Raw genomic sequence first — 57,671 nt, forward strand, 5'->3', positions numbered from 1 at the left:
CTTCTCTCATGCGAGAAAAGAACGTATCCGGTATTAGCTCCGGTTTCCCGAAGTTATCCCAGTCTTATAGGCAGGTTGCCCACGTGTTACTCACCCGTCCGCCGCTAATCTCTGGGAGCAAGCTCCCGTCGATTCGCTCGACTTGCATGTATTAGGCACGCCGCCAGCGTTCGTCCTGAGCCAGGATCAAACTCTCCGAAGAAATGTTTGACTTGCTCATTTTGCTTTTTTGATAGTGTGTGCTCACTTAAAATTTAACGTTGGCGCTTTGTTTTGTTCAGTTTTCAAAGAGCAATTTTTACCATTGCTTCATCAGCAACTTTATTAGTTTAACACCTTTCGAACGACATGTCAACAACAAGTTTTTATTAATTCTTGCTTAACGTTACTGTCTCAAGCGGTGTATTTAATATAATATCACCCACATGGAGACAAGTCAATTTAATATTTGAAATTTATTCGTTTTTTTTACAAACCACCACCTTCTTCTATAATACATTCCCTTTCATACCATATTGCTAATATGTCCAAGCACAAAGATTAGAATATACTAAAGCACTTTTGCTAATGAATGACTAAAAAAAAGAAGGCAGCTAATTGCAGCCGCCCTCCTGTTTTTATTATGTTTATTTATCCGATGGAAATAACGCCCGCTTCTTCTCTATCTACATTTCCGACCTTTTCAATCTTTACACTTTCCCCTTCGGAAAGGTTGGTAAAGACGATTGGCGTAATAATAGAGGTGGCATTGTTTTTGACATACTCTATATCAACTTTAAGCAACGGCTGCCCGCTTGTCACTTTATCTCCTTGAGCGACAAGTGCTTCGAACCCTTTGCCTTCTAACTTAACTGTATCGATCCCGACATGTATCAATATTTCACGTCCAGCATCGGAAACGATACCTATTGCGTGCTTAGTCGGGAATAGGTTAACGATCGTACCATCTACAGGAGAAACAACAAGTCCTTCCTCTGGTATGATGGCGAACCCATCACCCATCATTTTCTCAGCAAAGACTGGATCAGGCACTTCCGTAATCGGTTTTAATTCCCCTTTAATAGGTGAAATAAAATGCTCGGAAACTCCATCTGTCCGTAAAGGTTTAGGGACGATGTCCTCGATTTGATTTTCCACGCCCACTTCAGGAGACGCTTCCACTTTACGAGGTCTTTTCCCATCTATGATATCTTTCATTTGCCCTTTGATCGTTTCTGAACGAGGTCCGAAGATCGCCTGGATATTATTGCCCACTTCCAGCACTCCAGCGGCACCAAGTTTTTTCAACCTATTTTTATCAACGTTACCGATGTCATTTACTGATACACGAAGACGTGTAATACATGCGTCTAAGTGAGAAATATTTTCTTTTCCACCCATAGCTTCCAAGATATCTGCAGGTAGACTTCCAGCAGTGCTTGCAGTTCCTTCTGCTCCATCTTCATCTTCCTCATCCACTTCACGGCCAGGAGTTTTAAGGTTAAACTTCCGAATCGCAAATCGGAATCCAAAGTAATAGATAAGCGCAAAAACTAACCCAACCGGAATAACAATCCATGCGTTTGTTTGAGGATTAATTAAACCAAACAGTACGTAGTCGATTAATCCTCCTGAAAACGTCATCCCGATTTTCACATCAAGTAAATGCATAGTCATGAATGATAGACCTGCAAACACACAGTGGATACCGAAAAGTATCGGTGCTACAAATAAGAATGCAAATTCAAGAGGCTCTGTAATCCCAGTCAAGAACGATGTAAGTGCAGCCGAAGCCATCAAGCCACCGACTATTTTCTTTCGTTCAGGTCTAGCCTCATGATAAATAGCCAAAGCTGCAGCTGGTAATCCGAACATCATGAATGGATATTTACCAGTCATGAAGGTACCTGCCGTTAAATTCTGTACACCATCTTTAATTTGTGCCATGAAAATGGCTTGGTCACCTCTGACTGGCGTTCCCCCACCTTGAGGGATATAACTGCCAAATTCAAACCAGAATGGTGAATAGAAAATATGATGCAAACCAAACGGAATTAATGCACGTTCTACAACTCCGAACACGAAAGCTCCCAGAGTTAGGTTTGCTCCCAACATATTTTCGGAAAATGAATTTAACCCCGATTGTATCGTCGGCCAAACTAGAATCATCAACAACCCAAGGATAACTGCGCTTGCAGCTGTTACAATGGGTACAAAACGTTTACCTGCAAAGAATCCTAAATAAGAAGGCAGTTCAATTTCATAAAATTTATTATACATAATAGCAGCCATGACACCGACAATAATACCGCCGAAGACGCCTGTTCCCAATGTCGGGATTCCCAGTACATCGCTATATACCGCACCATTGTTCTTAATATCAACAGCGTCAATTCCAAGAACCGTCCCCATTGTTACATTCATGATCAAAAATCCGATAATTGCCGCAAGCCCGGCAACGCCATCCCCGCCAGCTAGCCCAATTGCGACCCCAACAGCAAACAGCAAGGGAAGATTCCCGAAAATAATATTTCCGGCATTCTCCATGACGGATGCGACCATTTCTACTCCGCCACTCGCAAGAAACGGAGCGATATCCAACAAAGTCTCATTTTGCAATGCATTACCAAACGCAAGCAAGATTCCGGCCGCTGGTAAAATGGCTACAGGAAGCATCAAAGCTTTACCGATCTTTTGCAAAACACCAAACAACTTCTTAAACATATGTTTTCCTCCTCTTTACTGTTTTTTTTCGGCTAATAAAACGGTTACATTTAAACGATAGTTTCATCTTCCAACGCAACAGGATTCAATACAAAAAAGGCATAAGCAAAGATTAGGATTGAAATGAAATTTCAGGTATATAATACCCTCTTTCACAACAATCATTCTCCTCACTTATGCCTGATCGAATCAGTAACACGTAAGTTAATGTATTTTTATTTTATTTTCTTTTGTAATCGTTGGATATGCATCGTTAGATAGACAGCTTCCGCATCACAAACCGGTTTGCCTATTTTCTGCTGCATAATTTTTATTAGCTTCCATGAGATATTGTAACACAAAGGATATTCTTCTTTCAATAGCAATGCAATTTTTTCAGGTTCATCCACTGTTTCCCCAGCCATTACCCTGTCTATCATGAATCTTAAATGACGGACCAAACGCGTGTAATCAATGCTTTCCTTATTTATTTGTACGTTGAGCTGTTCTTCAACGACTTGGATAAGTTGAAAGATTAGCTGTGAATGCTGATTGACTTCCGATAAGTCCTTATTTGCTATTGCACTATGAATATGAAGCGTGATAAAACCTATTTCCCCTTGTGGAAGGCCTATGCCTGTCTTATCTTGAATTAAATCGATGACATCAACAGCAATATCATGTTCAAAAGGATAGAGGGTTATCGTTTCTTTCAAAAAAGGGTTTTTGATGGTCATTCCTTGAGAAACACGTTGAAGGGCGAACAGTAAATGATCAGTTAAACCGACATGTATATGTTCATTGAGTTTTCCTGACACCCGATCGTTAATAAGATGAATGGATTCTATAATGGCTGCTTGAAGATTTTGATCGATTTGCGGCAAAAGTTTTTTATAACTTTCCTGTTCTTTAACATTTTTTAGAACAAAAGTTTTCTCTGCAAGTTCCGGACTCAACTCTTCGCCTTTCTTCCGGTTGAAGCCTAACCCTTTTCCAATAGAAACGACTTCACCATATGACGGATGCGTGGCAATCACCACGTTATTGTTCAAAACCTTTTCAACGATAAAACCATTCATTTTTCTCCCTCATTTTTTCGCAAAGTCATCCCTAAGCCTCACAGGATAAAGTACTTAGTATTTAGTCCTTTTACTATACACGATATGTCCTTTCTCTTACAACATGAAAGAAGAGCCCCAAAATCAGGGCTCTTCTTACTTACTCCGTATTTTTACTTCAAGAAAATGAAATATAGAAGGAAGACGACTCCAAGTCCCCACATGATTGGGTGAACTTCTTTAGCTCTTCCTTTCATCGTCATGGTGATAGGATAGAAAATGAATCCACAAGCTATCCCTGTAGCGATTGAATAAGTCATAGGCATCATGATAACGGTAAAGAAGGCAGGTACCGCTATTTCGAACTTGTGCCAGTCAATATTTTTGAGTGAAGATGCCATTAATACTCCGACTATCACCAATGCTGGTGCAGTCACCGCAGATGTTACGACTGAAAGAAGCGGGAAGAAGAAAAGCGACAGGATAAATAGTAATCCTGTTACTACAGCCGCAAAACCGCTTCGAGCACCAGCAGCAACACCCGATGTTGACTCTACATAAGATGTAGTTGTGGATGTACCTAGAATTGCACCTGAAACGATGGATAATGAATCCGCAAGTAATCCTTTTCCAACTCTAGGAAGAACATTATCTTTCATCAAACCTGCTTGTTGTGCAACAGCCACCAACGTACCAGCTGTATCAAAGAATGCTACGAACAAGAAGGTCAATATCACGATTAACATTTGTCCAGTAAAGAGGTCACCCGGGTTCCCGAAAGCATCGAATGCAACTCCGAATGTAGGCGCTATACTTGGAACAGCCCCGATTATTTTCTCCGGAACGGGTACTTGTCCAAAGATCATTCCTGCGATGGCCGTAATGACCATTCCTATGAACACGCCGCTTTTGACGCCTCTTGTCATCAAAATAACGGTTACGACAATTCCAAAGACAGCCAATAAAGTATTTCCTGATGTTAAGTCTCCCAATCCAACAAGAACGCTATCATCATTCGTGATGATTCCTGCATTTTGGAACCCTACAAAAGTAATGAATAAGCCGATACCAGCCCCAACTGCGTATTTCAATTCAACCGGAATCGCATTAATGATTTTCTCACGTATTCCAGAAAGGGAAAGCAATACGAAGATAATACCTGAAATCAAAACTCCTGATAAAGCAGTCTGCCAAGGAATTCCAAAACCAAGCACAACTGTAAAAGCAAAGAAAGCATTCAATCCCATACCTGGCGCGAGCGATATTGGATATCTGGCTATGAGACCCATCAATATCGAACCAATTGCTGCAGCTAAAGCCGTCGCTGCAAAAACTGCTCCGTAGTCCATTCTTAATTCATCTGGATAGTCCTCGATGCTTTGTAAAGTTAGCATCACAGGGTTGACAACCAGGATATATGCCATAGAAAGGAACGTAGTTAGACCACCAAGTATTTCACGGCGATAATTAGTTCCCAGCTCGTTAAACCGAAAATAATTTTTCATTATGAGTCTCCCCTATCATAAAATCATAAGCCAACAGAAAATGCCCCATTCACTTTCGAACGGGGCTTGACTGCGGTCATGTAAAGAAGTGGCGGTTTATCCATACTCGCCAATCCATACACATCGTAGTCAAGCCGTTCACGGCAGCTTGGTAGAAACTTTTGGGCCATATCCCCAATATTATACGACAATTATGTTTTTTTATTATTATAGGTTTAGTGTACCAGTCACTAAAATAATCGTCAATATATCAAACGAATATTTTTTATGTAATTTCAGGAAACGTTCGCGTTTCGCTATATTTCCCTTACTTATTATGGCTATTCATTCGCCAAAATACGTGAAATGTAAGTAATCAACCTATTCAAAAGTTATTTTAACAAAAAAATCAGTGAAGGTTAATCCCTTCACTGATTGGATGTTTTTATTATTCTATTCCCACTCAATCGTTGCAGGTGGCTTAGACGTAATGTCATACACGACGCGATTTACATGATTAACTTCATTAACGATTCTTGTTGAGATGATTTCAAGTACATCCCATGGAATTCTCGCCCAATCGGAAGTCATTCCGTCAATGGATGTAACCGCACGGATCCCGATAGTGTAATCGTACGTACGGGCATCGCCCATGACCCCTACACTACGGATGTTAGGAAGCACTGTGAAGTACTGCCAGATTTCACGTTCCAAACCGTTCTTTTTAATTTCTTCACGTAAGATATGGTCAGATTCACGAACGATTTCAAGTTTTTCATCTGATATTTCGCCTAATACACGGATGCCTAGACCTGGTCCAGGGAATGGCTGGCGCCAAACGATTTCATCCGGGATGCCCATTTCACTTCCAAGTGCACGCACTTCATCCTTGAATAGAGTATTCAATGGCTCAATCAATTTAAATTGCATATCTTCCGGCAGACCGCCAACGTTGTGATGCGATTTAATTGTTTGTGCAGTGGCCGTACCACTTTCAATAATATCCGTGTAAAGCGTTCCTTGTGCAAGGAAATCAATACCTTCAAGCTTCGTTGCTTCATCATCGAATACGTAGATGAACTCATTACCGATGATTTTCCGTTTTTGTTCAGGATCTGAAACGCCAGCAAGTTTCGAAAGGAAACGTTCTGATGCCTCAACCTTGATTACGTTCATATTGAAGCCTTCACTGAATGTTTCCATTACACCTTCAGCTTCCCCTTTACGAAGTAATCCATGATCAACGAAAATACATGTTAACTGATCGCCGATTGCTTTATGGATCAATACGGCAACAACGGAAGAATCCACGCCGCCACTCAATGCGCATAATACTTTTTTATCACCGACCGTTTGACGGATTTTCTCCATCTCGATTTCAATGAAGTTCTCCATGGACCAGTCACCTTTGCAGCCACAAACGCCGAATACGAAATTTTTCAAAATGTCATTTCCGTATACTGAATGGCGTACTTCCGGATGGAATTGTACGGCATACAATTTACGTGACTCGTCACTCATTGCTGAAATGGGGCAAGATGGGTTCGTTCCATCAATACTGAAGCCTTCAGGTGTTTCCACCACTAAATCACCATGGCTCATCCAGACGATTTGTTCTTTCGGCAGGTCACTGAATAACTTAGATTCATTTTGGATAGCAAGTGTCGCTTTTCCGTATTCACGATTTTTCGCTGGTTCCACTTTTCCACCAAAATGCTTGGTCATAAGCTGCATACCATAACAAATGCCAAAAATCGGTAGACCCATTTCGAAAATGCGTTCATCACAGCCAAATGCAGCTGCATCATACACACTGTTCGGACCTCCTGAGAAAATTATTCCAGTAGGGTTCATTTCCTCAAGTTCTTCTACAGTAATTGTATGAGGATGAAGCTCACTGTACACACCGAATTCACGGATACGACGAGTGATCAATTGGTTATATTGGCTTCCGAAATCTAGTACTACGATCATTTCCTGGTTTTTTTGCAATTCTGTTTTCCCCGGCACAAACGTCACCTCTATTAATGTAATTCACTCATAAAATCGAGCGATACTTTCTTAAAAAAAATATTATCATAAAAAAAGAAAAACTAAAAATCCACCCTCAAAAATACACAAAAAGTATAGACGAAGGCAGATTTTCAGCTTTCCTGTTAAAATCCGCCTTCATAGTCAAATCATTTACGGTGATTCGGTAGAAACTTTCGATCCATATTATCGAGGATATATGAAGGATATATTAGTTTAAGTTAGTTTTTGTTATTGTATCAATATAATAAAAACCTGGTCAAGAGCTAGTTTTTCTCATTAAGCTTTCCCAACCGTTTTGAAAGTGCTCCCATTCGCCATCTTCCACGTCTCCACGATATAACATTAACTCGTATCCGGCCGTCAAATCACTCATCACATCTGTCTCGTACACTGCATCCACATAGGCGGCATACTCCCTTAATGTTTGTCCATCCGGACGAACTAATCCAGCACGTTTTAATTGTTTCAATAATATTATATAGGCTGTCGTAAAGTGAGCACCAGATTTCTTTCTATAATGAAAAATCAGCAGATGCGGGATCCACTTCCTCCGGGAGAAATAACCAATTGCTGCGAGAATCATTACACTTAACAGACTGATGGAAGTCCATTTAAAGAGCCCTTCCCGGTTGCCACCACCAGTTTCCCCAGATGTTTGGGTCTCCCTATCTGGTGTATCCTTGCGTTCCTCGGTCTCTTTCTTTGTTTGTTCTTCCTTAGCTACAGCTTCCTTCTCTGAATTCTTGACCTCATCCGGCTTCAATTCCGAGTCATAAAATTCAGCTTCCCCGTTGAAGCCCTTCGTCGGCTCGAAGGGTACCCAGCCTATCCCTGAAAAATAAACCTCGACCCAGGAATGTGCATTATTATTGGTCACCTTATATACGGATTCACCATCGAGGATTGATTTTTCTCCTTCCGTGTAGCCTTTAACCCACCTGGCAGGGATATTGGCGGCACGGAGTAAAACAACCATCGCAGTCGAATAATTATCACAATACCCTATCTGTGTCTCGAATAAAAATTGATCGACATAATCTTGATTTGTCTCTGGATAAGAAATATCGTCCTTTGAATAAATGAATTCAGGACTGTCAAAATAATCTTCAATCGCTTTTGCTTTATCGTACCAATTCGTTTCATTTCTTGTGAGCAACGTTACCAATTCATAGATTCGGTATGGCAAGCCCTCTGGAAGCTGTGTGTTTTTTTCCATTAGCACATCCATCGTTTCATCGGGTTCCGTTACCTTCCTTAACTCCGCTATATCAAAACTCGGCATATCATAGTTCAGCACATATTCTTTCATGACAAGTCGTTCGCCATTTTCCCGTTCGGAAATGATTTTGTCCATCCCCGGATAATAGTTAAAACCAATTCCGTTTTTGCCCTCAATCTTTTTTAAATATCCGGACTGCGGATGAAGGATATGGGAATAAGATTCCATCATGGACACTTTTGCTGTCATTTCTTCTGTTTTTACCACATCCGGAACATCGTAAATATCTAAAGATGTGATATCCTGACCGTTAGAAAAAGATGAAAAGTCCGTTTCCTGCATGGAAACCCATCCTTTCCCCGTATAAATATCCTTGTTCTCCACTTTCCAATAATGTCCGGCTGATGCATCATTATAAAAAACAATGGAACTATCAGGCTCTATCGAACCGCCAAGATCAGAATCATCCTCATCGTATCCGACACTTTTGTCTTTTGAACCACCGTCTTCTTTCATCGCTCTATCTGAATATGAAGTAATATAAGGAACTGGATCCGGCCACTGTGGAGAAAGCTTTGGGGCACCGAAGCCCACAAGGACACTTATCAATATCATGCCTGTCAGCATCAAGATCCATTTATTGATGGAAGCCATCGGAAACCTAATTCGCTCCTGTATCGTTAGACGCAGCAAGGACAGCAGTCCGAGCATCAAGAACCCAATGAGGATGATTCTTACCATTGCCTTATCCCCCACATAGGGAGTGAATGTGTCAAGTACAGATACAAAGATCACCGTTAACATAAAAAAGAAAAAGATGCTTTGCCTCACCATCACCCAGTAATGGATCATGTATGTTACAAGCCAAAGAAGCACAAAAAATAGAAACGTCCGAAATGGATTTGTGATCAGCTCCCAATTCCCATCGTATATATACCCAAGATTGCTTGTAAAATCCACTAGAAATCCCATCAACCATGTTAATTGAAATAATTCGGTTTTCGAATGAAGGAACTGTAATGAAATCATGATATAAGCACTTATGAGAATAAAACGGATCGACCAATGTATGCGGAAATAATGCAAGAGCAGGGAAAAAATCAAAAATAGGACAAAAATGATAATATTACCTGTATCCGTGAGTTTATCGACAGGTCTTAACCACTCCGTGATCAATAACAATCCAAAAATATACAGAAGGACATGCATGAACTTTTCCAACTTTTCGGCATTGACAGTCATTTCGCCATCACCTCTGATCTGCCATCTCCAAAAAAGCTAAGCTTTATCCCCCTCGAGATAGCTGTAGAACTTGCCATTTTTTCCTCATCTGTAAGATCTACTGGTTTCTTCACACATAACATCGTCAATCCCTTATTAGCACGGAAAGAACTCAATATGTCCACCTTTTCAAGGGTTAAATCGGAAACAACGAATATCACAGCCGCGTTTGCCGACAGCAGCCCCTTGCTTACTTTCTCGTTCAAAGCGTTTACCACACTCGGCTCTTCTTTAGCAAGGCGGTAAAAAATCTTTCGTCTCTGGTTACTGCCCGCTCCTGGCGGAAGGATTAGCCTTGATCCCGTACTCGCATATCCAATCTCCATGCTTTTTTTTAACAAGGCGTGCACAAAGGAAGCCGTCATTACAATGGATTCTTCAAAGAAAAAGGATGGTTGGTTATCAAGAATGATGAATACATCCAGGTTTTTCTGCACTTCGAATTCCTTCGTCATGATTTCACTCGCTCTAGCCGTCGCCTTCCAGTTAATCCACGACAGCTGATCTCCCGGCTGATACTCTCTCACCCCTGATATCACTGAATGTTCCCGTTGAGTTTTCTTTGTTGAACCCATTGACCCATGATTGAACATTCGATCAAGATCGCTGTATGCCAGCTCACGATATGGAGGAAAAACAGTTATTTTCAAAGGCGAGCTATATACCGCTTCCTTTTCAAAGAGCCCAAATAAGTCCCCTATCCAAAAGCGGATCGATTGAAACGAATGATCACCGCGCGGCAAATTTTCCAAAGTATATGACATACTGAAGGTACGCTTGATTCCCGGAAAGATAAGTGTCTTCCTTTGAATCCCCCTATCTTCCATTTCCTGAGGCATCTCCTCCTCCACCACCATCAATAAAAGAGGCAGCCTGTTTTTACGGGTAAATGTCATGGAGATTTCAACAGATTCACCGGCCTGACATTCTCTTTTATTGACCTTTCTTTCAACCGTAAAGGCGTGAAGCGGATATAACAATAGAATCACAGCGTACACAGCGAACGGCAAAAATGAATAAAAAATGAACCAACTGACAAAACCGCCTTGAAACATCGCAAAACAAAAGGAAAATGCCATCAGAAATAACAGGCCAATCACACTCAGGTTTTTCTTTAGAATGATGAAATGGCGCATTAGGTTACAGCCCGCTTCACAGGCACTTGAGTCATCGCGACGATTTCATGGATCACCATTCCAGCGTCGAATCCATCATAATTCGCTTCAGGTTTCAAAATAAGGCGGTGGGAGAATACGAACGGAACTAAATATTGAACATCGTCCGGAAGAACATAATCCCTGCCCTGGAGAAGTGCGTAGGCTTGGGCTGCCTTCATCAATGCAATCGAACCACGCGGGCTTACCCCTAGATAGACTCCTTCATGTGTACGGGTTTGATTCGCCAATTCAACAATATAACGTTTTATTGTATCATCCACGATTACCGCTTTAGCCTCCGCCTGTAAAGCGAGCAGTTCATCTATGGTGATGACGGATTCCAGCTCTTCAAGCGGTGCCATATATTGAGCCCTTTGCAGTACCTCTATCTCTTCTTCCACACCTGGATAGCCCATTTTCATTTTTAACAGGAATCTATCCAATTGAGCCTCCGGAAGCGGGTATGTCCCTTCGTACTCGATGGGATTTTGTGTCGCCATGACGAAAAAGGGCTTATCCAATCCTCTTGTGATACCGTCTATCGTCACACTTGCCTCTTCCATCGCTTCAAGCAAGGCGGACTGCGTCTTCGGCGAAGTCCGGTTAATTTCATCCGCTAAAATAATATGGCCCATTATCGGTCCTGGCCTAAAAATGAATTCTTGTTCCTTAGGATTGAAGATCGAAACACCCGTTACATCAGAAGGCAGTAAATCAGGCGTGAATTGTATCCGCTTAAAGCTTGCACCTATGGATTTTGCCAGTGCCCTGACCATCACAGTCTTGCCGACACCCGGAACATCCTCCAATAAAACATGCCCACCGGAAAGAAGTGCCACGATGCTTAGCTCTGCTATATCCCGTTTTCCAATAATCACCTTTTCAATGTTTCCTAGAACCTTTTCAAGTTTTTGATTGACCTGCTTATATATCATTCTCTACCTCCCGAAAACACCTATCACTTTTATTTCATACCTATTCTATCAATATTATTTTACATTAACCTCCAATTAAACCTTACATTGTAATTTTACTAGATATTAAGTAAACCATAAACGAAATTCTCTAAAAATATTAATACTCTATAAGGAAAAAGGTATGGTAAACTGTTGCTAAGTGAATATAAACCTTTCAGAAAAAGGTGCTGCCCAGTCAGCTTAATAGGGAATTCGGTTTAAAACCGAAGCTGTTTCCGCAACTGTAAATGCTAATGAAATAAGATGCATACCACTATTTGAGGATGAAATCGCACGTCGATTACCATCCATTTACCCAAATGGGAAGGTTCTTAGAGTAAGATGAAGCACAAGCCAGGAGACCTGCCTTTTTTTATCGTATCATGCTCTTCGGAAGATAGGAGATTGTACGGCAGTCTTCCATCTTTTTTCTACTATGATGTTCGATGCCGACCAAGTCTCTTGGTCGGCTTTTTGTTTGCTGCAAAAAGCGATAAGGAGGTCATTCACATAACTACGTACAGGAGGTGGGAGCTTTGGCAACAAAGGACTTTCGATTTCTATGCTACCCATACATGCGCGAATCCGTTTCTACCGTCGATTTTGAAATCCGCACAGACTCATTGACGACACAAATCGGCCTGGCTGCCTCGCTTACTAAGGATGTCCCGGACGTATACCGTGACTTAATGGAATTACTGCCCATGGCTTACCATTTGAATGGTTCAGTTCGTGGGAAATTAGCCATTACCGACAATGACCTGGACCGGTTAAGTGGAATCTATGACCGGTATGTCGCTGAAGTAAAAGATCGCATCGAGACATTTGTCCTTCCACAAGGCTCTACGGCAGCATGTGCTCTGCACACTTGCCGCAGTGAAGCCAAAAAGTCCGTACGCGCTTTACATAAGGTAAGTCTAGAAAGAGAGATTCCAGCCATTCTCTTTGATTACGCACACTTGCTTGCAAACGTTTTATTCGTAATGGCAGTATACGTCAATAAGCACGAGGGTATCGAGGAGATTCCTTTTATAAGCAAATCATACCCAACCAAACCCTTGAAAAAGAAAGTGGAGGAATAATAATGAAGAAAACCCTACAATTCAGCTGGATTTCCATGCTGTTGCTTACCCTTTTCCTTTCCGGATGTGGAGTAACCGATGATTCAGCCTCAAAGGATAATAAAGATACTAACAAGGCAGACAAAGCCTATACTGTTACAGATGATACTGGAAAGAAAATAAAATTCGATAAAGTGCCGGAAACAGTTGTTTCACTTCAACCAAGCAATACGGAAATCCTATTTGCTCTTGGGCAGGGAAAAAAAGTCGTTGGCGTGACAGACTTTGATGATTATCCTAAGGAAGCAAAGGATATTGAACATGTTTCAGACTCTGTGAATATCAATACAGAAAAAATCATTGCCTTGAAGCCAGATGCCATCATTGCTTATACCATCGGTGATGAAACGACACTGAAACCACTCGAAGATGCTGGCATCCCTGTATTTGTCATTAAATCTGCGGCAAATTTTGATGATGTATATGGAGATATTGGGCAGATTGCTAAAGTCATGGGTGTTACCGATAAAGGGAATAAATTAGTGAAAGATATCAAATCCCAAATTACAAGTGTCGAAGACAAAGTGAAAACGTTAGATGAAAAGGAACAAACATACTTTGAAATTAGTCCTGCTCCGGAAATCTATACAACAGGTGCTGAAACCTTCCAACAAGAAATCCTGGACACAGCAGGCATTAAAAACATCTTTGACGACCAAAAAGGCTGGGTTAAAGTATCCGAAGAAGAAATCGTCAAGCGGAACCCTAAAGCCATCATTACCACTGCCACATATGCAGAAGATGCTGTTGGTGAAATTAAATCGCGTAAAGGCTGGGAAGATATCGATGCCGTGAAAAATGATGACGTCCATTTGCTTGATGAAAATGTCATGTCAAGACCTGGACCAAGGATTGGTGAAGCTGTAGAACTCGCAGCAAAAACCGTTTATCCTGACTTATTCAAATAACCCGGAAGAAGGATGCGCCAATATCTTGGGGCATCCTTCCTTTTCCAGGGTCATTACATTGATACATGTAACTACATATGAACCCACTGTCCTTCTTTGTTGTTTATGCTAAAATGAATGCAACTCACTCATAAGATCGGGGTACTGAACATGTATAAAAAATTCTTCATTTGGGTCTTGGCAGCCGCCATTCTGTTAGGGCTTCTTAAAACCCTTATGGCCATGTAGCAAAAACAGCCCGAGTTCTGACAAAAATCAGGACTCGGGCTGTTTTCATTTCCGTTTAACGCCACCATTTTGCTTCCCCATTTTCGGGATAAGGATAAAAAACAAACAAACGACCGAAAGCGCTAATACGATACCGAGCAAAATCGTCAGGTCAAAATGAAGGGAAGGCTCTGTTTCTTCTCCGCTTCTCGTTCGAATGCCGACTTCTGAAAATAATCCAAGCTGGTCGGCTTTAGAAGCGATGGTATTATTATTTTTCTCCGTAATCGGGGAAAGAAACAGTGTGTCCTTAACTGATTCCATGACATCATATTTCCCTCTTTCAAAAGTAAGATCCTTTTGTTCTTCCGGCAGTCTCTGCTTCTGTTCCAGCAACCCTTCCTCATGAAAATACTCCGTCTGAATATCAATATCCTTTTCTTGATATTCATTGGGCTCCACCATGGGTTCCTCCTTGGCCACACCATGTGAAGTGTGGCTAAAGAACAAGATAACCAGAACGGGCATTACATATTTAATCCACTTCATGGGCCATTTCTCTTCTTTCCGTAAAACGCTTCACTATATATGGAATGATCGATCCGATTAACGTCAGGATGATCAAGATGACAATAGCCGGAATGAATGCCGACTGATCACCAAATTGAATGGACATGTATACGTCTGCAATCGGGTGGTCGACATTGAAGTTAGGCATGATTAAATCCAATAATGGAATGGTAAAGAAACTGATCAAACCGATCACCAGGACGGAACCGACAAATGGCCCAATGGAGAAGGCAAGTCGGGTGAACGCTGAGCAGAAGAATAAAAGCAGGACAGTGAAAACGGTCCACTTAATCTCCTGTATATCACCCAGTGGATAAATCTTCAAACCATACATGCTGATGATTAATCCCACGATCAGATTCAATAAAGTAAACAATGCCGCATGCACCATCGTTGTAATGGTTCCATAATGATGCAAGAAGAAACCGATCAATAATCCGGAAATGAGTATGATCACCAACATGACGATTGGCGGGATATTGACCTTTTCCTGATGAAGGACTTCCCCGCTGATTTGAACGGGATTCGCTAAATATTCGTACACATAACCGTTCTGCTGATCATCGACTAGAGTGTTATTCAAGACACTATATACATCCGTCTTGATTTTCACGGTTGAGTCTACATTTTGGGACCAATTATCATTAAGCTGATCGGCCCTTTCCTGTACGGACCCCACTTTCGCTTGCAGGTCGGCTGTATCCTTCGTAACCGTGTCTTGTCGTTCGGCAACAGAATTAACCAGCTCGGAAATGAAGCCGACCGTTTTTGCCGTATTATCTTGTAGGGATACGAACATTTCACCATCAAGGTTTACTGGTGGTTCGGGCTCCATTTCAGGAACCACCGTATGCTCAGACAAATTGGCAGACACCGCTTGAGCCCGTTCGGTAATGGCCGCCAGTTCTGCTAATGTGGCTTCCTGCCCTGATTTTACGTTTGCATCATATTCGTTCATATAACCTAAAATGGAATCGGAGAACATCCCAAAATTTTCATTGACTCCCGCTAAACTGGCTTTGACGAGTTTCGCTTCCTCATCTACGTTAACGGAAACCCCATTTTTCAAGTTTTCCAATTCTTTTATATTGGCTGCAAAAACCTTATCTATATTCGCTTCCGTGACTCTTTCAGCCAATTCACTATAAGATGACAGCGAGCCATAATAGGCAAGGAGGTCATTTGAATCGCGGTTCGTGATCGAATCATTAAAGACTTCGACTAATACTGCCCGCCTTTCTCCTCCCACTTTTTCAAGGAGTGCCTGTTCGAGGTTCTTGATCTCTGCTATGGACTCGTCGATGGTCATGCTCTGAATGTCCTGTAGCTTTTGAATATCCTCTTGCGACTTTTTCCATTGGTCGCCTAAATCCTTATAATTCGTGCCGAGTTTATTATAATCGTCTTGTAATTGCGTAAATTGTGCCAGCAGCTCAGTATATGAATCTACCAGTGTATTAAACTCCGTTATCACTTGATTATAATTTCCCGTTCTACCGTTCACCGTTCCGCTCAGATTATTGATTTCAGCTTGGAGTTCTGCTGTAAGAATGTTGATTTGTTCAGCAGTTCCTTCACTTCCCTCTGCCGGCACCAAACTTTCAAGTGCCGTGTTGATGCCATTGATTTGGTCCAGCAGTCCCTGTAGCGAAAGTTCATCGATTGGATCCTTCTTAGAAGGAGCGGCTCCCGATTCACCTTTTCCCGTTTCGGTTTCAATTTCCTCTATTGGTGCTGTACCACCATCTGTGACATCCTCCCCATCACCAGGGCTGCTTGCCAGGTTCCCTCGTTGTGCAAGCAATGTAGCCTGAAGTGTATCAAGACCAGCCTCTTCCGATTGTTTGATTTGTTCAATCGAGCTTTGTTGATCTTGGGTGATTTTCGAAATTTGTTCTACTTGTTTGTCTTTCACGTTTGTTGAAAACTCTTCTAATTCATTATTACTAGAATCAATTTTCTGCTGCATGACCCCTACATTCTCATTAATGCCTTGGTCATTTAGACTGTATTTCGTATTCATCCCTTGCTGAATCTCTGGTACCGATTGGTTCCCCTCATTCAACACCTTGTCATATGATTGAACACTCTCCGTGATAAGTTGCTGATTTTGAGCCGAAGCCTCCGCAAAAAGGTCACTTTGAGCTTGTTGATATTCTTCAAAAGTAACGACATCCTTCACAAAGGAAGCCATTTGGGCTTTCGTGTTTCCTAGTTCACCCATTGTTTCATTACTCGTTTTCCCAGCATCCTTAGTTTGGGCGAAGACTCCTTCAAGCATGTCCTTATGTTGCTTGATTTCCCCGGCAAGACTTTCCGAGCTTGGAGTATAGAACTCATACATCGTGTTTTGAAAAGCGATTTCTTTGGCAAGGACATTATCGAACTTCTTACGGATATCCTCGACAGATTGGGAAACATAACTCCAATACTGCGTTGAAATGTGTTTATTCATCTTGCTCTTTGTTTTTTCTAATTCCTTTTGTACCTTTTCCATATTCTCAGCGTTCAAACTTGTTTGTACTTTGTACTTAATCCCCGCCTTGACTGGCTGTTCATCATCGAACGTATAAATATTCTCTGAAAAATCCGATGGGAAGTAAATAACGGCATCGTACTTTTGGTTTGCAAGTCCACTTTCCGCCGTACTTCGGTTAACCACAAACCAATCATATTCAGAATCCTTGTCCAATGTGGTAGCAAGCTCTGAACCGACGTAAATGGGGTTATTGTTAAATTCAGTCCCATTATCTTCATTGACAATGGCGATTTCACGCGAAGCCGTTTCCGTCTTTTTCATTGGATTTTGTCCAATATAAGAAAAAAACAGGATGGGCAGCGCTAAAATCACCAGTATTTTACCGATTAATAGAATCGGCTTTATTTTTTCAGACACTCTCTTGCACTCTCCTTCTATATTCACTTAGAGGAATTTGGATTTTACTTTCCTGACCGTTTAGTACAAAATATCCGTAACCAGGCTGAATTTCTTCTTCTTTTCTCGAATAGGAGAGCGTATACAAGCTTTGGTCCGACTTTTTAAGAAGCAAAACTGCCTGTCTGACTTGTTTCAATTCAGTTGTCAACGAATCATACCCTTTAGTGAAGTCATTTGCATTTCCAGCGACGATCAGACTAAACCCAAGATGACTGTACTGTTTCATCAAACCACTGATCCTATCTTGAATCCTGCCATCGATCGATTGTTGAAGCCTTGAAATACTATCAATGACAAAAATGATCGATGGGAATTCCATCTGCTTCATCGATTTCATTTCCAATGCCGCTAGATAACGTCGTTCACGATCCTCAAAGATGTCAGTGATATGATCGAGCCATTCGGTTATCTGATCTTTTGTCTCCACATAACGTACCGTCTCCATTGAAGCATATGAAGATAGGCCACGGTCAACTCCGTCAAATAAACCTATTTCCCCAATGGACTGTGTAAGCAGCGATTCCAAGAGTATTTTAAGGATATTCGTTTTCCCCTTACGTGACTGTCCGACGACAAGCAAGAATGGATTGGTATCCAACTCCACACAAACAGGTGTAACGCTTTCCTCTGAAAGCCCGATTGGTATGGAATCCTCCTTAATGGCTTTTGAGTAATATGTCTTGAAGGTGCCGGAATCAAGACGTGTCGGTAACATCGGAATGGCCGGCGGCTTAGCTAATTCTTTATATTGATCCTTATGCTTTGCAACAGCCTGTTTCATTTCATCCAAAACGGCTATATCATCCGCTCCATCGGCTGGTAAATAGACCTGCATGAGATAGGTTTGGTCCTTTTTCACCAACGCCCTACCCGGAACAGGTTCATTTTCATAAGGGGTTCTACCCAAGACTGAGTATTGTTCCGAGCTGTCCATTAAATAATGAACGACCTTCGTCTTAAGACTATTCATTAATGGCTGACGAATCGCATTGATTCTCGTTGCCGATAAAATCATGAATATCCCCAGTGATTGACCGTCACGTGCAAATTGAATGAACTGTGCTTCTTGGTCTTGCATCTCATCCTTCACTAAGTCAAAATTGTCGACTATGATATAAATAATCGGTAATTTTTCTTCCACTAACGCATTATAAAGCTTGATGTTACTAAGCTCTCTTTCTGAAAAAAGCTGCTTACGCCTTTCCATTTCCGCCTTCATGAATAACATGAATTTTTCAATTTTCCTTAACTCATCGAATCGGAAGTAATCCCCTGTATGAGGAAGCTGACGTAATGGCAGTAAAGCGCTATTCCCGAAATCAAAAATGTAATAATGGAGCTCTTCAGGAGTGAATTGGTCTGAAAAACTAAAGAGAAGGGTCAAAATGGTTGTTGACTTGCCATATCCGGAAGATCCAAAAATCCCAATATTCCCATCATCAATCCAGTTATAGACATAATTTGTCTGGCTCTGTAATTCGGGTTCATCCTTCATTCCCAGATGGAATTGATTCCTCGTAAGGCTTCTATCATCGCTTCTGGATAGACGATCTTGAAGAGGCGGAAGCCACGGGCTTGCCAACTTCGTAATTTTCATTTCGTGCTGCGTCGTCACAATTTGATCCGCCACAGCTTCAATTTCACTAATCTTTTCTTTCCTCTTATTAGTGATTTGTTCCGTAACATTTGAGATTTGAACGAGACCAAGGTCTGTGACAAGAGCCACTTCATCCTCGGATCCAACCGTATCTTCTAAATATGGAGCACCGCTCCACGCTGACTGGAACAGTTCATAAACCTCATTATTTCCTACTTGCAAATATCCCCGTCCGGTGACCGTAATATTTGCGGCATCACTATTCTTAAGAATTTCCTTACTATCATTGGCATCCTGCACCTTCAAGGAAATTTTAAAACGGGCATTACTCCAAATCTGGTTATCAATAACACCGCCTGGCTTTTGTGTAGCAAGAATTAAATGAACACCCAAGCTTCGTCCAATTCTCGCCGTACTGACTAATTCGCGGATGAATTCGGGTTCTTCGTTTTTAAGCTCGGCAAATTCATCTGATATCAAAAATAAATGCGGCAGCGGTTCATCCGCTTTGCCTTCTTTGTATAAATCCGTGTAATCATTGATGTGATTGACTTCATATCTGTCAAACATCCGCTGGCGTTTCTTCAATTCGCTATTGATGGAGGCTAGTGCCCTGGCACTGAAATTCTTGCTTCCCTCAATATTCGTAATGACTCCCAGCAGATGCGGAATCTGCCTGAAAGGCTGGGCCATTCCCCCACCTTTATAATCAATGAGCAAAAAGGCAACTTCATGAGGGTGATAATGAACGGCTAACGATAAGATGTAGGTTTGCAGTAGTTCACTTTTCCCCGATCCAGTCGTCCCAGCCACCAATCCATGCGGGCCATGTGCCTTTTCATGCAAGTTCAATTCAACCCTATCCGTTTTCCCTTTCAATCCAATGGGTACCGCCAAGGATTTGGAAGACTGATTGGTCCGCCAGTTACGGCTGATAGGCAGATCTTCCACTTCACGCGCTTTCAATAATTCCAGAAATGATACCGTTTCTGGTATCGAATTGTTCATGCCCTTTTGATGATCTAGTGAACGCAGCGTTCGTGCATAGCGCTCATTGCCTTCTTTTGTATGGGTATCAAGTGTAAAAGGAGTATGAACAGCCTTCGTTTGCTGGATGAGAATCTCACCTTCGCGATCATTTATGTACTTCACAAGCGTATGGACATTTTCCGTCAAACTCTCTTTTGCATCTGCAGCAAAAATCGTCGAGATACCTAAATCGTCCGTTTTGCCTTCTAAATATTCCAGTATGACATGCTCCGCAATTAAATTACGATCCGTGACGATAAAGACGAAATGAGGGGTGAATCTCACTTTCCCTTTGTTTTCATCCAAATCCCTTTCCCTCAATAGCTGATAAATCGAAGTCAGTAGCTGGTCGCGGGATTGCTCATTGTAGATAAACCCTTTTGCATATGCATGCGGCAGTTGAAAATGAGGGAGCCATTTCATCCATTCCCATTCTTGGTAATCCTTTTCAGGAAAAATGGCCACAAATCGAACATCATGATAACTATGAAAAAAGGCCAGTTGTCCAATCAATTGCTGTAGCTCCCGTTTAACGATTGATTCTTTACCGACAAGACCCATGGACCCGCTTGATAAATCAATGGATAACGGAAGATTATCCAGGTTTTTATAAACATCGACAAGTTCCTGAGACTGCTCAAGTAAATCATCTATATCCCGATTGGACATATCGTTACTATTTACCGACACCTCATAGCTTGATGGTATAGTCGCCGTTCCGATCTTAAAGTGGAGAACGTCTTCACTTTCCAATGTTCGCTCCCAAATACGATCGCTGATACTATCGGTTAGATGCTTCATCCTTTCAAAAGAAGGGTAATGATAGAGCAATACATTCTTTTGCTTTTCTGACAGCTCTTGCAGTTCTTCCCTCTTCTGCTCTAGATACCGTGTATACACACGTTGACGTTTTTCTTCCCTGAATTTTTGCTTCTTTTTATCTTTAAAGTATTGTACCGACGAGGTTACTAAAGTCGTTGTGAACATCACAATCGATATGATGATGAAAATTCCCCGTGGCTGAACGATCGTGATGACCCCCATGACAATCAGCATCATTAATGGTGGCATAAGGATTAGCCATAACCCTCTATTATTATCCTCCGATTCTTGGCTCGGAAATGATATCGTCACTTTCTCATCCGGCAGTTCATAGATCATTCTTGGTGTTCGGCGATATTGTGGGTAGTTTTTTTTCATTTCAGAGATGGGCTTCTTCATTTTAGATAAGGATGTTTCATAACTTTCAGCACTATGAATCATCAATAAGTCGCCTTCAATCAACCTCAGCACCATATTCGGCCAGCAAATCAGATCGCCATTTTGAATGGGAAGTGTTTTCATTACCTTTTCACCGTTCAGGTAAAGCCTGCTTGTTGCATCTGGTTTGAGAAGCCACTGCCCTTTATGATGAACAAGGGAAAAGCCAGCGCCGGAAACGGGTCCTTCTTTACGGAAAGTCGCTCCACGATTTGCCGATAGAGTGACTTCTTTCAAGTTCCCAATATAATAGAGGCTTTCTTCCACTTCCCCTGCCGTATAAAAAATCTCGACCGTTTCTTCTCCTTCATGAAAGGTGAAGCCTTGGAATGGCTTTACATCGCCAAGCTTCTTGTCCTCTCTAAACACCTCATATTCATCAAGCCCCTCATGTTTTTTCAGCTTGATAGGACCATGTTCAAAGGGAATGGAATAAACGGTGATCGTATCCTGTTTTGATGGCCCAATCGTAATTGGACCGCTATGATTATCCTTGATCGTATAGGATTGGTAGTTCCCCTTAGAATAAATCCATAATAAACTCATTAAATCTCACCTCCGCAAAAGGCCCATTGCTCACTCTTTGCTTTTCTCTTTTTCTTCAGATGATTTTTTTGAGGAATCCTTACTTTCTTCTTTCTCAGAAGCTGGTTCCTTTACTTCCTCTTCTTTCTCAGAAGCTGGTTCCTTTACTTCCTCTTCTTTTACAGCAGGCTGCTCTTGCTGCTCTTGCTGTTCCTCCATTTGCTTTTGCAATTCCTTTATTTCCTTTTCATATTGGGACAACTCTGTATCGATTTCTTTAATTTGCGTTTCCTTTTCTTCCCCTGAAAGGTTATCGTCTAGCTTAATCTGTTCTTTCTGGTTTACCAGTCCATACATAATCAATTCGCGATCCTCCATGATTCTCGCCAAATCGATTGCGTCCTCATTCATGCCCCTGCCTATATAAATCCAATATAGAAGATACTGACTATCGGTCTGCAAAGTGATGGCATTTTCTACATTCTTCTTCGGGACACCCTTCAACGGCTCATAAGTGACATAAGATCTTGCCAGTTCATATTGAACGACATACGGCATCTTTTTTGGATCATAGTTTTCCAAACGGTCAATGACTTCACTATATTTTTGTTTTAAGAAGCTTTCACCGCTCTCTACATAGGCATCCTGTCTTGGGTGAGAGAAGAATAATGTGTAACTCGTAAAGTACAGCAGTGGCACTAGAGCTATCACCGTTCCCCAAAGTGTATAACGACCCGTTTTCCACTTCTTTTCTGGTATATGTACAAGGGCTTTGTCTTCCTTCTCTAAAGCAACTATCTGATTTTGAACGACCAAGGCAAGTTCATTCCAAGTCCCCGCTGCCAAAATGCTTTGTGATTCCTTCGATAGTTTTAGTGTTTTATGGTATAGCAAATACTCATCGAATGAATACTGCCCATCCACAAGAGCCGAAATCGTTGCCTTCGTTTCTTGAAATAACTCATCTTGATCTTGCTCATAAGGTGGCAAACTGTCTTTTACACCATAATGGAGAAAGTATGGGGCCAAGCTTGGATCAAAAACGAAATTCTCCGGACAGACGACTAGTTTAAGCCGAGTCAATTCATGATTTCTGATTTTCTTCAAGATTTGATAAGCCGACATCCATCGCCGCATCAGGTTTTTATCTTTAGCTTTAGAAAAACCAAAAAAAGAGGCTGGTGGATTTACTCTGATCTGCACCTCGTCCTCTGTCACTTCTATATGTTTCTTAAGAGCATCATCCGCTTCATGGATAAGCTGTAATTCCAATGGGTCCTGCATCGAAAGTTTTGCCCGTTGGAAAACGAACAAATGCCCATTATCATCCTTTACCATTGCGGCTTCTGTTTTTTTCTCCAGATATGAGGGTCTTTTCTCATCCATTCTATGTACTCCTTTACCCCTGCTAAAGGGCTTTAGACTTTTTTCCTATAACGAGTCCGCACTTAATCCACTAGAGGATCTCTAGGCGGTCCCCCGTCGTAATTCCGCTATCAAGCAGGGTATCATAACCTGAACATACGAACTCTTTATTCTGGACCCGCACCCAATAGCCTTCTTTAGGTGTACTGGCAATTTCCTTTACCTGCCATACTATCTCCACAACCTTCTTGATGGAGCGGTAATTAGACACTTGCAAGTCAAATACTTCCCCCGTATATCTCTTTAAATCGATCGTTACTTGAATATATATGGAAACCACCTCTTTAATGCAAAAAAAAGCACCACGATCTTCATTAAGAGTCGCGGCGCTTTCCCTAGAAATTTCTATATCTCTTTGACCTAATGATTATCCGCGAATTTGACTAGCAATCTGATTATCTGTGTCTTCAAGGATTTGAGCTGATTTATTCAATTGTTGGGAAACTTCATTCAACAAGCGAGCCATGTCCATGAATGAAGGTTTTAACTCTTCGTACTGTCCTACGAATGCCTCACTGGAAGCACCTTCCCATATTCCAGTTAAATGATCTCTCATTTTATCTAAACGGCCAATGATATCCGTTACCTGTTGGCTCTCATTATCATATTGTCTAGCTACATCTTTCAGTTCCGAAGGTGTTACGCGAATTTGTGACATAGTAAAACTCCTCCTTTTATCTAATATAGTTACATTTTAATAGACCCATACAATTTCTGCCATATAAATAAGGGTAAAGTCGAAAAATGGTAAATTATGATTATGAAAAAAATCCTAATTATGGCATTATAAAAGTCTATGTACCTGTTTTTTTAAATCACTACACTCTTTTTTGTATAAATTTTAAATATTTTACTTTTTAATGGTAAAAAAAGTTCCTTGTACCCGATAATCCTGAAGCATTGCTCAAATATATGGTTTTGCTTAAAAATTATAGTGACTTTAGACTGGAATTAATCAAACGTTTGATTAATAGTTGAAAAAAGGGACGTCCTTTTTACAAAACAAATAAAATATATTTTGGCCTGACTCGGCTGTTTATCGTCCTACCTCGAATGTAATTCGTCCCCTGCCTTACTGACTTCAGCCTAGCAAGAATCGAACTAAAAGGAACAGGCTGCCACTCCCCAAAAGTGTTTGGAAAAGTGATAGCCTTTACTAATCCATGAATTTTAGCTATGTTGATTATTCAAAGGACACCTTACGTCTTCAAATTACCCGCTCTAAAAAGTGTTTCACAAACCGCTCACTTTCCACTTTCGTACAGACGCGAGTTCTGGATTCGCTATCCTGTTGACCGATGGTCCTGCCTGTCTCTTCGCCTTCGGTCACCACCTTGACGTTCATCCATTCCGTACTTACAAAACTAGAATCAACTGCAACCCCCACTGCAAGTGGATCATGAAGGGCGCAGCCGCCCAAGCCTGGATGGGAGGATTCATAAGCTTTCATATAAAAGTCGGTCATTTTGGCTAAAAAATGGGCGCTCTCCTTACCTGTAGCCCGCCATTCATCAAGCTTCGATTTCAATAGACATGTTTGCAGCGTCACATCTAGTCCCACTAGGGTGATTGGCAGCCCGGATGAAAATACATAATCTGCTGCTTCAGGATCGGATACGATGTTCGCTTCAGCATAAGGCGTTACATTTCCTTGTACGTTTACAGCCCCTCCCATTATAACCACCTCTTTAACAAGGGACATGATTAGTGGGGCTTTTTTAATCGCCAAGGCGATGTTAGTCAGTGGCCCAACTGCAATGATCGTAATTTCATGCGGTCGGCTTTTCACTTGATCGATAATGAAATCCGATGCATTTCCTTGTGATGCTTTGATGGTTGGTTCAAACTGAAGGGTATTTCCTAACCCGTCCTCCCCATGAACATGCTTGGGATATTTCTTCTTTTCTCCGCGGACCAATGTTTGGTCGGCTCCTTCAAAAACCGGAATGTGCCTATTTAACTTCTCCAAAACAGCAAGAGTATTACGAGTCGATTCAACAACGGGTACGTTACCAAAGCAAGTCGTAAAACCCAGTACATCCAATTCTGGAGAATTTAATGCATAGGCCATTGCCAAGGCATCATCAATCCCTGTATCAACATCGAATATGATTGGTTTCAATAATTTCACACCTTCCAGAATAGCTTTTTGAGCCATTCATTCAATATTAATGGCCCTTCTCAATAGCCGCTCAATTTCTTATGTATCAAAGAACCCTTGTTTTCCATCTGAATTTTACCATTCAATTATAAGCAGTTCCACAGAAAGTTAGGAATACTCATAATTTCCAAACAAATGAAACATCCCAATGGCTCTTTTATCTTCTACTATAATAGAAATGGTTGACCACTTATAAATATCAATGATATAAAAAAGTGAAAAGACGAAGTTGTATCTTAGTAACGCCAAATTCCTTTTTAACTTGCTCAATGCCATCACTTACATTAGAGAGTGTTCTCCAAAGTTATGATTACATGCAGTTGACGAATTTATATCCAAGGTGGAAAAAGGATGAAAATGTTTAAGTTAATAAAAGATGATCTTTCTACGTACAAAAAGGGAACAAAATTCTTTTTAATATCACATTCAGAATTCATTGGTATGAAAAGTTATGTATTACTAGCTGAAGATTTGAAAGGAAAGATCGAAGTAACGGAAGAGGAATTGAAGAGTAAGTTCGTTTCCATACATTGATCAGTTCATAAAGCTGAAAAAAGCGAGGGAATTTCATTACTGAAATTCCCTCGCTTTTCTTATTTTAAGTCTTCAATTGAATCAATATCGACGTAATCTGGTACGACCAGTCCATTCTTTGTTCCTTTTAAGTTTGGTCCTAGGTCAACCATTTCATCTTTATACTTATTATAATATTCAAGATGTGTACCAGGAAGCCATGCAGCCACCATTGCGTCCGCACTTCCGTTTGCAACTCCGGCAAACATTGGTCCAACTTCAACTTGGCTTAATGTTACGTCATAACCATTCTGCTCCAAAACCTTGCCAATCACATTTGTACTGGCAATTTCAGTGTCCCATGCAACATAAACCAGTTTGATTTTTTGACCATTTCCTGATTCAGCACCTTTGGTCCATTTGGATACTTTGTCCTGATTTTCCTTTATCCATTTTTCTGCTGCTTCTGAAGGAGACTTGCCTTCAGAAACTTTGACCATTACATCTTCCATATCTTTAGTATCCCAGAAGAATTGATCAAGAATTTTATATGCACCAGGTGCATCTTGCTCGAGGCCTTTTCTGGCAATGGAATTGATATTTTCAGCACCGCCAAAGGATTCATTTGGATCCTCGAGATATTTCAAGTCATATTTCGAGAACATCCAATGCGGTGACCATCCTGTAACGACGATTGGTTCTTTTTTATCAAGCGCTTTTTTCAATTCAGCAACCATTGCCGCCGAAGACCCTTCAACCAACTTCCAATCATCCAGCTTATAATCCTCTATAGCCGTTTTAGTCAACTTCATCAATCCTGCTCCAGGCTCAATTCCGATGATTTCATAATTGGCTTTGGCAGCAAAACTATTTTTATCCCCGTTCACAGCCGTATCTTTTGTAAAAGCACTGAATAACGCAGTACCTACAACGAGTAACGCCAGTATTATAAAAATGATTTTCCTGCTAACGATATGTTCGTAAGCTGGTTTACGCAGATTTTGCGTGATACGATCGAGAATGATTGCAATGATTACGATGGATAAACCTGCTTCAAATCCTTGCCCAACATTTATTTGGCTGACAGCCCTGTAGACATCCGCCCCAAGTCCGGGTGCTCCAACCAATGAAGCTGTAACTACCATGGATAGTGCCAGCATGATGCTTTGATTAACACCTGCCATGATTGTTGGAGTAGCCAATGGTATTTGTACCTTGAATAACTTTTGGCTGCTGGTCGAACCAAAAGCATCCGATGCCTCGATCAAATCATTGGGCACTTCCTGAATCCCAAGATTGGTCATACGGATCGTTGGTGCGATTGCGAAAATGAATGACGCAATGATCCCCGGCACTACCCCTATTCCAAAGAATAATATCGAAGGAATCAAATAAACGAATGCAGGCATCGTTTGCATGAAATCCAAGATTGGGGTTACGATTTTGCGCACCGTTTTATTTTGGGCACACCATATTCCGATCGGTATCCCTATAAGGATGGTTAGGAATCCTGACAATATAACGATAGCCAGTGTTTGAATGCTCGATTCCCAATAACCAAGATTATCGATCAATAGTAAGCTAATGAAAGTAAATATCCCTAATGGCCATCTGCTTGTATAGGTAACCAGAAGGGTCAGGACGATAATTAACACAAGAGAAGGACCTGCACTCATTACATCGACCAGGATATCCAATAGACCTTCGATCACATTCGTAATAAGCGTAAATAATCCAGCAAATACAATTGTTATCCAATCCACTAAAGAATCGACCCAAGCTCCAAGTGGGATTTTTGGCATATTCATTGAATTATTCACTCTCCATTTCATTCAAGGAATCTTTATTTCCTGCCAAAGCACCGATAACGGCGCCGCGAAGAAGAATTCCTTTAATTCTTTTTTGATCATCAATGACTGAGATTGGCAAGCTTGACGTTGCCATCACATCCATTAGGTTTCCAAGTAATTCATCCTCTTTTACAGTTGGGATATCAGTTGTCATCACTTCAGAAATCGATTGGTTATTGCTCATTGCCTGACGTGCCTGTTCAGCAGTGACGGCACCCAATAACTTCTGCTTTCTATCCACAACAAAAATGCTTGAATACCCTTGTTTGCGCATGATTTCCAGTGCAACCCTCGGACCTCTGTCCACTGCGATTTTCTCTGGACGTATCATTACATGTGACGCTGTCAGTACTTTTGAAAGATCAACGTCCTCCACGAATTTCTCGACAAATTCATTGGCTGGATTCATCATGATTTGTTCAGGGGTTCCCAATTGAATCACACTTCCATCTTTCATCAGTGCGATTCTATCGCCTATTCTTAATGCTTCATCTAGATCATGGGTAATGAAAATGATCGTTTTTTTGTACTGATCTTGGATTTCAATCAGTTCATCCTGCATATCTTTACGTATCAATGGATCTAGAGCACTGAAGGCTTCATCCATCAATAGGATATCCGTATCACTTGCGAGTGCCCGGGCTAACCCAACCCTTTGCTGCATACCGCCGCTAAGCTGTGATGGCAGCTGATTTTCGTAGCCTTTCAATCCAACTGCCTCAAGAGCCTTCATCGCTTTTTCATGACGTTTTGTTGGATCTACTTTCTGGATTTCAAGCCCAAATTCAGCGTTTTCCAATATCGTTTTATGCGGAAATAAAGCAAAGTTCTGAAAGACCATGCTTATTTTCTTTTGTCTGACTTCCCTTAACCGGGCCGCGTTCATCTTCACGATATCTTCATCATCAATTAAGATTTCACCCAAAGTCGGATCAATCAAACGATTGAACATGCGGATTAAAGTCGATTTCCCGCTTCCTGAAAGGCCCATGATGACAAAAATTTCACCGGGATAAATCTCGAAATTAACATTATTCACTCCGACCGTTTGTCCCGTTTCTTTCAAGATTTCTTTTTTCGTTTTACCTTGCATCAATAAATCTGTTGCTGCTTTTGGAGATTTGCCAAAAATTTTCGAGACATTTCTGACTTCTACATACGGCTTCATCAAGTCACCTCATTCTAATAGTTGCCCATATGATATTCAGTTTTGCTGAATTCCCCCGTTTTATGCGAGTGATGATTATTAATGCACAAGTACCTTGAACTAACCGAAATTAACAAAGCTATTCTATCCCTATACTTTTTCTTCAAAAAAGCGGAAGTGACACATAACTAGGCACAGGGCATAACGTGCATAGAAAAATAATCTATTTTTATTATTCCCAAGAAGTAATTCTTTACTTGGATTTTATATGTGTGATTAATTGAGCATTTCAAGTAGGAAAAAGAGGTGCAATCACAACTGAGGAAACTAGCAGGCAAAACATATACCAACTGTAATATAAACGATTTCCACTTAGAGTTTTTTGTCCAGATGATGGACTAAAGACTACCCTCTAAATTACTTCATTTCCTTAATCAGGTGGAATGATACTTGCAGTACAGCATGACACCAATACGCATAGAAAAATTGATTATGGGATTCCCATTTCAAGTAGGGAAAAGAGGTGCATAAAACTGAGGAAACTAACAGGCACAGTATATACCAACTGAAATATAATGGTTTTTTTATTTTTAGGTTTTGTTCATTCCCAGCATATGGGCTAAACCGTCATCCCTAAAGTACTTCATTACCTTAACAAAGAATGAATATAAATTCAAATGATGTGGGGCGGAATTCTCGCCTATACATGCAAAAATCACCTTCCAATTGAAAGGTTTCGACATCCAGTGAAAACGTTGATATGACAGCGTTTTAACAACCTATTAACCTAAAGGCCCATCTTCCATCATAAAATTTTTCAGTTTTTTTTTAACCCTAAATAATCCAAAATACGAAAAAAAACGTTTTTGGCCAAATAAAACATGTATTTTCTATACATTTCCCTCCCTGGAGAATCTGGTATTTTGTTCCCGAAACGGCAAAAAAACCTTGAAATGAATATTCTCATTTCAAGGTTCATAATTAATATTGAATTAATAGTATTGGGAAGCGTAAAGTTCGTTATGCATTCCGGTGTTCATCAAAATCAAATTGGCACTCCTCTAACGGAATTACTTTCGTTTTCTTAATGAACTTATAGCCAAGCCACATTGCCAGAAAAAATGGAATGCCAAGATAGGCAGCGATCACACCTGCCCAATTAATGTGATCTCCAATAAAGGCTTGATAGTTTTGCGCCATTAAAACGAAAAAACAAAGGGCAAAGGAAAATATCGGTCCGAAAGGAAACCATTTTGATCGATAGGGAAGATCGTTCAGTGAATACCCTTGAGAAATGTATGCTTTCCTAAATCGGTAATGGGTCGCCGCTATACCGAGCCAGAATATAAATCCAGTGACTCCAACTGCATTCATCAGCCAAAGATAAATGACTCCATCACCGAAAATAGAAGCAAAAAACGCCAACATCCCTACAAGTGAAGTCACAATCAATCCCCAAATAGGAACGCCGCGCTTGTTAAGCTTTCCAAAAATACGCGGTGCCAGCCCTTCGTTTGCCATCGAGTACAACATTCGGCTTGTCACGTAAAGACTCGAATTACCTGCGGATAATACGGCCGTTAAGATGATGGCATTCATCACGGAAGCTGCAAAGGCCAGTCCCACTTTTTCAAATACCATCGTAAACGGGCTAACCATGATCGTGTGCCCCTGCAGACTTCCATTCGTATAAGGAATGATCAAACCAATAACAATGATCGCCAGGATATAGAAAAGGAAAATCCTCCAAAAGATGCTGCGAACTGCACGTGGTACATTCTTTGCTGGGTCTTCACTTTCACCGGCTGCAACACCGACTATTTCTGTTCCTTGAAAAGAAAAACCAGCGGCTATGAAAATACCCAATGTTGCCAAAAATCCACCGGCAAACGGAGCGTCACCCACCGTGAAGTTTTTAAAACCAATCGCCTCTCCGTTCATGATGCCGAATATCATCAATATACCGACAACGATAAAAATGATGATGGTTGCCACTTTAATGAGCGAAAACCAATATTCCCCTTCTCCGTACCCTTTAACGGATACGTAATTCAACAAGAATATCAAAACTAAAAACAAAGAACTCCATAAAAACGACGGACTGTTAGGAAACCAAAACTTCATAACCATCGTTGCGGCAGATAGCTCCGCGGCAAGTGTCATCGCCCAAGTGAACCAATAGTTCCAGCCAAGTGCAAAACCCAGTGCTGGATCGATAAATCGCGTGGCGTATGTACTGAAAGCTCCGCTGACTGGCATAAATGAAGCTAGTTCCCCAAGACTTGTCATAATAAAATAAACCATGATGCCAATTACGGTATAAGCGACCAAAGCCCCGCCAGGTCCTGCAGAGTGAATGGCCGGTCCGCTCCCGAGGAAGAGTCCTGTTCCAATCGCCCCGCCCAAAGATATCATCGTCAGATGGCGCGCTTTTAGTTTTCTTTGTAAAGAATTTGACGGCTCGTTTTGTTCATTTTCAGCAGGCGGTTGCAATTGCCGATTCTCCAAATTAGATTCCCCTCCAAAAATGCATATTTAATCTAGCACGAATAAAGCAAAGTCGATCATTCTCTCAATAGTTTACTTCTTCTATTTCAAGGTCATTTTCTCTTTATGCTGAGACCTTTTTTGGATATAGGAATCTATATAGCATTTACGCAACTATGTTAGGCTTAAAACCCAAGACAAGGGGCATATAAGCCTAACAAATATTAAAAGGAATCGACGGCCTTTAAAAAAACTTATATTCAGCACTTCTTATTATGTCGTAGGTAAGCTTCCATGAATAAATGAATTCCAATCGATTTGATGTAACCAGCTCGCCGCTGCTTCAATGTCTTTTGAAAAAATACGATCTTGCGTAATGCTTGGAATAAGCTTTCTTGCTTCCGTATAAAACTCTTTTGTAAATGGAGCCATCTTTTCAATCCCACGGTATTCCACTGCCTGCAAGGCACAAATGAGCTCAATCGCCAAAACGCGTCGAACATTTTGAATGATTTGATGGGCGTGTCTGGACCCAATCGTCCCCATGCTTACATGATCTTCCTGGTTCGCTGAAGATGGAATGGAATCCACACTTGCTGGATGTGCGAGTGTTTTATTTTCAGAGACGAGTGAAGCTGCACAATATTGCATGATCATCGCTCCGGACTGCAAGCCAGGCGAAGGACTTAAGAATGGCGGTAAATCATTCAGCTGAGGATTGACCAGTCGCTCAATGCGGCGCTCTGAAATATTCGCAAGCTCGGCAACAGCGATTTTCATGAAGTCCATCGCAAATGCAATCGGCTGGCCATGGAAGTTGCCCCCTGAAATAACCTTTTCACCATCATCAAAAATAAGCGGATTATCCGTCGCAGCATTCATTTCGATTTCCAATTTTTCTTTTACATAATCGAGAGTTTGCCATGAGGCCCCATGCACTTGCGGAATGCACCGAAGGGAATACGCATCCTGTACCCGCAGTTCCCCTTGCTTGGTAATGAGCTGGCTGCCGTTGATCATGCGACGAATCCGTTCAGCGACCTCCGTTTGCTGGCGGTAACCGCGTGCTAGATGAACATCCGCATCAAAAGCGTCTTCAATGCCGCGTAACCCTTCTAACGTCAGTGAAGCAATCGCCTCCGTTTGATGGGCCAGCTGTTCGGCTTCAATATAATTGACGAGTCCCATCCCTGTCATGGCCTGCGTACCATTAATTAAGGCAAGACCTTCTTTTGCTTTAAGTGTCACTGGAAGAATGCCTTCTTTCGATAAAGCGATGATGGCCTCCATTCGCTCCCCTTTATAGAACACTTCCCCTTCTCCCATCAATACTAGCGCCAAATGAGAAAGAGGCGCCAAGTCCCCACTAGCCCCGAGAGAACCTTGCTGAGGGATGACCGGATGAATCTGAGCATTCAAAAGGTCGATCAAACGTTCAATGACAACCGGACGAACGCCGGAAAACCCTTTTAATAGCGCATTGGCACGGAGAAGAACCATAGCTCTCGATACCACCTCAGGAAACGGTTCACCTACTCCGCATGCATGGGAATGAATCAAATTCCACTGAAGTTGCTCTGCGTCCTCTGCATCGATCAACACATCGCTGAACTTCCCGAATCCTGTTGTAATACCGTAGACGACTTTCTTTTGTTTCACGATATTCTCAACCGCTTCCCGGCTTTTTTCCACTTTTTTAACACTCTCGGCTGAAGCCGTGACAAATGCTTCCCCATACAATACTTTTTTCGCTTCTTCAATCGTTAAAGACTGGCCCGTTAACATAATCATTTCCTGCACCCCTATTCTTTTTTTAAACAAACAAAAGGAGGCCGTATTGACAGACTTATCCAGTCTTTCAATACAGCCCCCTATTTCACTAAATAACTATAGGCTTTTAATTATTCAAATGTGGTTAATTCCCAAGCCAACCGCTTCATGTTCAAATCCCCGAACCGGTGCCCCAATCGTTCCATAAACGGCAACAGCAATCCATTCACCTTCGTCCCCGTTTTTAAACGGCCTGCCACGAACGATTGCAAACCGAAGGCCTGCCGTCCTCAATAGACCGCCAAGCTCGACTTGGCCGCGTGTCACTCCTTGGAGTGCCTCGAGAATCGCATGATACAGCGCATGCATTTCACGATAAGTATCGGGATTGACTAATCCCAATCTTTTCGCTGATGTCTCAATGGCCGCAACTACTTTCTGCAGCTCCATTGAACCGACTTTACCTTTTCCATAAAGCCAATTCATACGCTTTAATTCGGTTGTTAATATGACTTCTTCCTCTTCGTCCGCAAACGCGTACATGATTGCATGGCGCCCGATTCTTCTGTCGAATTCCTTTGTCATGCGGTACCTCTTTTACAATTTTCTAAATACACTAATAACTAAATATTATTGTAAGCGGATACAAGCTGTTTGGTCAACATATTTTTTAATATTTCTTTTTAAGGCTTGTCTATCACCCCCGATGCCTGTATATCTTTTTTTAAAAAAACGGGACTAATAAAAAAAAAACATTCTCCTTAGAGTACTGAAAAATGGCTTTTTTCCTTATTTTAAATGTTTTTCACGAGTAAGTAGATAAAATACGGCGCTCCTAAAATCGAAATGATAATCCCAACTGGCAATTCCATTGGGGCCATGATGACTCGTCCCAATGTATCGGCAGATAACAGCAATAATGAACCTAAGATTGCAGTGAGTGGTAATAGTTTTGCATGTCTTGCCCCCACTAATCTCCTGGCTATATGCGGTGCGATCAAACCTAAAAACGAAATGCCTCCGCCCACCGAAACGCATACACCAGCCAATGCGACTGAAATCATCAATAAAAGCCTACGTTCTTTTTCTACCTGTACACCTACTCCAATGGCAATCGAGTCGCCTAAGCGCAAGACATCCAATACCTTTGATTTATAAATCGATATCCGGAACTACAAATTGACTTCATTAAGAAAACAGATCGGTATCGTACAACAAGATGTCTTTTTATTTGATGGAACGATTCGGGATAACATCATGTATGGCAATTCCGAGGCAACCGAAGCCCAATTGAACCAAGCCATCGAAGATGCTCAATTAAATGACTTGATCGAACAATTGCCCGAAGGCTTGGATACGTTGATTGGGGAACGTGGAGTGAAATTATCAGGCGGGCAAAAGCAGTGTGTCTCGATTGCCCGTATATTCCTGAAGAATCCACCGATATTAATACTCGATGAAGCCACTTCCGCACTAGATACCGAGACCGAAAAAGCAGTTCAGAAAGCATTGGAACGACTCTCGATAAATCGGACTACACTTGTCATTGCACATAGATAAGCGACAATTAAACATGCCGACCGCATCATCGTTGTACAAAATGGGGAAATCATCGAACAAGGTGCCCATGATAATTTGCTACATCAAGACGGAGCATATAAAAATCTGATCCTTGCCCAAACTGTTTAGATTAAAGCTTGGCTTAAAGAAATCCAGACATTCTGCCATAATCGATTACAAGAAAAAAGGCCTCCCAACATGAACTAATGGGAGGCCTTCAACTTTTTGGAGATATTCATTCATTCGTTTCCAACGCTTCATAAATCGCAGTCACAACACTTCCATAGCTTCCTGTCTTGAAGAGGTCGCCAAAAAACTGATTGGAGTTGGCTACAGGGTTGACGAGCGGAGAGTGCTTTTTATTTGTTAGTAACACAATCCCTAAATCTATTTCAGGATCAATGATCGTGACCGTTCCCGTCCACCCCGTATGACCGTAAGCACTGTCGCTCGCATAAGGACTGAACATCCACTCCATGCTAGCATCACCATTTCGTCTCCAGCCAAGTCCATAGGTTGGATTCATGTCGGAAGGTGCAATGAATGCATCGACCGTTTCTTGATCAAACAACGTATGCTTCCCGTAGCCTCCTCCATTCAGCATCACCTGCAGAAGGACAGCGAGATCTTTAGTATTGGAGAAAAGACCTGCATGACCTGAAACGCCCCCCATCGAATAAAAGGCTTTTTCATCATGAACTTCACCCTGAAGTGTGTATGTTCGAATGTTAGGAAAATCAATCACGCCATCCCGTGTGTTCCCAAGCAATTCAGTCGCCGCGGCATCCTTTGGCTTAAAGCCTTTTTGAAGGGGATTGAACATTGTATTTTTCAATTTGAGCGGCTTGTACAGCTCATTTTCAACATACACATCAAGTTGCTGACCTGTAATTTTCTCAACAATGGCGCCGAGCAGCATATAGTCGACATCACTATATACATTCTGCGTTCCAGGTACATATGTCAGCGGTGTTTTGGAGATGAACTCAATGGTTTTATCCCGTTCCTGTGAGTAAAGTTCTTTTGAAACATTTGGATTATGATATTGCGGATCTGGTTTAAACCCGGCTGTATGATGAAGGACGTCAATAACCCTCAAGGTATCCTTACCTTTGATCACATCCGCTTTCGTATCTTTGAATTCAGGAATATATTGCTGAACTTTTGCCTGGATATCCAGCTTGCCTTCACTGACTAATTTCTGAAGTGCAAAATTAGTCGCATACATCTTCGTGTTTGAAGCAAGGTCAAACAATGTATCGTTTTCCATTTTCTGAAACCTCTTAAGAGGAGTATGTTCATTAAACTTCCGCTTGTACCCGTAGCTTTCATTTTTAACGATTTTTCCGTCCTTTATGACTATCAGGGCAGCACCGGGGAAACCGGCAGCCACTTCCTTTTCAATCAGCCCATCCACCCTTTCAAGCTTTTCCGATGAAAAACCCACCTCCTCCGGTTTTTTTGCTTTTGTTAACACGGGATATAGGCTGGCTGTTTCCTTCACAGCCACTTCCTGTATGGTATTTGCTTTGACATAGGATGCCGAAGGTGCGAGTAATGAAAGTGCCAAAATTGAACCTAGTGTGCAGCTTGTCCATATTTTCATCATGTTCCCCCTTTGAATGCCTATTTTAGAAAACCATGAAAAACGCATTTCCAACCCGTTACTACTTTGACGAAGTTATCATTACTACTCTAAATAGTTATCAATGAAAACAGATTTAGTTGTTTCTATGTATGTGCTGAAACTCTCTTGCCGTTCACTTCCTATTACTTGTAAGTTAAAGCCTGAAGACATAAAAGGGAATGATCACCATCTAAGTCTATCTCTTCATTCAATCCAGATGAAACGATTAATGTGTATGCAAATTCTTGATTATCAAAAAAAACTTTCCGCATACATTAACTTTCATATTGTTGCCATTGGGTTACCGTACTTTTGCTAATGTGAATTTTATTGCCTTCCTTTGATGCACAAGAAAAACAGTTTCTATAATGATAAATTGTAAATTCACCAGGATCTTTGTCTATTAAATCAAACTTAACTGAATATATATTGTTCCTTTTATCCAAAATTAATTGGTAGTTTTCAATTTTGGCATTCCTCTTTGATATGCTTAATTTTCCCCTAAAAGAATCCCAACTTTCTTGACTGTTTACCGTTTTTCTCAAGTCCAGTCTCTTCCTAAAACCAACTAAATATTTCTATTTATTGTCAATTTTCAGTATATAATATCTCAAGCATCATTTCAATTTGATATTTATAACTTTCGAATGATGTTTTTAATAATGACCTTTCCTGACAAAACGATAGTACGCTTTGGGGGCCTTCAACTTAATAGATATTCTTGATGAGCATTCATTTTCTATATTCTATATCCCTTTAACCACTCCCATATGGACTAGAATTCTGTAAATAAATACTATTACATATTTATTTACTACCTATATAGGAGTAGAATATACTTAAAAAAAAAGAAAGAGGCTATCATATGAATTCAGCATACTCACCGACAGAAACATCTAAAACAAAAGCCTTGGTCATCAATGCACTTTTCATCGCATTGACCCTTGTAGCCACGATGTTCATCAACATAAAGCTCCCTATAATGGGTAACGGAGGCCTGATCCATCTGGGTAACGTTCCTCTTTTTATAGCTGCCTTCGTATACGGCAAAAAAACAGGCGCCATTGCAGGTGCCTTCGGAATGGCCCTTTTCGATCTTTTCTCCGGTTGGGCAGCTTGGGCACCGTTTACATTCATCATTGTAGGCACAATGGGCTTTTTAGCCGGCCTCATAGCCGAAAAGGTACCTGGTAAAAGAGTATTAGTATACTCACTGGCAGTTGTCGTTGCACTGATTATAAAAATCGTCGGCTACTATTTTGTCGAAGTTATCCTTTACGGTAACTGGATACAGCCATTCGGCTCCATCCCTGGAAACGTTATGCAAGTCGTATTGGCCGGTATCATTGTAGTACCACTTGTAGGACGCTTAAAGACAAGAGCTCTACAAGTATAGGATGAAGCATGATTTGGTACTATTTCAAAACATCCTTCGAGTTGATGGATTGTAAAAAAGTCCTGCTCCATTTGATCACGGGCTAAAGACAAAAGAAAAGCACCTAATAAAGTAGACACTTTGAAAAAAGAACTACTTTATTGGGTGCTTTTTTTGATTTGTTTAATGGGGGATTGAAAAAGAGGTATTCCTTACCCATACTACAGACACGAAATAAAACATATACTGAATGATACTTGTGATCAGATAAGAAAGGAGAAATCTGCTTTGACAAAATATCGGATCTTATCCTTTGATGGCGGCGGCACCTTAGGCGCTTTAAGTTTACAACTTTTGAATAGACTGGCTCGGCAAAACCCCAAATTAATTAGTCGAACCAATGTTTTTTCGGGAAATTCAATCGGTTCATTCACTGCCCTTGCGTTAGCAAGTGGAAGATCGCCGAAGGAGACACTCCGGTTTTTTAAGGATAAAATACTGCCGGCATTCAGCGTTTCCCGACCAGGTGGACCTGTTTTTAATCAACAATTACCATACTCTGGTTTCATTAAAGCGGTACAAACATTTTTTCCGCCAGATCTTCTCCTCAAAGACTTAAAAAGAAGAATTGTTGTCCCTGCATTTCATTTATTCTCACCGGAGCTGAATCGTTGGACTCCTGTGTTATTCCACAACTTTCCTGGCTCTCCCTATTTAAATGAGAAAGCGAGTGATGTAATACTACGGAGCAGTGGTGCTCCTGCGACGCAACGAGCTTATCAAAACTACGTGGACGGGTATACAGTAGCAACTAACCCCAGTACTGCCAGTATCGCGTTTGCAGTGGGGAAAGCCAAACAGCCATTGGATCAAATTGCGGTATTATCCATCGGAACAGGTGAAGAGGCGACTCGACTAAGAAGAGATACGACGGGTTGGGGAATGGTGAGTGCAGATAACATACGCCCCGAAAATATGAAGAACCTTCCCCCAAATTGGGGAGTTCTTTTAGACCGATCGCCCAATGAACCCTTACTGCCATTTCTCCAGATTGTCGCAAGTGGATCCGGTTTCTATGAATCCATGGTCAGTTCTCAGCTTCTAGGAAATCGTTTTTTTCGGCTAAATCCACGCATCCCTAATTTCTCCAAAACGGACCCTTCTGTGGTCCCCGCCCTCATTTCAATTGCTAACAAAACAAATTTGCAACCTGCCGTTCAATTTATAGAGAAAAACTGGAATTAATAAAATTATCCTATAAAAAAACAGCCAGAACCTGGCTGTTTTTATTTATTCCGTTCTTCTTCAACTATATTGCCCCTTTAGTTTATTAAGAAAAACCGAAATCAGATAGCTGGGGCAGAGGTAAAAGAGATACAAGAAAGATTAGACATACCCGAGGACAAAAAAAAAGCCCTTCTTGTTGTGGGTGGGCTCTAGTTAAACTGTTTCATCTTCCTTCATTTCGATAACAAATTTAGATGTAATCATTTAATAAATGTATCTTACCGAAAGCCATTGACTTATGCCACCACTCGTTAGGTATAAATTGGAATAAGTATAGGTACAGTGTCGATGTTGAGAAGTATTTCTAACAAATATAATTTAGAGCAATCGCTTAACTTTAAACGCATTGCTTGATGCTAGTGGGTTCTTGATTGTTCACATACATCGGTATGTGAACGACCATGTTTGTATGGGAGCTTAAACAAATTATCCATAACAGCAGTAACACAATCTTCACAATAATAATTGACGAAATCTCTCCCTTGTTCAAAAAGCGGTGTCATGGTATCTATGTCAGCCCATTTAAAACAGTACATACACATTTGCCTCATGATATATCACTCCTTTTTTTATGCTGGGAAATAATCAAAAGAAGAATATGTGCTACTTGTCGACATTATTCATGACACGAAACTCTTTCGTAAAGAACCCTACAACCTAAAAAATTATGGTAGAAAGGGCTAGGGAATAAACTGATATCCATATATATACCACTTATCCTGAGTATTAAACCTCCCCCAAAAACATTATTCGAATTAATAAACTAGATTAATGATAGTAGTCCACAACTCATTTTACCTGCTCAAATATATTCAGATATTAGCTGTTTTCTCCTGTTCTCCATACTCTAATCCTTCTATCCATAGGTTAACTAATTGGACACCCTTGATTAATTCATATTTATCATCGGGTCATTTACGTTTTTGCTACATTATCTTTGAACCTCTAAAACAGGTCAAAGAAATATTAAATAAATTAGTAATTTGTTTATTGCGAAACGTTAGGAATGAATATATAATTACGGACAAGACCTTTATTATCCGTAAATAAAACGGAGGTAGAATTTGGCTTATTACCAACTCAATTATCTCAATATTAAGAAAAGGGGGCCATCATGGAGAATGTACAGATGAGCAATGGTAAACGTAATTTCATTTTTTCGTTGCTATTTCTTGGATGGATTGTTGATTCATTAACGTTGTTTGGTATGAATGTAGCCATCATACCTATTAGTAAAGAATTGCACTTATCGCAAACGCAGAGTGGTATGGTAATTAGTAGCTTCTGGTTAAGTAGTGCGTGTATGACTCTTATTGCAGGGTGGTTTGCAGACAAGTTTGGTTCGAGAAAAGTTATTGTAATAGCAGTATTCATCATATCTCTATTTTCATTGTTAACGGGTATGGTTGGGTCATTTGTAGCGATTTTAGCCATTCGATTGATTCTTGGATTAGGTGATGGGGGATTGCCCACCGGGAGCAGTGTTGCTATTACGGAAATTTACAAAAGAAAAGTTCGGGCAAGAGTCAAGTCAATGTTACTTGCTGCTCAGTTAATTGGTGGGGTGCTCGCTTTATATATTTCTGGTTTAATCGCAGATACTTGGGGCTGGCGAGCCATGTTTTACCTTATTGGTGGCGTCGGTCTTGTCGTAACACTATTATTATTTAAATATTACCATCCACCGAAGGTTGTTAAAACAACACAAGATGGTAAAATCCAGCCAAAAATCCCGATGAAAGACTTATATAAAAGTAAGCTACTATGGGTCCTTGTCATTATGTACTTTTGTTCAAGTATTGTGCATTGGGGCTTCTCATCATGGCTACCGTCTTATTTGGAGCAAACCCGTGGTTTAAATTTAAAGACAGTTGGCTCTCTTGCTATGATTCCACAAGCATTTGGATTGTTATCTGCTATTTTAACAGGATATTTAATTGATAAATCGTTGGCAGGTAAAGAAAAGTTCATCGTATTAATTGGTGCAGTTATATCAGGCATTTTTTTATTCTTAATGTTTAAGGCACCTTCTATTCAATTAGCCATTATCTATCAAAGTATTTTCTCTTTCGGAGATTCAGCGATTGCTATGGCGATTATATCTATTCCGCTTAAATACGTATCGCAAAATGTAATTGGATCCTTTATGGGAACGATGTATTTTACTGGAGGATTGGCAGGATTTATTGCTCCAACAGCGATGGGCATACTTATAGATGCATTTGAAGGATCGTTCCAAGCGGCGTTCATCTTCCTGATAGGCGCATTAGTTCTAGTATTAATTTGTGCGATATTGTTTAAATTACCGAAACATAATACCAGCATTTATGAAAGCGCTTCACTAGAAGTAAAAGCATAAGTCCTATTAATTGTAAAAAAATCTCATATTATAATGCTATCTAGGGGTGAAAGAAATGGATTATCGCAATCGATTATCAGAGATAATAGAAGAAAAGCGTGAAAAGCTTATTCAAGTGAGTGATAAAATCTGGAGTTATGCGGAAACAGGCTTCGAAGAGTTTAAATCAGCAGAATTATTATGTCAAACGTTAGAAGAAGAAGGATTCTCTGTTGAAAAAGGTGTGGGAAATATCGAAACTGCTTTTATTGGCAGTTTCGGAAGCGGAAAACCAATTATAGGCTTTTTAGGAGAATTTGATGCCCTTTCAGGGTTAAGTCAGGCTGGTGGTGTTCCACATTTCAATCCTGATAAAATTGGCGGTAATGGACATGGGTGTGGCCATAACTTACTAGGAACAGGTGCACTAGCTTCAGCCTTAGCACTCCGTTATTATATGGAAGAAAACAACATTAAAGGTACAGTTCGTTACTACGGTTGCCCTGGAGAGGAAATTGGTGGCGGTAAGACGTTCATGGTAAGAGAAGGATTGTTCGATGATGTAGACTTTGCATTATGTTGGCATCCTGGAACACGCAATAACGTTATGTCGATGGCATCCCTCGCTTGTTACGAAGTTTACTTCAAGTTCAAAGGGAAGAGTGCCCATGCAGCAGGCAGTCCGCATTTAGGAAGAAGTGCCCTTGATGCAGTTGAACTCATGAACGTTGGCGTGAACTATTTACGTGAACATATTATTCCCGAAGCAAGAGTACACTATGCGATTACGAATACTGGTGGTTTTTCACCAAATGTCGTCCAAGCAGATGCAGAAGTCTTATATTTTGTAAGAGCTCCTCGCGTCTCACAAACAGAAGAAGTTTACCAACGTGTTTGTGCTATTGCCAAAGGTGCAGCTCTAATGACTGGAACAGAAGTGGAAATAGATTTTGCATCAGCTCTCTCTAACGTAATACCGAATACAACATTAGAAAAAATTATGTATGATAACTTCGTTGCATTAGGTGTGCCTAAACATGATGAAGATGATCTCCAATTTGCAAGAACTATTCGTGAATCGCTTTCAGAAGCTGACAAAAAGTTAGAAGTGCAAATGAATAAAGAATTAGCTGGAAAGGCCTTATCGGATGTCATTGACTCATTTATATCTGCAAATGGATCAATGACAGGTTCTACAGATGTTGGGGATGTAAGCTGGATCGTTCCAACAGTACAATGTATGACAGTTTGTGAAGCACTAGGGACACCATTCCATACATGGCAATTCGTTGCAACTGGAACAACTTCTATCGCTCATAAAGGCATGCTTCACGCCGGAAAAGTGATGGCGGCAACAGCAGTAGAAGTACTCAATCGCCCTGAGATAATTGAAAAGGCAAAAGCAGAGTTAGTTGAGCTTCGTGATGGTGAAGAATACGTTTCACCATTACCAGCCGAAGTTAAGAAATATAAAGTACGTATTTTACAAAACACATAATGCAGGAGAATGGAGAGCACAAGTAGTAATGTGCTCTTCTTTCGGGTGATATAAACCCTCCTTGCCACGCAGACTATCATCTGGACAAAAAATACAAACTGGAGATTGCTATGTTTATTTTTTTCTCGCTTTTTGTAATCTGTTAACTGAGTTAAAAATGTGAAATCTTATATATCTTTCGTGGTCGTCCTCGTGTGTGCGGCTTCTCCTCGGCAACAACCTGCGCATACCCTTTCTCCTCAAGTACTGTTAAAATTCTACGGGCACTCCTTGGAGTAATCTGCATATAGTTTGCAAGCTCATTTGCATTAAGTTCATCACTTGATAATTTCTTTAGAGAAGATTTCAGTTTATTTAATGTTATAACACTAAGTGATGTTTGTTGACTTATCGATTCTAATTGTTCTGATATATAGGAATACGTAAGTTGCTCCGGCTTTCCTAACGGACCTGCTATCTTTTTATCATCAAAACAAACCATCCATGAGCCTTTTCCACATTCTTTCGCGTGTAATAAGGCGTTTCCTGCATTAATTTCAGCATCATATACAGTCTGTCCTATCCCAATTCCACAAGTAACTGCTTCTTTACTGGCCTGATCAAAATCATCGATATCTGGTATCTGACTGAAATTCCCCGTTATATCCTGTAAGAGTCCTCTGGTGGTAAAAATAACATAGCGTCCAAATCCTGAAGGTTTAATCGAACCATGTACTTTTTTTGTATAGGAGAGCAACTTTTCCATATACTTAATCTCGATTCTAAAAATCTCATCAGTAGAAAATGTATCCTTAATCAGTCCAACAAAAGAATCAATTTCAATGATCTGTACCGCAATCTGGGTAGCCTTAAAATGTAACATTTCATAAGTGCGAAGTATATTGGTAACCACTGCCTCAACGGCCATTGATGATGGAAGAGTTCGATAAGCAGGAACTCCAAGGCGTAGAAGTTCATGGTGGATAGGGTGGCCAGTGATTGCAGCTTTGGTTTGACCACTTTTCCAAAGGTCAAAATGATATTGCACTAATCCTTCTAAAGAAATCATTTCCGATTCTACAAATCTTGGCTTACGTTTTATCCCTGCCTCCTGTAAGGCTTGTTCCCACGTAGAGACATCGCTTGAATCAAAACTGATTTCATCAACCTCGATTTTTTGTTCATATAATACTTGCAAAACCGTTTTGTACAGAGTAGAACCTGTATATTTCACGTAAAATACAGGGGCTTCAATCCGTTTCCAGTCCTGTACTATTTTATAAGTGATCGGACCTGAACAAAGCCACATATCGACTTCTTCTAAAATAGGAGATACCTTCTTATTTAAGTCCTCTTCTGATAGACACTCAATGGGTATACAAATGATTTCCGGATATTTAATGATAACGGACTGGATAATTTCAAAGGAGTCTGCTACACCTAACAGCCCTAGACGAATTTTCAAGAATGCCCCTCCTCTTTTAACCCCTAAGTTGCTTTATAAACTCAATTTCCATTCTAATCTAATTATATCAAAAGTATATAGCAGAAAAACCTCTTTTAAGGCTTCACCTTATCTATCCGTACTAACCCTATTCATCCGTGCAGGTAAATTAAAATAAGTAAAGCTAATTAAGCCTCACCCATCCATATAAAAAAACAACTAAACCAAGGTTTAAATAGGCTTGGTTTAGTTGTTTTACTTAATGATGAATCAACTATATATAAATAAAAAAATTAGAATTGGACAGGTTCTTGGAATCCCAAAACACAACATTGAAATCCCCCCCAGTTTTGTATATTAAAAAGATATCTCGTTCATTGAAACCTTTTCCCATATGGCTTGAGTTGTTGTCCTTCATTTTGATCTTTGCTACTAACTCTTATGTATCCGAATTTATGAACATCATTTCTTTTCCTTCTACCTTTTAAAACGTTCGTAAAATACTTTGAAATATTACCGAACGATAAAATTAATTGGATTTTATCAAAACATCTTTTAGAATATTGGTGTCTAGCTCCCACGGACAGAACGTGCTTGTACCAAAATTTCTTTTGAAATCTGATTTGAAGCGTTAGGAACTTTTCGGTTCTCATAATTAATCATATCTGAAGAATAAACCATGATACTCACAACTCCTCCTTGTGTTCTAGCTCGGATAAGGATAGGTTGATTGTACTTGTTTTTAAAGCTAAAATCAGGACCATTCCAGCTTACTGTAGCATCTCGGCCAGATGGAACATAAGGAACGCTCCTAGTATGGGAATAGCGTTGAATAGTTTGCAACCCTGCATTGTCGATAGCGTTAAACAGGGTGGATGACACCTGACAGATCCCTCCACCAATCCCTTCAGAAAATTCTCCTTCAACAATAACCCGAGCGAGCATATATCCTTTGTCTCCTGTTCTCCTGCCAACGGCCTGGTTAAAAGAAAACGTCTCTCCTGGAAAAACGACATAATTATTAATCGCTTTTGTAGCAAGCGATATATTATTTGAACGATTTTTATTGCCCTCATTAAAATAGGTTCTATATTCACCTATTTTTTTCACACGAATCTGAGCAAGCAATTCGATGTCAACTTTTGGATAAATAGCAAGCAAAGGTACTTCTACTTTGTTTGCTTTATTACTATACAAAAAGGAATAAAAATGCTCATCAAACGCCTGATGGTAAAGCTTATAACCTACCCGCCCATGTAGAATATTACCATGTTTATCGATAGTTGCATTTACAGGTTTTTGGTACACTTGTCGGTCAAGTTTTTCGATAAACTGATTGTATTTATCCAAGTCCATCATAGGAACATTTAGTAAGGGTATAGTAACATCAGCACGGTTGACACTGGCAATGGTTTGTCCATGTTGAGTTACAGATAAGCTTTCAGAGATATTCACTTGTTGAACGAATAGTAAAATTCCGACAATCCATGTTAATCTCAATTGAATGCCCCCCACCCTAAGTTGGATTTATCATTTCATGTATACCTTTCTTCATAAATCCTATTTTAAGGCTTCATAGAGCGCATCTTGATCAATGAACCAACCATCAGTCAAACTTTCCCTTCGGATCATAAAATGCATAACCTTTATTTCTTTGCCTTCTCTCTTCTTATAAATTGCTACTTGAACGGGTACATCCACTAGAAATACCCCATTTAGCTGTTCAGGCGGTTGTCTTAAAGGGTCAACTACTCCAAAATATGAAATATCTTTAACAAGTTTATTAACACGATTCGGATGACTCGGATTTGATAAGGTCATCGCTAATAATTTCTGGTTTTCTTGATTAATGGCAATGGTAAAGATACGTATAAGTTCATAGGGACTTACCGTTTGTATATAATCATCAAGCTTACCAGCCGCTTTCAATACCATTAATTTATGAGAAAGATCTTCGTTTTTCAAACGATGCGTAATGCTTCCAGAGAAATGAACACAGAAATGACCTGAAAAACCATTTTGAAGAGCACCAGCCCCATGTGGCATTCCGTGCATAGATGCAGCAATCATTTGATTATTGAGTAATACAATAATGGCTCTTCTATTCCAACTCCATTTATTATTATAAATTTTCTTCATGATCTGAGTATCTTCTTTGGTTAGTGGCTGTACATCCGCATGATGACTACCTGCTCTTCGTTGTACCTTAAATGATAAACCAGTTTCAATATCAATAATGGTGAAATTTGTTTTATTAGGAATAATGTTGTTTGCAATCTCCCAAGGTAACATCTCAATTTTAAAGCTTATGGGTGCTTCTTCATCTTCCCATTCAATTGCATAGACCGAGTGATCGACCATTAAGACAATAATAAAAATAGCGATAAATACTTGATAACATTTATTTTTTTTCATTTGATCTCTCCTGCATTTTTTCTTATTATTTCAGGACATAATCAGATGAATACCTTTGAATATTTGGAAATTCTTCAAATTAAACTCCTCCCTGTTCATTTAATGTTCTAAACACGGGATTTGAGGGAACCAGTATAAGGCTTAAAAAGACCTTAATTGGTTGGGCTCTTTTAATTTAATCCAAGCATAATCTGAATTTTTATATGGATTCTGCCCGATAGTTCCATAAAAAAAACTGCCTTAAAGACAGTCCCGATCTTAAGCTAACTCACCTTATCTTTTGGGGTTCATATATTCTGAAGTCTCAATTCCCCAATGACTGGATACCTCATAAACGTAGAGTAGTAAACTGATATTTCTTTACATTTAGCAAGTCAAACTCACTGGCAAAACAACCGCCATTTAAAAAATTCATCCGAATATTCATCATCATTAATCGTCATTTCTGTATCAATAATTATCACTCCCGATAATTATGACCTTTTAGGTAACGACAAAGAGAGGGTACCCCAAGGGAGTACCTCACAATTTGTGGGGCTCTGACCCTTTGGAATAGCCTCTCATTCTTAAACAGTTTTACTTAGTTTCAGAATCATTTTTGCCCATATCTTCAGCTAATTGTTCAAATGATCTGACCTTACCATGTGGATTCTGCGATTGTTTACGATCTTTCCATTGGCGTTCTTGTTGTTGCTTAGATTGAGTCATCTAAATAAGCTCCTTTACATAAAGTTCAGTAAACAGTTTGAAGCATGATAAGCCTCCACCCTTTGTACTCGGTGCAGGCATCACTTATCATGAGTCGAGTCTGGCAAGTATTAATTAATGCATGCCTTTCCACTCACCTTGATTTTTAGATGCTTTTTCTTTTTTTGCTTTATTTTTATGTGCTTGATTAGCGTTTGCACTGCCGAATTCTTTAGAGAATTCTGAATCAGTTTTGCTTGAATCAAATCCTTGTTTGTTCTTTTGGTCTGCATCATTTTTCTTTGTTCGTTTTGCCATGAATACCCCTCCTTCTTATCTTTAGTATGAGATCAGAAAGAAGAAATATACCCCGAATTAAAACCGATAGTAACAAGAATCTGTCATGTAATTCGGGTAAAAAACAAAGTGAATAATAAGTTCCAGTTCGGTTATTTTATAAGGTATACCTACAATGCTGCCGTTTTTACATAAGATGTTTGAAATTAACTTAACGCCAGAATTTCTTGACTTGGATTTCTACGAAACAATGGATACCCTAATGCACGAGATGGTTCACTTGTATAATCGGATCCATGATGTTCAAGACGTTCAACAAAAACCCACACTTAAATCCACCCTTTTCCATTTTCACGAATGAATTTAATATCGTTTTGATAATGTTCAAGATGCCCTTCATCTATCATCATTTGAAAAGCAACGTCACCTTCACTGGCTTTTCTTGTAATTGTTTTACATAAACCTTCCAATCGTAGCAATACCATTTCCAAATAATCTTCTTCTATCCCCTCACCGTAAGATTCAAAAAACAATCTAACTCTTTGTTTAATACGGTTAGCGTGCTGTGATGAATCATAATAAACTTTCTCACCTGTTTCAGAAAAATAAAATCTACTTAAGGGGACAATAGTATAAAGAGTATAAGCCATGTCCCAAAGTTTTGGACCAGGTCCAGCAACATCGAAATCAATAATACCTATTGGGCTTTCATGTTTAAAAATAATGTTGTATATCGCAAAATCATTATGGCATACTACCTCAAATTGCTGGGGGGTGTTATCTATCGATTGCCAGCTATCATCAAATGAAAAATCACTCACTGAATCATGATACAGACGGAGCATTTTCGCTACTTTTATTAAGACATCATCAGACCACATGTATTCTTTTAAAGGATGATTACCAGCTTTTCCTTCAATAAATGATAATATCTCTCTTCCTTTTTCATCAATACCTAAAAACTTTGGGGCATAACTGAAACCTTTGTTCTCCAAATGCTTTAATAGCTTATGAATTTTAGGACTATCTGGCTTTAATTCTCGTCGTACAGTATCTCCCGAACGATAAACCCTAGAGACATTCCCTCCTGTTAGCATTTCTTCGTTTTCATGGTTTGACATCTGAATATCCCTCCTTAATATGACTTTCTATAAGCCGTAAAATAAATCCTGTTTGTTAAACTACCCTGCCCCTTTAGTTCCATACAAAAAAGGTTGCCGCAGCAACCCTTTTGTTAAACTATCGACCTTTTAGTTGAAGAATGGTTAATTAAAACATAATGTTTAATAATTCTTTCATTTAAAGAACATCAGAATGTTTTTCTTTTGATAAATACATCATTTTATGTCCTGCTCCATTTGCTTCTTTCCGTTCGGTTCTTGAAACAAGACTTAAAACAACAAGTGCAAGTGAAGTAATGATCGATTTGGTCTGCTAATTTGGCAGTATATTAAGTAACTCTTTTTTAAAATTCCTTTGACTTACCTTTCTTATGTTTGGAAAGGGCAGATAAAATGGATTGTTCTCCCTTCTCTCGATTCCCCAAAAATTTCTTGGTCAGTCTTAAACTAGGAACAATTTTGTAAACGATCATGGCTGAAACGATACTGATGATGGCTCCAACAAGAACATCTGCTGGATAATGGACACCTACCCAAATTCGCGAAATCCCTACAAGGACTGCCAAAATTACCCATAAAAATCCCCAACCCCTTTTGAACAACCAGAAGGTTATACAAATTGAAAAAAATATGATCGTATGGTCGCTTGGAAAGGAATTATTGACTGCTTTTTCAACTAACTTATTAACGTTTGGCAACTCAGCAAATGGTTGATAATTCGAGTGGACTTGCCCTACTATTTTCGCGAATATTTCTGAGATAACTAATGTAATAGATGCACAGATTACCATGATTCTATTTTTATTTCTTCGAGAAAACAAAAACATCAGGACTGCCAATACTAAGAAAAAAATCATGTATTCGGCGATAAATACAAAGAAAGGATTTAAATCGGGGTATTGTTTACCTAGATTATTAATCATTCTAAACAATTTACTATTCATTTCGGACAAAGCCATTGAAAAATTCCTCCTGATTGAATTTTCACTTTAACCTTTATTAAACTCCATTATGTATATAAGTTGAACTTCAATTAAACCTATATTTTACATCTTTCAGACAGAAAGTCCATCATCAACTTTCGATATAACGTATGCACCTTTAGATACGCCTTCGTATGTTTTCTCTTTTGTCCCTTCAAGCGTTGGTACGTTTTGACGATTCAACACAAGGCGCTTTAGAAATCTGTTTATTTTAAATTGACTGAATTTTCAGCTTGTGATACAGTTGGTATACCACATACCAATAGGAGGAAAAATGAAAAAAATAGATACAGTTATGCCGTTAAGAGATATAGCTTTTGAAGCAATAAAGAAATCAATCTTGAATTATGAACTACTACCTGGTCAAGCAATCTATGAGAGAGATCTAAGTGAAAAATTAGGTGTAAGTAGGACTCCTGTCAGAGAATCTCTATCGTTGTTAGAAAGAGAAAAATGGATAATTTCAAAACCACGGGTTGGTACATTTATTAATGAAATAACAGAGGAAAATGTAATGGAAGTCATGGAAATTCGAATGATTATTGACCGATTCTCATTAGAAAAAATGTGTGGAAATATTACTCTAGAACAAATAAAAGTATTAGAAGGTTACATTGAGGAGCAAGAAAAAAATAAAACAGATCACCAAAGATTTATTGAATTAGATAAAGAGTTCCATTCTGAAATTGTATTATTAACCAAAAATCAGCGATTAGAAAAATGGTTTGAGGAAATTGGGGATCAAATTAGATGGTTTGGGTTAAAAGCAATAACTGAGAAGTCGCGTATCGAGGAAACAATATCTGAACATAAAGCAATTGTGCAAGGTTTAAAATCACAAGATATTAATCAACTTCTGGTAGCATCAAATAACCATGTGGAAAATACCAAAAATGAAATTATTAATCAATTGAGGAGGAATTCAAATGAGAAAAGTAATTAATTTACATCTTTCTAATGGAGAGGTTAAAAAACATGAAATTGATATTAATAAAGTAATCGTTGTTGGATATGGGGGACGAAATAAAGAAAAAATTCAAGAACACATAGATGAATTAAAAGAATTAGGAATTGCACCTCCACCTAATGTACCAATGATATATCCACAAAAAGTAGAACAATTAAATTTTTCCAACGAATGTAATGGAAGCAAATTTTCTTCAGGGGAAACAGAGTATGTGTTATTCCATGACGGAAAAGAATGGTTGGTTACCCTTGGCAGCGATCATACTGATCGAGAATTAGAAAAAGAAGATATTTTAAAGTCTAAATCAATATGTGATAAACCTCTTGCAACTGATTTTTGGAGATTAACAGATTTAAAAGAAGACTGGGATACTATTATTTTACGATCTTATGTTACTTCAAATGGAGAAAAATGTTTATATCAAGAAGACACTTTAGAAGCACTCTTGGAGGTTGATGTTTTATTAGAAAAGCTGGATAAGTTGGGGGAAAAGGATTTAAAACATACTGTTATTTTCTCAGGTACTGTTCCTACAAAAAATGGTTTTATTTTTGGTGATAAATTTGAATATGAAATTGAACACCCCAAGTTAAACAGAAAAATTAAACATCATTATTCCATTGTTTATTAAGGGGGGATTGTTTTGAAAAAGAAACCTACAAAAGTTAGATGGGGACTAGCATTCTTTTTCTTTATAATAGGTGTAATCGCTTACATGGACAGATCAAATATTTCAATAATAGCAAAGCCAATGATGGATGATTTAGGCTTAGATAAAGTTCAGTTTGGCATGCTTGCTTCATTATTCTCATTAGGTTATGCGTTAGTTCAAATTCCAGCAGGACTTTTGGCAGAAAAGTTTGGTCCAAGAAAAATGATCACTTTTGCTTTAGTATGGTGGTCAGTATTTACGGGTTTGACGGGTATAGTTAAATCTCACGGTCTATTGTTTATGGTGAGATTCTTATTTGGGATAGGTGAAGGACCGATGTTTCCAGCTAACGCCGTATTTAATACAAACTGGTTTAGAAGAGATGAAAAGGCCAGAGCATCTAGTGCTTTATTGGCCGGTTCATATTTTGGACCAGTTATTGCCCCTATCGTTACGGTTTATATCTATCAATATTTTGGTTGGCAAGCTGTATTTTATATTTTTGGATTAATAGGAATAATCATTGCGGGTGTATGGTATGTTATAGCCCGAGACTATCCAGAAATACATAAATTAGTGAATGAACAAGAAAAAAAATATATACTTGAAGACAGGGAAATTATTGATACCGCTAAAGTTAGAGCCCCATGGAATACTTTTCTGAAAAGCTATAGATTTTGGGCGTTAGGAGTACAATATTTTGTTGTTTTATATATTATTACTTTCTTTTTAGTTTGGTTACCTACCTATTTACTGGAAGATAGAGGGTTCTCATTAAGTAAAATGGGATTTGCTGCAAGCTTACCTTGGTTAGCAATACTGATAACTGTAATGACTGGTGGTATCCTTTCTGACTACTTAGTACGTAAAGGTTTTTCAAAGCAAATATCAAGATCCTCTTTAGCTATATCAGGTTTAATAGTATTTATTATATCAATGTACCTTGCTGTTATGACAACATCACCTTATATGAATGTTTTATGGTTATCATTATGCTTGGGTTCACTAGGATTCACAGTAGTGTGTTCATGGGCTTCTGCTACAGACCTTGGAAGAAACTTTTCAGGTTCGGTTTCAGGTTGGATGAACTTGTGGGGAAATCTAGGCGCGTTTGTATCACCGTTATTATGTGGGTGGTTAGCAGAAAACTTTGGGTGGAATATCACATTAGGAGTAACTGTAATCCCTGTGTTTATTGCAGCTATTTTATGGTTGTTTGTGAAACCTGATACTTCATTACTAAACTAAATATAATTAAGAGGAGTGACAAATGTGAATTATTTAGTATTTCAAATGGATTTAGTAGTTGGTAATCCTGAAGAGAATAGGAAAATCATTGAACGCTGGTTAGAAGGTAACTATAGTGATGATGTGGATGTAGTAGTACTTCCTGAAATGTGGTCTACGGGCTATGCGTTGGAGGAATTGGAGGAAATTTGTAAAGCGGATGGCAATCAATCCATTGAATTTTTACAATTACTAGCTAAGAAGTTTAATGTTAACTTGGTGGGTGGCTCAATTGCCATATTAGAAGGTAAAGATATCTTTAATCGTGCGGTTATTGTAAATCGAATGGGTGAGATTGTTCATAAATATGACAAGATGCACCTTGTTCCGATGTTAGATGAGCCCAAGTTTTTAACGGGCGGTCATAATCAAGTGGAAGTGTTCGAACTTGAAGGTGTGAAAATGGGAATTATTATTTGTTACGATTTACGATTCCCTGAAATTATTCGTGACTTAGCATTACAAGGTATTCAAGTGTTACATATCGTTGCGGAGTGGCCACTGGCAAGGAAAACACATTGGAATACGTTACTTCGTGCACGCGCAATTGAGAACCAAATGTATGTTGTTGCATCAAATGTAACGGGTACAAAATTAGGAGTGGAATTCGCAGGTTGCTCACAAATTATAGATCCATGGGGAGACATTATTCAAAAATTAGATCAAGAAGTTGGTGAATTAAAGGCAACTTTAGATTTAGAGAAAGTACTCCAAATAAGAAAAGATGTTCCTATATTCGATTCCAGAGTACCAGGAAAATATAGAAAGTTATAAAGTAGGAGCTACTCCAGAGATATCAATCTTTAGGAGTAGCTTTTTCAGGTGTAATTCAACAAAGCGTATATTTAATCGGAAATTCAGATAAGTATATAACTAATCGTCGCTGCTCTTTAAAGAACTAACGCACCGGTTAGTTCTTTAAGATAAGCGATTCTTATTAAAGAGTCTCGCCCTTTTCTTGAATAAGCACATAACTTTGTATTAGCTGGTATTCTCCCTCTTAAAGCAAGTTACTTTGTCACAGGGTTTCAACCTTAGGAATTCTCCACCAGTTGCCTGTCAGCTACCGAACGTCTTGGCACTTACTTGGGTTGGACTTTCGCTAACTAGCAATTAACTGCTTGCTGGGCACGAAGGAAGTAAAGAGACGGTTCTTGTGCTTCACCAGCAAGTGAATGAAGCACAAGAACCGCCGTCCCCGTTCATCCTATCCTTAATTTAATTTTCGTAGATAACCTTATCGTTCACAATTGTCTTAAGTACTTTGATTTCTTTAATTTTTATAGGGTCAATTGTTAACGGATTTTCTTTCAGAACAACAAAGTCTGCAAATTTCCCTTTTTCGATTGAGCCTTTTTCATTTTCCTCGAAGTTTTGCCATGCTGCATCACTTGTTACTGCGCGAAGTGCCTCTAATGGTGTGATTCTTTGCTTCGGACCAATCACCTTGCCGCTTCTTGAAATCCGGTTAACAGCAGACCATACTGCCTGCATCGGATCCATTGGGGTAATGTGAGAATCAAGATGAATGCTAAATTTAATACCACGATCAATGGACGATTTTAGAGGGCTCATCATAGCTGCTCGTTCAGGCCCCATGAATATATCCCTGTGCTGATCGCCCCAAAAGAAGGTATGGGAAACAAAATATGATGGTGTAACACCCAGTTTCTTCATTTCATCCAATTGATCTATTCTAGCCATTTGAGCATGCTCAATACGATGACGCGCATCCTTACGCGGATACTTCTCCTGGGCAGTACGGAAGGCGTAAAGAATATCATCAATCGCTGCGTCTCCGTTACCATGAATCGCAATTTGGTATCCACCCTTATGCAATTCCACTACTCGCTTCGTTAATTCCTCACGACTTGTCGCCGGATATCCCCGATAATTTGGATCATCTCCCGGCGGCACGTGGTACGGTTTACTTAAATAGCCGGTGTACCCTTGAATGGATCCATCATGAGACAGCTTCACAGCGCCAAGCTTCAACATATCACTACCGAAACCTGTTACAAAACCGCCTAATTCACCAGGGGTTATAACGCCACCAAACCCTCCACCCATGGCTGTTACCCTTAACGGCAGCAAACCTTGCTTTTGATATCTTTGTAAATCAATAAGCCCCTGTTTATTTGCTCCAGCTATAATCGAGGTCGTTACACCTTTTGAGATATAATCCTGGACAGCCTTTTTAAACGCTGCAAGATTTTCCTCTTCTGTAACAACAGGAATACGCTTGCTTACAAGACCTATAGCAGATTCCTCTAATACCCCTGTCGGTTCTCCTGTCTTAGGGTCTCTTACGATTACCCCACCAGGTGGATCAGGAGTATCTTTTGTAATTCCTGCCAATTTAAGCGCAACACTATTAGCTACTGCTAAATGTCCGGAAGTATGTCCGATATAGATTGGATGCTCCGTTGATACCTTATCCAGATCTTCACGTGTCGGGTGACGTCCTTCTGCTAAAAGTGTCTGATCGTACCCTCGCCCGAGTATCCATTCACCTTCGTGGGTTTCCATAGCTCGATCTTTCAAGGCAATGATCAGATCATCAATATTTTTAATAGGACCTACCGGTGGACTATTTAAATTAACTTGAACAGTCCCGTCCATTCCGGAGCTCGGAAAATGACTGTGGGCATCATAGAATCCCGGCAATAACACTTTATTCTTTAGATCAACGACTTTCGTGTGCCGTCCCTTTAACTTGCTAATTTTCTTACTTGAACCAACAGCAATGATTTTTCCGTCCTTGACTGCTACAGCTTCGGCAATAGTAGCATCTTTGTCCATGGTGATAACTTTTCCGTTGAAGTAAACAGTGTCAGGTGCAAGAGGGTCAAGATGGTCCGGAAGTGTACCTGAAGAAAATCCTACTAATGCAAGCACAAAAACTAGGGAGAAGATAAACAAATTTCTTTTACTTAAAAAATTTCTTTTCAAGAAAAAACCCCTTTTCTGATTTAAGATCCTTTCCATAACACCCCTTGATTTATGCCATATACACCGATGATGTTCTAAGAAATATTTCATTTAAACAACTAGAAAGAGCCACCCCCTACTAAATGCTGTTGAAAAAAGCTTCATAGACATCATGATGTCCGTACCAAACTTAAATACATTATACGAAATATTCTGAATTTTAAATAGGGATATATTTATTTTTCCCCAAAAATCATTAGGATGGCCCAATTGTTGAACAAAGATCAAACAGCACTGTTGAACTAACCTGACTTTAGTGCCATAAGAAAAAGAGCTGCCAAAGCAACTCTCTTATTGAAGACGAATGGGAATTGCATACATATAAGTTATTTTTTAGAAAAAAACGAACATACTAAGGTGGTTAGTATAATCAAAAACACACTTAAGAATCTCCATGAAAAAACAAAACAGCTAAAGGAAAGTTTCAACGACACAGCTGATTTTAGAGTCAGGAAATTAAAAATCGGGTCTAATCGTTCTATAATGGTACACCTTATTTATCTTGATGGGGTGGTAAATAAAGATAGCTTGCAGGAAAACGTAATTACACCCCTATTAGATTCAACGATGGAGACCATAAAAAAATACTCTCTTTTAGAGGATGTTTCAGAGAATATTATTAAAACAGCAGAAGTATTCGTTGCGAAAGAGTATAAGGAATTAACTGATGCCATAGTAAACGGTGGAACCGTTATAATATTTGAAGGCATTGAATTAGGAATTATAGCTGGTACAACACAGTTTAAAGAAAGGAATATTGAACAAGCTATCAGTGAGCGTTCACCAAAAGGGCCTTTAGTTGGACTTACCGAAAATCTTAATACTAATGTGAGCTTACTGTGTGGAATGATGAAGACACCTAATTTTTGCGTGGAGTCAATAGAAATCGGAATATTATCTAAGACAAACATTTCCATTCTCTATGTAAAGGAAGTTGTTGACAAGAATGTATTAACAGAGGTTAGAAATCATATTGATAAAATATCCGTTAACTATGTACTAGAATCTATGACGATTAAAGAAGCATTTGAAGGTAGGTCAACTAAGATTTTCGCAATGAGTGAGGAGTCAGAACGCCCCGATGTTGTTATATCTTCTTTATATGATGGAAAAGTTGTGGTCCTGGTAGATGGAAGTCCATACGGCATTATATTACCAGGTCTATTTGCTTCGATGTTCTCGGCACCTGATGAATATAATTCAAATTATGGCAGACTAATGAATCGGTTATTAAGGTATATGTGTTTTTCCCTATCCATTTATTTACCGAGCATATATGTGGTACTTGTAAATTTTTATGCAGATGGCTATCCAGATAAGGTTACAAAAACCCTTCTAACAAACGATGAACTGCTTCCTGCATTTTGGACGATGATAATATTTATCGTATTAACAACTATCTTAATAGACGTTACTTTTAGAGTTCCTCAAGTGCCATCATGCTTATCTCCTTGTTAGCTACAATTGCAGTCGGAGAAACAGCAGTCACAGCTAAGATTATCCATCCTGCAAGTCTAATTGTGATAGCGATAACTTTTCTTTTAGGTTTCGTCCTTTATACCAAACAATTAGCTCCTGCGATATCAACACTTCGTATTCTATTTTTACTTGTGGGAAATTTCTTTGGGGCTCCAGCAATGATAATAGTCACAACACTATTAATTATCTATATGGTCAATCTACGTTCTGCTGGCGTCCCATACCTGTCACCTCTCATACCGTTTAAACTTGAAGAATTAAAAGATACGTTATACAGAGGTAAAATGGAGAAAATAAACAACAGT

Annotated in this window: 44 protein-coding genes, 1 rRNA gene, 1 pseudogene and 3 riboswitches (1 of these 49 running past the window's edge); of the genes and pseudogenes, 14 read left to right on the forward strand and 32 right to left on the reverse strand. The window is 39.6% G+C overall.

Annotation, left to right across the window (positions count from 1 at the left end; all coding sequences use genetic code 11):
• The 8 genes from LQ203_RS23255 to LQ203_RS23290 all read right to left on the reverse strand — a co-directional run.
• Positions 1-202 (reverse strand): 16S ribosomal RNA (locus LQ203_RS23255); the annotation flags it as partial.
• Positions 203-630: 428 nt separating this feature from the next.
• Positions 631-2,703 carry a glucose-specific PTS transporter subunit IIBC gene (gene ptsG, locus LQ203_RS23260; protein ID WP_230161768.1) on the reverse strand — a complete coding sequence of 691 codons (2,073 nt, stop codon included), beginning with the start codon at positions 2,701-2,703 and terminating at the stop codon, positions 631-633.
• 215 nt (positions 2,704-2,918) lie between these two features.
• Positions 2,919-3,761 (reverse strand): transcription antiterminator, encoded by an 843-nt coding sequence (locus tag LQ203_RS23265; RefSeq protein WP_230161770.1) that lies wholly within the window; start codon positions 3,759-3,761, stop codon positions 2,919-2,921.
• A gap of 152 nt (positions 3,762-3,913) precedes the next feature.
• A complete protein-coding gene (locus tag LQ203_RS23270; RefSeq protein ID WP_230161771.1) occupies positions 3,914-5,245 on the reverse strand; it encodes an NCS2 family permease in 1,332 nt (443 codons plus the stop codon).
• Positions 5,246-5,351: 106 nt separating this feature from the next.
• A riboswitch (purine riboswitch) is annotated at positions 5,352-5,453 on the reverse strand.
• 224 nt (positions 5,454-5,677) lie between these two features.
• Positions 5,678-7,198 carry a glutamine-hydrolyzing GMP synthase gene (gene guaA / locus LQ203_RS23275; protein WP_290370638.1) on the reverse strand — a complete coding sequence of 507 codons (1,521 nt, stop codon included), beginning with the start codon at positions 7,196-7,198 and terminating at the stop codon, positions 5,678-5,680.
• A 178-nt stretch (positions 7,199-7,376) separates the two neighbouring features.
• Positions 7,377-7,478: riboswitch (purine riboswitch) on the reverse strand.
• A 36-nt stretch (positions 7,479-7,514) separates the two neighbouring features.
• Positions 7,515-9,719, reverse strand: coding sequence for a transglutaminaseTgpA domain-containing protein (locus LQ203_RS23280; protein ID WP_230161773.1), 2,205 nt, complete (start codon positions 9,717-9,719; stop codon positions 7,515-7,517).
• Positions 9,716-10,894, reverse strand: a complete 1,179-nt coding sequence (locus LQ203_RS23285) for a DUF58 domain-containing protein (protein WP_230161775.1) — start codon at positions 10,892-10,894, stop codon at positions 9,716-9,718. The genes LQ203_RS23280 and LQ203_RS23285 overlap by 4 nt, the downstream gene beginning before the upstream one ends.
• Positions 10,894-11,850, reverse strand: a complete 957-nt coding sequence (locus LQ203_RS23290; protein WP_230161778.1) for a MoxR family ATPase — start codon at positions 11,848-11,850, stop codon at positions 10,894-10,896. Before LQ203_RS23290 ends, LQ203_RS23285 begins: the two co-directional genes overlap by 1 nt.
• 187 nt (positions 11,851-12,037) lie before the next feature.
• Positions 12,038-12,257, forward strand: a riboswitch (cobalamin riboswitch).
• A gap of 189 nt (positions 12,258-12,446) precedes the next feature.
• Between LQ203_RS23290 and LQ203_RS23295 the strand changes: the two genes are divergently transcribed.
• Complete coding sequence (locus LQ203_RS23295) at positions 12,447-12,953, forward strand: hypothetical protein (protein ID WP_230161852.1); 507 nt, start codon at positions 12,447-12,449, stop codon at positions 12,951-12,953.
• A gap of 2 nt (positions 12,954-12,955) precedes the next feature.
• Positions 12,956-13,900, forward strand: a complete 945-nt coding sequence (locus tag LQ203_RS23300) for an ABC transporter substrate-binding protein (RefSeq protein ID WP_230161780.1) — start codon at positions 12,956-12,958, stop codon at positions 13,898-13,900.
• A gap of 273 nt (positions 13,901-14,173) precedes the next feature.
• Here LQ203_RS23300 and essA read toward each other — a convergent pair whose 3' ends face one another.
• From essA to LQ203_RS23335, 7 genes are all read right to left on the reverse strand, one after another.
• Positions 14,174-14,656, reverse strand: coding sequence for a type VII secretion protein EssA (essA, locus tag LQ203_RS23305; protein ID WP_230161782.1), 483 nt, complete (start codon positions 14,654-14,656; stop codon positions 14,174-14,176).
• Positions 14,643-17,573 (reverse strand): type VII secretion protein EsaA, encoded by a 2,931-nt coding sequence (gene esaA / locus LQ203_RS23310; RefSeq protein WP_230161784.1) that lies wholly within the window; start codon positions 17,571-17,573, stop codon positions 14,643-14,645. The genes essA and esaA overlap by 14 nt, the downstream gene beginning before the upstream one ends.
• The gene (essC, locus tag LQ203_RS23315) at positions 17,566-22,047 is read right to left on the reverse strand and encodes a type VII secretion protein EssC (protein ID WP_230161786.1); all 4,482 of its coding nucleotides are present in this window, start codon (positions 22,045-22,047) and stop codon (positions 17,566-17,568) included. The genes esaA and essC overlap by 8 nt, the downstream gene beginning before the upstream one ends.
• A 30-nt stretch (positions 22,048-22,077) precedes the next feature.
• Entirely contained in the window at positions 22,078-23,412 is a 1,335-nt protein-coding gene (gene essB / locus LQ203_RS23320; RefSeq protein ID WP_230161788.1) for a type VII secretion protein EssB, read from the reverse strand.
• A 70-nt stretch (positions 23,413-23,482) separates the two neighbouring features.
• Positions 23,483-23,722, reverse strand: coding sequence for an EsaB/YukD family protein (locus tag LQ203_RS23325; protein WP_230161854.1), 240 nt, complete (start codon positions 23,720-23,722; stop codon positions 23,483-23,485).
• A 96-nt stretch (positions 23,723-23,818) separates the two neighbouring features.
• Positions 23,819-24,109 carry a WXG100 family type VII secretion target gene (locus LQ203_RS23330; RefSeq protein ID WP_230161790.1) on the reverse strand — a complete coding sequence of 97 codons (291 nt, stop codon included), beginning with the start codon at positions 24,107-24,109 and terminating at the stop codon, positions 23,819-23,821.
• A 549-nt stretch (positions 24,110-24,658) separates the two neighbouring features.
• Positions 24,659-25,573, reverse strand: coding sequence for a nucleoside hydrolase (locus tag LQ203_RS23335; protein WP_230161792.1), 915 nt, complete (start codon positions 25,571-25,573; stop codon positions 24,659-24,661).
• A 390-nt stretch (positions 25,574-25,963) separates the two neighbouring features.
• On the opposite strand from LQ203_RS23335, the gene LQ203_RS23340 reads away from it, so the two are divergent.
• Positions 25,964-26,146, forward strand: coding sequence for a hypothetical protein (locus tag LQ203_RS23340; protein WP_230161794.1), 183 nt, complete (start codon positions 25,964-25,966; stop codon positions 26,144-26,146).
• A 59-nt stretch (positions 26,147-26,205) separates the two neighbouring features.
• On the opposite strand, the gene LQ203_RS23345 is transcribed toward LQ203_RS23340, so the two are convergent.
• The 6 genes from LQ203_RS23345 to LQ203_RS23370 all read right to left on the reverse strand — a co-directional run bounded on the left by LQ203_RS23345 (position 26,206) and on the right by LQ203_RS23370 (position 34,521).
• Complete coding sequence (locus LQ203_RS23345; protein WP_230161795.1) at positions 26,206-27,933, reverse strand: glycine betaine ABC transporter substrate-binding protein; 1,728 nt, start codon at positions 27,931-27,933, stop codon at positions 26,206-26,208.
• A 4-nt stretch (positions 27,934-27,937) separates the two neighbouring features.
• Positions 27,938-29,143: a glycine betaine/L-proline ABC transporter ATP-binding protein gene (locus LQ203_RS23350; protein ID WP_230161797.1), complete on the reverse strand. Its 1,206-nt coding sequence runs from the start codon at positions 29,141-29,143 to the stop codon at positions 27,938-27,940.
• 999 nt (positions 29,144-30,142) lie between these two features.
• The gene (locus LQ203_RS23355) at positions 30,143-31,537 is read right to left on the reverse strand and encodes an amino acid permease (RefSeq protein ID WP_230161856.1); all 1,395 of its coding nucleotides are present in this window, start codon (positions 31,535-31,537) and stop codon (positions 30,143-30,145) included.
• A gap of 345 nt (positions 31,538-31,882) precedes the next feature.
• Positions 31,883-33,400 carry a histidine ammonia-lyase gene (gene hutH / locus LQ203_RS23360; RefSeq protein ID WP_230161799.1) on the reverse strand — a complete coding sequence of 506 codons (1,518 nt, stop codon included), beginning with the start codon at positions 33,398-33,400 and terminating at the stop codon, positions 31,883-31,885.
• Between the two features lie 114 nt (positions 33,401-33,514).
• Entirely contained in the window at positions 33,515-33,964 is a 450-nt protein-coding gene (gene hutP, locus LQ203_RS23365; protein WP_230161801.1) for a hut operon transcriptional regulator HutP, read from the reverse strand.
• 209 nt (positions 33,965-34,173) lie between these two features.
• Positions 34,174-34,521 carry an iron chelate uptake ABC transporter family permease subunit gene (locus LQ203_RS23370; RefSeq protein ID WP_356715243.1) on the reverse strand — a complete coding sequence of 116 codons (348 nt, stop codon included), beginning with the start codon at positions 34,519-34,521 and terminating at the stop codon, positions 34,174-34,176.
• Between LQ203_RS23370 and LQ203_RS23375 the strand changes: the two are divergent.
• Positions 34,511-35,068 (forward strand): annotated as a pseudogene (locus LQ203_RS23375) (ATP-binding cassette domain-containing protein); the annotation flags it as partial. The gene LQ203_RS23370 and the pseudogene LQ203_RS23375 overlap by 11 nt on opposite strands.
• A gap of 106 nt (positions 35,069-35,174) precedes the next feature.
• Here the strand turns inward: LQ203_RS23375 and pbp4b are convergent.
• Together pbp4b and LQ203_RS23385 are read right to left on the reverse strand one after the other, a co-directional pair.
• Entirely contained in the window at positions 35,175-36,545 is a 1,371-nt protein-coding gene (gene pbp4b / locus LQ203_RS23380) for a penicillin binding protein PBP4B (RefSeq protein ID WP_230161805.1), read from the reverse strand.
• 296 nt (positions 36,546-36,841) lie between these two features.
• Positions 36,842-37,111 (reverse strand): hypothetical protein, encoded by a 270-nt coding sequence (locus tag LQ203_RS23385; protein WP_230161806.1) that lies wholly within the window; start codon positions 37,109-37,111, stop codon positions 36,842-36,844.
• A gap of 320 nt (positions 37,112-37,431) precedes the next feature.
• Between LQ203_RS23385 and LQ203_RS23390 the strand changes: the two genes are divergently transcribed.
• The 4 genes from LQ203_RS23390 to LQ203_RS23405 all read left to right on the forward strand — a co-directional run bounded on the left by LQ203_RS23390 (position 37,432) and on the right by LQ203_RS23405 (position 43,064).
• Complete coding sequence (locus LQ203_RS23390) at positions 37,432-37,962, forward strand: ECF transporter S component (RefSeq protein WP_230161808.1); 531 nt, start codon at positions 37,432-37,434, stop codon at positions 37,960-37,962.
• Positions 37,963-38,229: 267 nt separating this feature from the next.
• Complete coding sequence (locus tag LQ203_RS23395; protein WP_230161809.1) at positions 38,230-39,186, forward strand: patatin-like phospholipase family protein; 957 nt, start codon at positions 38,230-38,232, stop codon at positions 39,184-39,186.
• Positions 39,187-40,342: 1,156 nt separating this feature from the next.
• Positions 40,343-41,587 carry an MFS transporter gene (locus tag LQ203_RS23400; protein WP_230161811.1) on the forward strand — a complete coding sequence of 415 codons (1,245 nt, stop codon included), beginning with the start codon at positions 40,343-40,345 and terminating at the stop codon, positions 41,585-41,587.
• A gap of 55 nt (positions 41,588-41,642) precedes the next feature.
• Positions 41,643-43,064, forward strand: a complete 1,422-nt coding sequence (locus LQ203_RS23405) for a M20 family metallopeptidase (protein ID WP_290370636.1) — start codon at positions 41,643-41,645, stop codon at positions 43,062-43,064.
• Positions 43,065-43,215: 151 nt separating this feature from the next.
• On the opposite strand, the gene LQ203_RS23410 is transcribed toward LQ203_RS23405, so the two are convergent.
• The 8 genes from LQ203_RS23410 to LQ203_RS23445 form a co-directional block, all read right to left on the reverse strand.
• Positions 43,216-44,508: an ArsR family transcriptional regulator gene (locus LQ203_RS23410; RefSeq protein WP_230161814.1), complete on the reverse strand. Its 1,293-nt coding sequence runs from the start codon at positions 44,506-44,508 to the stop codon at positions 43,216-43,218.
• A 549-nt stretch (positions 44,509-45,057) separates the two neighbouring features.
• On the reverse strand, positions 45,058-45,987 hold the full coding sequence (locus tag LQ203_RS23420) for a VanW family protein (RefSeq protein WP_230161817.1): 930 nt from the start codon (positions 45,985-45,987) through the stop codon (positions 45,058-45,060).
• Between the two features lie 60 nt (positions 45,988-46,047).
• A complete protein-coding gene (locus tag LQ203_RS23425; protein ID WP_230161819.1) occupies positions 46,048-46,902 on the reverse strand; it encodes a hypothetical protein in 855 nt (284 codons plus the stop codon).
• A 576-nt stretch (positions 46,903-47,478) separates the two neighbouring features.
• Entirely contained in the window at positions 47,479-47,610 is a 132-nt protein-coding gene (locus tag LQ203_RS23430; protein WP_230161820.1) for a DUF6254 family protein, read from the reverse strand.
• 114 nt (positions 47,611-47,724) lie between these two features.
• Positions 47,725-47,907, reverse strand: a complete 183-nt coding sequence (locus LQ203_RS23435) for a hypothetical protein (protein ID WP_034310968.1) — start codon at positions 47,905-47,907, stop codon at positions 47,725-47,727.
• 185 nt (positions 47,908-48,092) lie between these two features.
• Positions 48,093-48,215 (reverse strand): hypothetical protein, encoded by a 123-nt coding sequence (locus tag LQ203_RS27585; protein ID WP_290370637.1) that lies wholly within the window; start codon positions 48,213-48,215, stop codon positions 48,093-48,095.
• Positions 48,216-49,007 carry an aminoglycoside phosphotransferase family protein gene (locus LQ203_RS23440; protein ID WP_230161822.1) on the reverse strand — a complete coding sequence of 264 codons (792 nt, stop codon included), beginning with the start codon at positions 49,005-49,007 and terminating at the stop codon, positions 48,216-48,218. It abuts the gene before it with no gap.
• A gap of 344 nt (positions 49,008-49,351) precedes the next feature.
• Positions 49,352-49,966 (reverse strand): undecaprenyl-diphosphatase, encoded by a 615-nt coding sequence (locus LQ203_RS23445; protein ID WP_230161824.1) that lies wholly within the window; start codon positions 49,964-49,966, stop codon positions 49,352-49,354.
• Positions 49,967-50,264: 298 nt separating this feature from the next.
• On the opposite strand from LQ203_RS23445, the gene LQ203_RS23450 reads away from it, so the two are divergent.
• From LQ203_RS23450 to LQ203_RS23465, 4 genes are read left to right on the forward strand one after another with little or no spacing between them, the layout of a single operon-like run.
• Positions 50,265-50,933: a GntR family transcriptional regulator gene (locus LQ203_RS23450; protein WP_230161826.1), complete on the forward strand. Its 669-nt coding sequence runs from the start codon at positions 50,265-50,267 to the stop codon at positions 50,931-50,933.
• A complete protein-coding gene (locus tag LQ203_RS23455) occupies positions 50,917-51,588 on the forward strand; it encodes a DUF2848 family protein (protein WP_230161828.1) in 672 nt (223 codons plus the stop codon). Before LQ203_RS23450 ends, LQ203_RS23455 begins: the two co-directional genes overlap by 17 nt.
• A 12-nt stretch (positions 51,589-51,600) precedes the next feature.
• Positions 51,601-52,857 carry an MFS transporter gene (locus LQ203_RS23460; protein ID WP_230161830.1) on the forward strand — a complete coding sequence of 419 codons (1,257 nt, stop codon included), beginning with the start codon at positions 51,601-51,603 and terminating at the stop codon, positions 52,855-52,857.
• 24 nt (positions 52,858-52,881) lie between these two features.
• Positions 52,882-53,670 carry a carbon-nitrogen family hydrolase gene (locus tag LQ203_RS23465; protein WP_230161832.1) on the forward strand — a complete coding sequence of 263 codons (789 nt, stop codon included), beginning with the start codon at positions 52,882-52,884 and terminating at the stop codon, positions 53,668-53,670.
• 444 nt (positions 53,671-54,114) lie between these two features.
• Here LQ203_RS23465 and LQ203_RS23470 read toward each other — a convergent pair whose 3' ends face one another.
• A complete protein-coding gene (locus LQ203_RS23470) occupies positions 54,115-55,848 on the reverse strand; it encodes an amidohydrolase (protein ID WP_230161834.1) in 1,734 nt (577 codons plus the stop codon).
• 333 nt (positions 55,849-56,181) lie between these two features.
• On the opposite strand from LQ203_RS23470, the gene LQ203_RS23475 reads away from it, so the two are divergent.
• On the forward strand, positions 56,182-57,345 hold the full coding sequence (locus tag LQ203_RS23475) for a spore germination protein (protein ID WP_253074197.1): 1,164 nt from the start codon (positions 56,182-56,184) through the stop codon (positions 57,343-57,345).
• Positions 57,327-57,671 carry the 5' portion of a spore germination protein gene (locus LQ203_RS27375; RefSeq protein WP_253074198.1) on the forward strand. It continues 33 nt past the right edge of the window, so 345 of the gene's 378 nt are visible here — the first part of the coding sequence; its start codon is at positions 57,327-57,329; its stop codon lies off the right edge, out of view. Before LQ203_RS23475 ends, LQ203_RS27375 begins: the two co-directional genes overlap by 19 nt.

The sequence above is a fragment of the Peribacillus sp. Bi96 genome (assembly GCF_918698115.1).
Taxonomy (GTDB): Bacteria; Bacillota; Bacilli; order Bacillales; family DSM-1321; genus Peribacillus.

Bases quoted from the DNA above. Each gene is read 5' to 3' on its own strand.
- ptsG (WP_230161768.1), bottom strand. From the start codon at position 2,703: ATGTTTAAGAAGTTGTTTGGTGTTTTGCAAAAGATCGGTAAAGCTTTG.
- LQ203_RS23265 (WP_230161770.1), bottom strand. From the start codon at position 3,761: ATGAATGGTTTTATCGTTGAAAAGGTTTTGAACAATAACGTGGTGATT.
- LQ203_RS23270 (WP_230161771.1), bottom strand. From the start codon at position 5,245: ATGAAAAATTATTTTCGGTTTAACGAGCTGGGAACTAATTATCGCCGT.
- guaA (WP_290370638.1), bottom strand. From the start codon at position 7,198: ATGATCGTAGTACTAGATTTCGGAAGCCAATATAACCAATTGATCACT.
- LQ203_RS23280 (WP_230161773.1), bottom strand. From the start codon at position 9,719: ATGACTGTCAATGCCGAAAAGTTGGAAAAGTTCATGCATGTCCTTCTG.
- LQ203_RS23285 (WP_230161775.1), bottom strand. From the start codon at position 10,894: ATGCGCCATTTCATCATTCTAAAGAAAAACCTGAGTGTGATTGGCCTG.
- LQ203_RS23290 (WP_230161778.1), bottom strand. From the start codon at position 11,850: ATGATATATAAGCAGGTCAATCAAAAACTTGAAAAGGTTCTAGGAAAC.
- LQ203_RS23295 (WP_230161852.1), top strand. From the start codon at position 12,447: ATGCGCGAATCCGTTTCTACCGTCGATTTTGAAATCCGCACAGACTCA.
- LQ203_RS23300 (WP_230161780.1), top strand. From the start codon at position 12,956: ATGAAGAAAACCCTACAATTCAGCTGGATTTCCATGCTGTTGCTTACC.
- essA (WP_230161782.1), bottom strand. From the start codon at position 14,656: ATGAAGTGGATTAAATATGTAATGCCCGTTCTGGTTATCTTGTTCTTT.
- essC (WP_230161786.1), bottom strand. From the start codon at position 22,047: ATGAGTTTATTATGGATTTATTCTAAGGGGAACTACCAATCCTATACG.
- essB (WP_230161788.1), bottom strand. From the start codon at position 23,412: ATGGATGAGAAAAGACCCTCATATCTGGAGAAAAAAACAGAAGCCGCA.
- LQ203_RS23330 (WP_230161790.1), bottom strand. From the start codon at position 24,109: ATGTCACAAATTCGCGTAACACCTTCGGAACTGAAAGATGTAGCTAGA.
- LQ203_RS23340 (WP_230161794.1), top strand. From the start codon at position 25,964: ATGAAAATGTTTAAGTTAATAAAAGATGATCTTTCTACGTACAAAAAG.
- LQ203_RS23345 (WP_230161795.1), bottom strand. From the start codon at position 27,933: ATGAATATGCCAAAAATCCCACTTGGAGCTTGGGTCGATTCTTTAGTG.
- LQ203_RS23350 (WP_230161797.1), bottom strand. From the start codon at position 29,143: ATGAAGCCGTATGTAGAAGTCAGAAATGTCTCGAAAATTTTTGGCAAA.
- LQ203_RS23355 (WP_230161856.1), bottom strand. From the start codon at position 31,537: ATGATATCTTTGGGCGGGGCGATTGGAACAGGACTCTTCCTCGGGAGC.
- hutH (WP_230161799.1), bottom strand. From the start codon at position 33,400: ATGATTATGTTAACGGGCCAGTCTTTAACGATTGAAGAAGCGAAAAAA.
- hutP (WP_230161801.1), bottom strand. From the start codon at position 33,964: ATGACAAAGGAATTCGACAGAAGAATCGGGCGCCATGCAATCATGTAC.
- pbp4b (WP_230161805.1), bottom strand. From the start codon at position 36,545: ATGAAAATATGGACAAGCTGCACACTAGGTTCAATTTTGGCACTTTCA.
- LQ203_RS23390 (WP_230161808.1), top strand. From the start codon at position 37,432: ATGAATTCAGCATACTCACCGACAGAAACATCTAAAACAAAAGCCTTG.
- LQ203_RS23400 (WP_230161811.1), top strand. From the start codon at position 40,343: ATGGAGAATGTACAGATGAGCAATGGTAAACGTAATTTCATTTTTTCG.
- LQ203_RS23405 (WP_290370636.1), top strand. From the start codon at position 41,643: ATGGATTATCGCAATCGATTATCAGAGATAATAGAAGAAAAGCGTGAA.
- LQ203_RS23425 (WP_230161819.1), bottom strand. From the start codon at position 46,902: ATGAAAAAAAATAAATGTTATCAAGTATTTATCGCTATTTTTATTATT.
- LQ203_RS23430 (WP_230161820.1), bottom strand. From the start codon at position 47,610: ATGACTCAATCTAAGCAACAACAAGAACGCCAATGGAAAGATCGTAAA.
- LQ203_RS23435 (WP_034310968.1), bottom strand. From the start codon at position 47,907: ATGGCAAAACGAACAAAGAAAAATGATGCAGACCAAAAGAACAAACAA.
- LQ203_RS23440 (WP_230161822.1), bottom strand. From the start codon at position 49,007: ATGTCAAACCATGAAAACGAAGAAATGCTAACAGGAGGGAATGTCTCT.
- LQ203_RS23445 (WP_230161824.1), bottom strand. From the start codon at position 49,966: ATGGCTTTGTCCGAAATGAATAGTAAATTGTTTAGAATGATTAATAAT.
- LQ203_RS23450 (WP_230161826.1), top strand. From the start codon at position 50,265: ATGAAAAAAATAGATACAGTTATGCCGTTAAGAGATATAGCTTTTGAA.
- LQ203_RS23455 (WP_230161828.1), top strand. From the start codon at position 50,917: ATGAGAAAAGTAATTAATTTACATCTTTCTAATGGAGAGGTTAAAAAA.